Source organism: Phytohabitans kaempferiae, from assembly GCF_042433955.1.
GTDB classification, from domain to species: domain Bacteria; phylum Actinomycetota; class Actinomycetes; order Mycobacteriales; family Micromonosporaceae; genus Phytohabitans; species Phytohabitans kaempferiae.
In genome coordinates, this window is the sequence record NZ_JBHLUH010000041.1 from 113,009 (window position 1) to 169,117 (window position 56,109).

The 56,109-nt window shown below is 71.9% G+C and carries 52 protein-coding genes and 1 pseudogene (2 of these 53 only partly in view); 37 read left to right on the forward strand and 16 right to left on the reverse strand.

Translation table 11 applies throughout. The annotated features are described in order from the left end of the window. Positions 1 to 1,411, forward strand: partial view of an MMPL family transporter gene (locus ACFFIA_RS21135; RefSeq protein ID WP_377253276.1) — the 3' portion only. It extends 785 nt beyond the left edge of the window; the window shows 1,411 of its 2,196 coding nt (coding positions 786-2,196); its start codon lies off the left edge, out of view; its stop codon occupies positions 1,409 to 1,411. A gap of 14 nt (positions 1,412 to 1,425) precedes the next feature. Here ACFFIA_RS21135 and ACFFIA_RS21140 read toward each other — a convergent pair whose 3' ends face one another. The 4 genes from ACFFIA_RS21140 to ACFFIA_RS21155 form a co-directional block, all read right to left on the reverse strand. Continuing rightward, positions 1,426 to 1,848, reverse strand: a complete 423-nt coding sequence (locus ACFFIA_RS21140; RefSeq protein WP_377253277.1) for a putative glycoside hydrolase — start codon at positions 1,846 to 1,848, stop codon at positions 1,426 to 1,428. Beyond that, entirely contained in the window at positions 1,848 to 3,002 is a 1,155-nt protein-coding gene (locus ACFFIA_RS21145; protein ID WP_377253279.1) for a hypothetical protein, read from the reverse strand. Before ACFFIA_RS21145 ends, ACFFIA_RS21140 begins: the two co-directional genes overlap by 1 nt. Continuing rightward, entirely contained in the window at positions 2,999 to 4,375 is a 1,377-nt protein-coding gene (gene pelF / locus ACFFIA_RS21150; protein WP_377253280.1) for a GT4 family glycosyltransferase PelF, read from the reverse strand. Before pelF ends, ACFFIA_RS21145 begins: the two co-directional genes overlap by 4 nt. Positions 4,376 to 4,497: 122 nt before the next feature. Further along, the gene (locus ACFFIA_RS21155) at positions 4,498 to 5,286 is read right to left on the reverse strand and encodes a CAP domain-containing protein (protein ID WP_377253282.1); all 789 of its coding nucleotides are present in this window, start codon (positions 5,284 to 5,286) and stop codon (positions 4,498 to 4,500) included. A gap of 289 nt (positions 5,287 to 5,575) precedes the next feature. Between ACFFIA_RS21155 and ACFFIA_RS21160 the strand changes: the two genes are divergently transcribed. From ACFFIA_RS21160 to ACFFIA_RS21175, 4 genes are all read left to right on the forward strand, one after another. Then, the gene (locus tag ACFFIA_RS21160; protein ID WP_377253284.1) at positions 5,576 to 5,770 is read left to right on the forward strand and encodes a hypothetical protein; all 195 of its coding nucleotides are present in this window, start codon (positions 5,576 to 5,578) and stop codon (positions 5,768 to 5,770) included. A 205-nt stretch (positions 5,771 to 5,975) separates the two neighbouring features. Continuing rightward, positions 5,976 to 9,557, forward strand: a complete 3,582-nt coding sequence (smc, locus tag ACFFIA_RS21165) for a chromosome segregation protein SMC (protein WP_377253285.1) — start codon at positions 5,976 to 5,978, stop codon at positions 9,555 to 9,557. A 1-nt stretch (position 9,558) separates the two neighbouring features. Continuing rightward, on the forward strand, positions 9,559 to 10,158 hold the full coding sequence (locus ACFFIA_RS21170; RefSeq protein ID WP_377253287.1) for an HAD family hydrolase: 600 nt from the start codon (positions 9,559 to 9,561) through the stop codon (positions 10,156 to 10,158). Between the two features lie 151 nt (positions 10,159 to 10,309). After that, on the forward strand, positions 10,310 to 10,855 hold the full coding sequence (locus tag ACFFIA_RS21175; RefSeq protein WP_377253289.1) for a GNAT family N-acetyltransferase: 546 nt from the start codon (positions 10,310 to 10,312) through the stop codon (positions 10,853 to 10,855). Here the strand turns inward: ACFFIA_RS21175 and ACFFIA_RS21180 are convergent. The 3 genes from ACFFIA_RS21180 to ACFFIA_RS21190 form a co-directional block, all read right to left on the reverse strand. Next, complete coding sequence (locus tag ACFFIA_RS21180) at positions 10,831 to 13,131, reverse strand: putative bifunctional diguanylate cyclase/phosphodiesterase (protein ID WP_377253291.1); 2,301 nt, start codon at positions 13,129 to 13,131, stop codon at positions 10,831 to 10,833. The genes ACFFIA_RS21175 and ACFFIA_RS21180 overlap by 25 nt on opposite strands. A 215-nt stretch (positions 13,132 to 13,346) precedes the next feature. Next, positions 13,347 to 13,868, reverse strand: coding sequence for a DinB family protein (locus ACFFIA_RS21185; RefSeq protein WP_377253292.1), 522 nt, complete (start codon positions 13,866 to 13,868; stop codon positions 13,347 to 13,349). A 28-nt stretch (positions 13,869 to 13,896) separates the two neighbouring features. Continuing rightward, entirely contained in the window at positions 13,897 to 15,276 is a 1,380-nt protein-coding gene (locus ACFFIA_RS21190; protein ID WP_377253294.1) for a hypothetical protein, read from the reverse strand. A 196-nt stretch (positions 15,277 to 15,472) separates the two neighbouring features. Here ACFFIA_RS21190 and ACFFIA_RS21195 point away from each other — a divergent pair, with 196 nt between their 5' ends. Then, positions 15,473 to 15,862: a cellulose binding domain-containing protein gene (locus tag ACFFIA_RS21195; protein WP_377253296.1), complete on the forward strand. Its 390-nt coding sequence runs from the start codon at positions 15,473 to 15,475 to the stop codon at positions 15,860 to 15,862. Here the strand turns inward: ACFFIA_RS21195 and ACFFIA_RS21200 are convergent. Further along, positions 15,840 to 17,588 carry an alkaline phosphatase D family protein gene (locus tag ACFFIA_RS21200; RefSeq protein WP_377253298.1) on the reverse strand — a complete coding sequence of 583 codons (1,749 nt, stop codon included), beginning with the start codon at positions 17,586 to 17,588 and terminating at the stop codon, positions 15,840 to 15,842. The genes ACFFIA_RS21195 and ACFFIA_RS21200 overlap by 23 nt on opposite strands. A 131-nt stretch (positions 17,589 to 17,719) precedes the next feature. Between ACFFIA_RS21200 and ftsY the strand changes: the two genes are divergently transcribed. The 18 genes from ftsY (at position 17,720) to rimM (ending at position 35,874) form a co-directional block, all read left to right on the forward strand. After that, the gene (ftsY, locus tag ACFFIA_RS21205; protein ID WP_377253300.1) at positions 17,720 to 18,856 is read left to right on the forward strand and encodes a signal recognition particle-docking protein FtsY; all 1,137 of its coding nucleotides are present in this window, start codon (positions 17,720 to 17,722) and stop codon (positions 18,854 to 18,856) included. A gap of 6 nt (positions 18,857 to 18,862) precedes the next feature. After that, positions 18,863 to 19,693: an aminoglycoside phosphotransferase family protein gene (locus tag ACFFIA_RS21210; protein WP_173041810.1), complete on the forward strand. Its 831-nt coding sequence runs from the start codon at positions 18,863 to 18,865 to the stop codon at positions 19,691 to 19,693. A 218-nt stretch (positions 19,694 to 19,911) separates the two neighbouring features. After that, positions 19,912 to 21,276 (forward strand): ammonium transporter, encoded by a 1,365-nt coding sequence (locus ACFFIA_RS21215; RefSeq protein ID WP_377253302.1) that lies wholly within the window; start codon positions 19,912 to 19,914, stop codon positions 21,274 to 21,276. 25 nt (positions 21,277 to 21,301) lie between these two features. After that, positions 21,302 to 21,640, forward strand: a complete 339-nt coding sequence (locus ACFFIA_RS21220) for a P-II family nitrogen regulator (RefSeq protein ID WP_173041812.1) — start codon at positions 21,302 to 21,304, stop codon at positions 21,638 to 21,640. Continuing rightward, positions 21,637 to 23,856 carry a [protein-PII] uridylyltransferase gene (locus tag ACFFIA_RS21225; protein WP_377253396.1) on the forward strand — a complete coding sequence of 740 codons (2,220 nt, stop codon included), beginning with the start codon at positions 21,637 to 21,639 and terminating at the stop codon, positions 23,854 to 23,856. Before ACFFIA_RS21220 ends, ACFFIA_RS21225 begins: the two co-directional genes overlap by 4 nt. Before the next feature lie 75 nt (positions 23,857 to 23,931). After that, the gene (locus ACFFIA_RS21230; protein WP_377253304.1) at positions 23,932 to 24,810 is read left to right on the forward strand and encodes an ABC transporter ATP-binding protein; all 879 of its coding nucleotides are present in this window, start codon (positions 23,932 to 23,934) and stop codon (positions 24,808 to 24,810) included. After that, on the forward strand, positions 24,800 to 25,624 hold the full coding sequence (locus ACFFIA_RS21235) for a DUF2705 family protein (RefSeq protein ID WP_377253306.1): 825 nt from the start codon (positions 24,800 to 24,802) through the stop codon (positions 25,622 to 25,624). The genes ACFFIA_RS21230 and ACFFIA_RS21235 overlap by 11 nt, the downstream gene beginning before the upstream one ends. Before the next feature lie 84 nt (positions 25,625 to 25,708). Next, positions 25,709 to 26,803: a sensor histidine kinase gene (locus ACFFIA_RS21240; RefSeq protein WP_377253308.1), complete on the forward strand. Its 1,095-nt coding sequence runs from the start codon at positions 25,709 to 25,711 to the stop codon at positions 26,801 to 26,803. Continuing rightward, the gene (locus tag ACFFIA_RS21245; protein ID WP_377253310.1) at positions 26,800 to 27,456 is read left to right on the forward strand and encodes a response regulator transcription factor; all 657 of its coding nucleotides are present in this window, start codon (positions 26,800 to 26,802) and stop codon (positions 27,454 to 27,456) included. Before ACFFIA_RS21240 ends, ACFFIA_RS21245 begins: the two co-directional genes overlap by 4 nt. Positions 27,457 to 28,157: 701 nt before the next feature. Next, positions 28,158 to 28,721 (forward strand): acyltransferase family protein, encoded by a 564-nt coding sequence (locus ACFFIA_RS21250; RefSeq protein ID WP_377253312.1) that lies wholly within the window; start codon positions 28,158 to 28,160, stop codon positions 28,719 to 28,721. A 127-nt stretch (positions 28,722 to 28,848) separates the two neighbouring features. Next, positions 28,849 to 30,402, forward strand: a complete 1,554-nt coding sequence (gene ffh, locus ACFFIA_RS21255; protein ID WP_377253314.1) for a signal recognition particle protein — start codon at positions 28,849 to 28,851, stop codon at positions 30,400 to 30,402. 130 nt (positions 30,403 to 30,532) lie between these two features. Beyond that, positions 30,533 to 31,120, forward strand: coding sequence for a Uma2 family endonuclease (locus ACFFIA_RS21260; protein ID WP_377253316.1), 588 nt, complete (start codon positions 30,533 to 30,535; stop codon positions 31,118 to 31,120). 21 nt (positions 31,121 to 31,141) lie between these two features. Then, complete coding sequence (locus ACFFIA_RS21265; RefSeq protein ID WP_377253318.1) at positions 31,142 to 32,224, forward strand: amidohydrolase family protein; 1,083 nt, start codon at positions 31,142 to 31,144, stop codon at positions 32,222 to 32,224. Between the two features lie 143 nt (positions 32,225 to 32,367). After that, a complete protein-coding gene (gene proS / locus ACFFIA_RS21270) occupies positions 32,368 to 33,789 on the forward strand; it encodes a proline--tRNA ligase (RefSeq protein WP_377253320.1) in 1,422 nt (473 codons plus the stop codon). Positions 33,790 to 33,799: 10 nt separating this feature from the next. Beyond that, a complete protein-coding gene (locus ACFFIA_RS21275; RefSeq protein WP_377253322.1) occupies positions 33,800 to 34,453 on the forward strand; it encodes a ribonuclease FAU-1 family protein in 654 nt (217 codons plus the stop codon). Between the two features lie 178 nt (positions 34,454 to 34,631). Beyond that, on the forward strand, positions 34,632 to 35,093 hold the full coding sequence (rpsP, locus tag ACFFIA_RS21280) for a 30S ribosomal protein S16 (protein WP_377253324.1): 462 nt from the start codon (positions 34,632 to 34,634) through the stop codon (positions 35,091 to 35,093). Further along, complete coding sequence (locus tag ACFFIA_RS21285; protein ID WP_377253326.1) at positions 35,068 to 35,328, forward strand: RNA-binding protein; 261 nt, start codon at positions 35,068 to 35,070, stop codon at positions 35,326 to 35,328. The genes rpsP and ACFFIA_RS21285 overlap by 26 nt, the downstream gene beginning before the upstream one ends. 3 nt (positions 35,329 to 35,331) lie before the next feature. Beyond that, complete coding sequence (gene rimM, locus ACFFIA_RS21290) at positions 35,332 to 35,874, forward strand: ribosome maturation factor RimM (protein WP_377253328.1); 543 nt, start codon at positions 35,332 to 35,334, stop codon at positions 35,872 to 35,874. Between the two features lie 449 nt (positions 35,875 to 36,323). Here rimM and ACFFIA_RS21295 read toward each other — a convergent pair whose 3' ends face one another. Then, the gene (locus ACFFIA_RS21295) at positions 36,324 to 36,635 is read right to left on the reverse strand and encodes a hypothetical protein (RefSeq protein WP_377253330.1); all 312 of its coding nucleotides are present in this window, start codon (positions 36,633 to 36,635) and stop codon (positions 36,324 to 36,326) included. Between the two features lie 5 nt (positions 36,636 to 36,640). Beyond that, complete coding sequence (locus ACFFIA_RS21300; RefSeq protein WP_377253332.1) at positions 36,641 to 36,886, reverse strand: hypothetical protein; 246 nt, start codon at positions 36,884 to 36,886, stop codon at positions 36,641 to 36,643. Between the two features lie 63 nt (positions 36,887 to 36,949). On the opposite strand from ACFFIA_RS21300, the gene trmD reads away from it, so the two are divergent. The 9 genes and pseudogenes from trmD to ACFFIA_RS21345 all read left to right on the forward strand — a co-directional run bounded on the left by trmD (position 36,950) and on the right by ACFFIA_RS21345 (position 44,042). After that, a complete protein-coding gene (trmD, locus tag ACFFIA_RS21305; protein WP_377253334.1) occupies positions 36,950 to 37,717 on the forward strand; it encodes a tRNA (guanosine(37)-N1)-methyltransferase TrmD in 768 nt (255 codons plus the stop codon). 103 nt (positions 37,718 to 37,820) lie between these two features. Then, a complete protein-coding gene (rplS, locus tag ACFFIA_RS21310; RefSeq protein ID WP_377253336.1) occupies positions 37,821 to 38,177 on the forward strand; it encodes a 50S ribosomal protein L19 in 357 nt (118 codons plus the stop codon). Between the two features lie 286 nt (positions 38,178 to 38,463). Beyond that, the gene (gene lepB / locus ACFFIA_RS21315; protein WP_377253397.1) at positions 38,464 to 39,354 is read left to right on the forward strand and encodes a signal peptidase I; all 891 of its coding nucleotides are present in this window, start codon (positions 38,464 to 38,466) and stop codon (positions 39,352 to 39,354) included. Further along, on the forward strand, positions 39,351 to 39,983 hold the full coding sequence (gene lepB, locus ACFFIA_RS21320) for a signal peptidase I (protein WP_377253338.1): 633 nt from the start codon (positions 39,351 to 39,353) through the stop codon (positions 39,981 to 39,983). The genes lepB (ACFFIA_RS21315) and lepB (ACFFIA_RS21320) overlap by 4 nt, the downstream gene beginning before the upstream one ends. A 134-nt stretch (positions 39,984 to 40,117) precedes the next feature. Then, positions 40,118 to 40,873 (forward strand): NUDIX hydrolase, encoded by a 756-nt coding sequence (locus ACFFIA_RS21325; protein ID WP_377253340.1) that lies wholly within the window; start codon positions 40,118 to 40,120, stop codon positions 40,871 to 40,873. After that, positions 40,867 to 41,679, forward strand: a complete 813-nt coding sequence (locus tag ACFFIA_RS21330) for a ribonuclease HII (protein WP_377253342.1) — start codon at positions 40,867 to 40,869, stop codon at positions 41,677 to 41,679. Before ACFFIA_RS21325 ends, ACFFIA_RS21330 begins: the two co-directional genes overlap by 7 nt. After that, positions 41,676 to 41,999, forward strand: coding sequence for a DUF2469 domain-containing protein (locus ACFFIA_RS21335; RefSeq protein WP_173055909.1), 324 nt, complete (start codon positions 41,676 to 41,678; stop codon positions 41,997 to 41,999). The genes ACFFIA_RS21330 and ACFFIA_RS21335 overlap by 4 nt, the downstream gene beginning before the upstream one ends. Before the next feature lie 604 nt (positions 42,000 to 42,603). Continuing rightward, positions 42,604 to 43,095 (forward strand): annotated as a pseudogene (locus ACFFIA_RS21340) (M23 family metallopeptidase); the annotation flags it as partial. Positions 43,096 to 43,772: 677 nt separating this feature from the next. After that, positions 43,773 to 44,042 (forward strand): hypothetical protein, encoded by a 270-nt coding sequence (locus ACFFIA_RS21345; protein WP_377253344.1) that lies wholly within the window; start codon positions 43,773 to 43,775, stop codon positions 44,040 to 44,042. A 46-nt stretch (positions 44,043 to 44,088) separates the two neighbouring features. On the opposite strand, the gene ACFFIA_RS21350 is transcribed toward ACFFIA_RS21345, so the two are convergent. The 6 genes from ACFFIA_RS21350 to ACFFIA_RS21375 form a co-directional block, all read right to left on the reverse strand. Beyond that, a complete protein-coding gene (locus ACFFIA_RS21350; RefSeq protein WP_377253346.1) occupies positions 44,089 to 45,279 on the reverse strand; it encodes an aminotransferase class V-fold PLP-dependent enzyme in 1,191 nt (396 codons plus the stop codon). Positions 45,280 to 45,559: 280 nt separating this feature from the next. Further along, the gene (locus ACFFIA_RS21355; protein WP_377253398.1) at positions 45,560 to 46,447 is read right to left on the reverse strand and encodes a tyrosine recombinase XerC; all 888 of its coding nucleotides are present in this window, start codon (positions 46,445 to 46,447) and stop codon (positions 45,560 to 45,562) included. 87 nt (positions 46,448 to 46,534) lie between these two features. Next, positions 46,535 to 47,833, reverse strand: coding sequence for a DNA-processing protein DprA (gene dprA / locus ACFFIA_RS21360; RefSeq protein ID WP_377253348.1), 1,299 nt, complete (start codon positions 47,831 to 47,833; stop codon positions 46,535 to 46,537). Then, the gene (locus ACFFIA_RS21365) at positions 47,830 to 49,350 is read right to left on the reverse strand and encodes a YifB family Mg chelatase-like AAA ATPase (protein WP_377253350.1); all 1,521 of its coding nucleotides are present in this window, start codon (positions 49,348 to 49,350) and stop codon (positions 47,830 to 47,832) included. Before ACFFIA_RS21365 ends, dprA begins: the two co-directional genes overlap by 4 nt. After that, positions 49,350 to 49,709 (reverse strand): YraN family protein, encoded by a 360-nt coding sequence (locus tag ACFFIA_RS21370; RefSeq protein WP_377253352.1) that lies wholly within the window; start codon positions 49,707 to 49,709, stop codon positions 49,350 to 49,352. Before ACFFIA_RS21370 ends, ACFFIA_RS21365 begins: the two co-directional genes overlap by 1 nt. A gap of 107 nt (positions 49,710 to 49,816) precedes the next feature. Then, positions 49,817 to 50,947: a DUF2332 domain-containing protein gene (locus tag ACFFIA_RS21375; protein ID WP_377253354.1), complete on the reverse strand. Its 1,131-nt coding sequence runs from the start codon at positions 50,945 to 50,947 to the stop codon at positions 49,817 to 49,819. A gap of 107 nt (positions 50,948 to 51,054) precedes the next feature. On the opposite strand from ACFFIA_RS21375, the gene ACFFIA_RS21380 reads away from it, so the two are divergent. From ACFFIA_RS21380 to pyrH, 4 genes are all read left to right on the forward strand, one after another. After that, positions 51,055 to 51,936 (forward strand): hypothetical protein, encoded by an 882-nt coding sequence (locus ACFFIA_RS21380; RefSeq protein WP_377253356.1) that lies wholly within the window; start codon positions 51,055 to 51,057, stop codon positions 51,934 to 51,936. 1,324 nt (positions 51,937 to 53,260) lie between these two features. Continuing rightward, a complete protein-coding gene (rpsB, locus tag ACFFIA_RS21385) occupies positions 53,261 to 54,118 on the forward strand; it encodes a 30S ribosomal protein S2 (RefSeq protein WP_377253358.1) in 858 nt (285 codons plus the stop codon). 41 nt (positions 54,119 to 54,159) lie between these two features. Next, entirely contained in the window at positions 54,160 to 54,990 is an 831-nt protein-coding gene (gene tsf, locus ACFFIA_RS21390; RefSeq protein ID WP_377253360.1) for a translation elongation factor Ts, read from the forward strand. Between the two features lie 367 nt (positions 54,991 to 55,357). Then, positions 55,358 to 56,109: the 5' portion of a UMP kinase gene (gene pyrH, locus ACFFIA_RS21395; protein WP_377253362.1), read on the forward strand. It continues 19 nt past the right edge of the window; the window shows 752 of its 771 coding nt (coding positions 1-752); its start codon is at positions 55,358 to 55,360; its stop codon lies beyond the right edge, outside the window.

Below are 56,109 nucleotides of genomic sequence, written 5' to 3' on the forward strand. Positions count from 1 at the left end.
GCGCAGCCACATCGACGCGGTGGAGATCGCGGCGGAGACCTCCGGGCACGCGGTGGTGGTCTCCGGCCTGGCCGTCATGATCGCGATGGCTGGCCTCTTCCTCGCCACCGACGTGGTGTTCTCCTCGCTGGCCGTCGGCTCGATCCTGGTGGTGGCGGTCTCGGTGATCGGCTCGCTGACCGTGCTGCCGGCGGTGCTCGGCAAGCTCGGCCGCTGGGTCGACCGCCCGCGCGTGCCGCTGCTGTGGCGCCTCCAAACCCGCCGCTCCGGCGCGTCCCGCTTCTGGCCGGCGATCCTGCGGCCGGCGCTGCGCCGCCCGCTGCTCGCCCTGGTGCTGTCGGTCGGCGCGCTCCTCGCCCTGGCGGTGCCCGCCGCCGGGATGAAGCTGAAGTTTCCCGGCATGGAGGACCTGCCCCGCACCACGCCGGCGATGCAGGCGTACGACCGGCTGACCGCGGCCTTCCCGAGCACCGGCACGGCGCACAACCTCGCCGTGGAGGCGCCGGCGGCGGAGGCGGCCCAGGTGCGGGAGACGCTGGCCGCCCTGGCCCGGAAGGTCGGCGGCGACCCGCTCTTCGCCCCCGTGGAGGCGGACGGGCCGGACATCGAGCAGTCCGCCGACGGCACGGTGACGATGCTGCGGATCGCGACGCCGTACCACTCGCGCACCGACGAGGCGCGGCAGTCGCTGGACAAGCTCCGCGACGTGTACGTGCCGGAGGCGATGGCCGGCCTGTCCAACGTGGAGTACGCGGTCGGCGGGGACGTGGCCGGCAGCGTCGACTACGCCTCGCACGTACGCGAGAAGCTGCCGCTGGTGATGGCGTTCGTGCTGATCCTCACGTTCGTGGTGATGGTGCTGACGTTCCGCTCGGTGGTGGTGGCGCTCACCTCGATCGTGCTCAACCTGCTCTCGGTCGGCGCCGCGTACGGCCTGCTGGTGCTGGTCTTCCAGGGCACCTGGGCGGAAGGGCTGCTCGGCTTCACGTCGATGGAGTCGATCGTGACCTGGCTGCCGCTCTTCCTCTTCGTCGTCCTCTTCGGACTCTCCATGGACTACCACGTCTTCGTGGTCAGCCGGATCCGTGAGGCGGTGCGGCGCGGAGTGTCCAACCGGGACGCCGTGGCGTACGGCATCACGAACTCGGCCGGCACGGTGAGCAGCGCGGCGATCGTGATGGTGGCGGTCTTCTCCATCTTCGCCACGCTCAGCACGATCGACATGAAGCAGCTCGGCGTCGGCCTGGCCGCGGCCATCCTGCTCGACGCGACCATCATCCGCGCGGTCGTGCTGCCCTCGGCGATGACGCTGCTGGGCGACGCCAACTGGTGGACACCGCGCCTGCGGCGCAAGCGCCCGTCGGCCAGGCACGCCAGGACCCCGGAGCGGGAGCTGGTCTCGGTCCACTGAGCACAGTCAGGCGGCTACCAGGTGCGGGCCTCGGCGACCACGCCGAAGCCCGCACCGCGCCACTCCATCATCCGGCGGGCCACCTCGGTCTGGGCGGCCGGCACGCCGTAGACCAGGTGGCCGTCGCCGGGCACCGCGCCCTCGCCCGACCACCGCTGGTACTCCGCCCAGTCACCGTCGAAGACGCAGATCGCCGCGTCCAGGCTCCGGTACGCCGGGTCGACCGGCCCGCGCGCGTTGAGCACCACCAGGTCGAAGCCGACCCGGCGGGCCACTCGCACCGCCAGCGCGACCACGCCCAGCCCGGCCGGGTCGCCGGGGATCCGGTCCAGGAAGATCCCCTCGTGCGGCTGTGCCGCCTGCCGCTCCACCGCGTCGAGCACGTCGGCGAGGGGACGCTCCCCGTGCCTGAGGTCGACCTTGGCAAACTGTCCCATCAGTAGCGCTCCGGATCGAAGACGGCGTGCGCGGCGAGCACGAGACCGGCGAGGTAGGTGGCCGCGAGCGCGGCGACGGTGGTGGGCAGCAGCGTGCCGCCGGCCACCAGCGCGCCGAGGGGCGCGGCCGCGAGCGCCGCCGCGGCCAGCCGGCGCCCCCGCGCGGCGAGGAGTGTGGTCAGCGCCAGGACGCCACCGAGCAGCAGCACCGCCGCGCAGCCGAGCACCAGCCCGCGCGCGCCCGGATGGCTGGAGAGCAGGTACGGCAGCCGGTAGGCCGCCGCGCCCAGCCCCACCCCGGCCACCAGCGGCGGCACCAGCGCCCCCACGGTCACCGTGCCGAGGTCACGCACCTCCGCGTGGAAGGCGCGCAGGTCGTCGTGCGCGTCCGTCGCGGTGGCGGCGCGGGCTTCGTGCCAGCACACCACGAAGACCAGCAGGGGTACGCCGAGCGCGAGTACCGCCGCGTCCGGAGCGGCCCGCCACACGAGTACGGCGGTGGCGCCCTGGCAGAGCGCCACGAGCACGCCGGTGACCGGGGCGTGCGCGCGGATCCGCAGCGCGGCGGCGAGCAGGAGGGCGGCCGCCACCGGCAGCACCTCGACCCGGTCCCAGAGGCCGGCCAGCAGCGCCCCGGCGGCCAGCCACGCCGGCACCGCCCAGCGCAGCCCGGTCCGGGCGCCCGCCACCAGCGCGTACCCGGTCAGCCCCACCGCCACCGCCAGGCCCCGGTCGGGACCGGCGAGCGTGGCGGGGGCGAGCCCGCAGGCGGCGGCGGTCAGGAGCGCGCCGGCGGCGGCGTACGCGCGGCCACGCGCCCCGGCCCACCCCAGCACGGCGGCCACCGCCGGTACCGCCCAACCGACCCGGGCCAGCTCGTCGGCGGCGGCGAGCGCGCAGACCACCGGCGTGAGCAGGAGCGCGGAGCGGCGCAGGGCGGCCCGCACGTACGGCACCGGCCGGGGCGCGCGCACCGGCGGGCGCTCCAGGTGGGCGAGCACCGCCTCGCCGAGCGCGAACACCGTGGGCACGCCGTACCGCCGCTCGGCCAGCCGGTCGCTGATGCCGGCGGCTTCGAGCGCGGCGACCAGCTCGTCGACGTCGACCACGCCCCGCTCGAACCGCCGGGCCAGCTCCGCCACGGATTCGCTCACGCGGCCACGTCCCGGTACAGGTGGTCGTAGGCGCGGCGCATACCGTCCACTGTGAAGAGTCGCAGCGCCCGCGCCCGACCCGCGGCGCCCAGCCACTGCCGCCGCTCGGGGTCGCGGAGCAGCTCGACGCAGGCCCTGCCGAGCGCGACCGGGTCGCCCGGCGGCACGACCACACCGGCGTCGCCCACCGCCTCGGCCACCGCGCCCACGTCGGTGCTGACCGTGGCCCGGCCGCAGAGCATCGCCTCGACCAGCGCGTCCGGCGTGTGCTCGGTGACGCTGGAGGAGACGACCAGGTGGCCGGCGGCGTACGCCTCGCGGCTGGACGGCACCGGCCCGGTGAACACCACGCTGTCGCCGAGCCGCAGCCGGTCGGCGAGGCGGCGGCAGGTGTCCGCGTACCCGGTGTCGGTCTCCGGCCCGGAGAGGCGCAGCCCGGCGTGTGGTACCGCGTCCCGTACCTGCCGGAATGCCCGGATCAGTGTTTGCAGGTCCTTGTGTGGTGCGATCTGCCCGACCCAGACCAGGGTCGGCGCGGGCGGCTCGGTCTCCAGGGGCGCGTACCGCACCGGCTCGACCCCGCCCGGCACGACCACGACCTTGGCCGGGTCGGCGCCGTCGCGCAGCTCCCACCGCTGGTTGAAGCGGCTGGCCGAGACCACGAGCGCGGCCTCGGCGTACCCGATCCGGCGCAGCGCCCGGTGGTAGCGCAGCAGTACCGCCTTGACCGCGTCCGGGCCCTCGACCGCGGCGGGCGGGCGGTCCTCGGTGAGCAGGAACGGGGTACCCGCCTGCCACCGCGCGGCGAGCGCCACCAGCAGCGCCGGCCCGGCGGCGACGGCGTGGCAGAGCTCGGCGGCCGGCGGGCGTACCGAGAGCGGCAGCAGCGCCTGGTGGAGGTGCTCTGCCGCGAGCCGGGCGTCCCGTACCGAGAGGCGGGGGAGCGCCGGCTCGCACCGGGCCGTCTGCCAGGCGTCGAGCAGCACGTCGGAGACGGGTACGCCGCGCAGCGGGGGACCACCGGCCAGCGCCAGGTCGGCGAGCAGGCGCAGGCTCTCGGCGAACATCGCGGTGCCCTGCTCGCCGTCGGAGAGCAGCCCACGGCAGAGGAGTACCGCCGCCGCGGTGGCCGCCCGCCGGTGGCGGTGCCGGGCCAGCCGCCCGGCTGGGGCGGGCCGGGGCTCGGCGGCGGGATGGAGGAGGGCGTGGACCGGGAGGGCGTACGCCGGCTCCCGCCGCGCCTCCTCGTCGCCACCGAGCGCGACCAGGTGGAACGTGTGCCGGTCGAGCCCGTGCACCAGCCGGTGGCACCAGTCGCCGGCGCCACCCCTGACGTACGGGTAGGAATCGTCCGTGATAAGCGCAACCCGCATGCAGGGGGCAACGATCGAGGTCGAACCCTAAGGGCGTGTTGTCGGCTACGCGACAGCGCGGCCCCGCTGTACTGGGCGCGACCCGCTACACCGGGCGCGACCCGCTACACCAGGCGGACCCGCTACACCGCAGAACCGAACATCTGTGTCCAGTACGGCGTGCCGTTGCTCGCGTACGCCAGCCCCACGCCGATCGCCTTCGCGTCGCAGTTGAGGATGTTGGCGCGGTGGCCGTCGCTGTTCATCCAGCCGTCCATGACCGCGGCCGAGGTGCGGTAGCCGGCGGCCACGTTCTCGCCGATCGCGTTGTCGTAGCCGGCCCGCTCCGAGCGCTGCCAGGGCGAGCTGCCGTCACTGCCCGTGTGCGACATGTTGTTGTGGTCGGCCTGGTCCTGGCTGTGCAGGCGGGCCGCGTTCGCGAGCCTGGTGTTGACCCTGACCGGGCCGCAGCCGGCCTCCGCCCGCTCCTGGTTTGTGATCTCCACGACCCGGTTCTCGTCGGCGGACTGGGCGGTGCTGGTGCCGGTGCCCCCGCCGGCGGGCGGGCGGGTCGTGGCGCGGGTCGTCGAGCGCTTGGGCGTGGGGTTCGTGGTGGCCCGGGGGGTGGCCTTGGCGGTGGGCGTCGGCGTGGGCGTGGCCGCCGGAGTCGCGTCCGGGCTGGTGGTGGGGGTCGCGGTGGCGGCGAGCGCGATGCCGAACCCGCCGATGCCGCCCGCTTCGTCCGTACGGTCAGAAGCCGTCCGGTTAGTCCCGGAATCTCCGCCGCCGGTCAGGCTTGGCCGGAGGATCGCCGCGCCCGCTCCGAAGGCCAGCAGCAGGACGCCGACCAGCACCGCGAGGCCGAGAGGGCCAGGCAGGCGGCTCGTGGGCCGGTGCCGGCCGGTGTGCCGCGTCGGCGCGTCGGCGTCCATAGGGTCCTTCCAGGGCGGATGTGTGGGCCGAGCCGGACGGTACGGGGGCGCTCCCACCTGGGCAATCGCCCTAAGGAAGATCTAAGGCGCCGCCAAGGATCATGTTGATCATGGCTGAGTCGGGTGATCTGGGCCCGGTTAACTTGACGAAGGGGGGCCGCGCGGCGGAGTATAGGGACGTCGCCAGTCGCGCCCGATCATGCCCGCGCGTGCCCGTGGGCTGATAGTCGCGAAAATTGCTGGGCGCGCGTTGGCCGGCCACTCCGGCAGCGCATTACAAGGAGACGATATGGCGAAGGCCCTCTACGGCCACGTTGGTGCGGCGCCTGATCGGCGCCTCCTCGACGAGGTCACCCGACTGCGTGCCAGGGTTCAGGCACTGGAGTTCGAGGTCACTAGGCTGCGTGCTGAAAACGACCGGCTCGCGGCGGCTGCGGCCGAGGCGGGAGATCTGCTGAGGATCCCCGAACCGGCACTGACCTGATCTCCGGGCGCCGGGCTGCCGGCGCCCACCGCCTGACAACTCAATCGCATCGCTCAAATCGCGCGCCGACACAACAAGTGGCGGCGCGCAGCTTTTTGCCTTCATCCGATCGTTGGCACACGGGACGAGCGCGGCGTGTCAGGTGCCCGGCCTGGGGCCGGGTTACTCTCCCAGTGAGATGTCATCTGCGAGTGGATAGAAAGACGTGCATTTAAAGAGCCTGACGGTGAAGGGCTTCAAGTCCTTCGCCTCCGCCACGACGTTGCGACTGGAGCCGGGCATCACCTGTGTGGTGGGCCCCAACGGCTCCGGTAAGTCCAACGTCGTCGATGCGATCGCCTGGGTCCTGGGCGAGCAGGGTGCGAAGGCGCTGCGCGGCGGAAAGATGGAAGACGTGATCTTCGCCGGCACTGCCGGTCGCGCGCCGCTGGGTCGCGCCGAGGTCACGCTCACCATCGACAACACCGACGGCGCGCTGCCGATCGACTACACCGAGGTGTCGATCACGCGGCGGATGTTCCGGTCGGGCGAGAGTGAGTACGAGATCAACGGCAGCTCCTGCCGCCTGCTCGACATCCAGGAGCTGCTCTCCGACTCCGGCATCGGCCGGGAGATGCACGTCATCGTGGGGCAGGGGCAGCTCGACGCCGTCCTGCACGCCAAGCCGGAAGACCGCCGCGCGTTCATCGAGGAGGCGGCCGGCGTCCTCAAGCACCGCAAGCGCAAGGAAAAGGCGCTGCGCAAGCTCGACGCGATGCAGGCCAACCTCAACCGGCTGACCGACCTCACCGCCGAGCTGCGCCGCCAGCTCAAGCCGCTGGGCAAGCAGGCCGAGGTGGCCCGGCGCGCGGCCGGCATCCAGGCCGACCTGCGCGATGCCCGGCTGCGCCTGCTTGCCGATGATCTGTCCACATTGCGCTCCACTCTGGACAAGGAGATCGCCGACGAGACCGCGCTGCGGGAGCGGCGCGAGCTGGTCGAGGAGCAGTACGGCGAGGTGCAGCGGCGGCTCGCCCAGCTGGAGGCGGCGCTCGCCGAGGACGCCCCGCTGCTCGCCGCGGCGCAGGACACCTGGTACAAGCTCTCCGCCCTCCAGGAGCGCTTCCGCTCCACGGAGCAGTTGGCCAGCGAGCGGCTGCGTCACCTCTCCGCCACGCCCGACGACGAGCGCCCGGGCCGCGACCCGGAGCAGCTGGCCGCCGAGGCGGAGAAGGTGCGCGCCCAGGAGGAGGAGCTGCGCGCCGCGCTCAAGGCCGACCAGGCGCACCTCGCCGAGGCCGTGGAGCGCCGCCAGGAGCTGGAGCGCCAGCTCGCCGACGCCGAGCGGGCACTGCGCGCCGCCGCGAAGGCGATCGCCGACCGCCGCGAAGGGCTGGCCAAGCTGACCGGGCAGGTCAACGCCGCCCGGGCCCGCACCACCAGCGCCGCCGAGGAGATCTCCCGGCTCGCCGCCGCGCACGCCGACGCGCAGGCCCGCGCCGAGAAGGCACAGGCCGAGGTGGACGCGGTCGCGGCGCTCTCCAGCGAGGCCGACCGGGACAACGCCGACCTCGACGCCCAGCACGACGAGGCGGTGGCCGCGCACGAAGAGGCAGCCGCCCGCGTACGCGCGCTGACCGACGCCGAGCGCGCGGCCGAGAAGGAAGCGGCTACCTGGAAGGCGCGCGAAGACGCCCTCGCGATGAGCCTGCGCCGCAAGGACGGGGCCGGCGCGCTGCTGGCCAAGGCCGACCAGGTGCCCGGCCTGCTGGGCAGCCTCGCCGGCATGCTGACCGTCGCGCCGGGCCACGAGGCGGCGCTCGCGGCGGCGCTCGGCGGGCTGGCCGACGCGGTCGCGGTGGCCGGCGTCGACGAGGCCACCGAGGCCATGCGGCTGCTCAAGATCCAGGACGCCGGGCGGGCCAGCCTCCTGGTCGGCAGCCCTGGCGGCCCCGGCATGATCGGGTCGCTCGACGCGCTCCGCCCGGTCCTGCCCGACGGCGCGAAGTGGGCGCCCGACGTGGTCGGCTGCCCCGACCAGATCCGCCCCGCGGTGCACCGGGCGCTGCGCGATGTCGTGCTCGTGCCGGATCTCGCCGCGGCGGGCCGGCTCGTGGCCGCCAACCCCGAGCTGCGCGCGGTCACGCCCGACGGCGATGTCGTCGGTGCGTACGCGGCGGCCGGTGGCTCGTCGAAGGCGCCCAGCTACATCGAGGTGCAGGCGGCGGTCGACGAGGCGAAGGCGAGGCGGGCCGAGGCCGAAGACGTGATGTCCGACGCCGCCGAGGAGCTCACCGAGGCGCGTGCCGAGGTGGCCGTCCGCAAGGAGGCGGTCAACGCCGCCTCCGCCGCCAAGAAGGAGGCCGAGGGGCAGCGCAACGCCGCCGCCCGCCGCCTCGCCGAGCTGGGCGCCGCCGCGCGTTCGGCCAAGGCGGAGACCGAGCGGCTGGCCGCCTCCCGGGCCAAGGCCGAGGAGGCCCGCGAGCGCGATCTGGCCGCCCTCGACGACCTCGAAGAGCGGCTGCGGCTCGCCGAAGACACCGCGGTCGACGAGGAGCCGGACACCGACGAGCGCGACCAGCTCGCCGCCGCCGTGCCACAGGCCCGGCAAAACGAGATGGAGGTACGCCTCGCGGTCCGCACCGCCGAGGAGCGGGTCGCCTCGATCTCCGGCCGGGCCGACTCGCTGGCCCGCCAGGCCGCCGCTGAGCGGGCCGCCCGCGAGCGCGCCGCCGCCCGCCGCGCCGCCCGCGCCCGGGGCGCCAACATCGCCCGTGCCGTCGAGGTCGGCGCCCGCGAGGCGCTCGCCCGGGTCGCGGTGTCGCTGGCCGACGCCGAGCGCACCCGCGACGAGATCGCCCAGTCGCGGTCCGCGCGTGAGGCCGAGCTTTCCGAGGTACGGGGTTCCGCCAAGCGCCTCGGCGCCGACCTGGAGCGGCTCACCAGCGAGGTGCACCGCGACGAGGTGGCCCGTGCCGAGCAGCGGATGCGGATCGAGCAGCTGGAGATCAAGGCGGCTGAAGACTTCGGGCTCGACGTGGAGACGCTGGTCGCCGAGTACGGGCCGCAGCAGCTCGTACCGCCGACCCAGGCCGAGGTCAACGCGGCCGAGGCCGACGGCAAGCCCGCCCCCGAGCCGGTCACGTACCACCGTCCCACGCAGGAGAAGCGAGCCGCCAAGGCGGAGCGCGAGCTGACCCTGCTCGGCAAGGTCAACCCGCTGGCGCTGGAGGAGTTCGCGGCGCTGGAGGAGCGGTTCAAGTTCCTCTCCGACCAGCTCGAAGACCTCAAGGCCACGCGGCGTGACCTGCTCACCGTGGTCAAAGACGTCGACGACCGCATCCTCGAGGTGTTCACCAGCGCGTACGAGGACACGGCCCGCGAGTTCCAGAACGTCTTCACGGTGCTCTTCCCCGGTGGCGAAGGGCGCCTCGTGCTCACCGACCCGGAAGACATGCTCACCACCGGCGTCGAGGTCGAGGCTCGCCCGCCCGGCAAGAAGATCAAGCGGCTCTCGCTGCTCTCCGGTGGCGAGCGCTCGCTGACCGCCGTCGCGATGCTGGTCGCCATCTTCCGCGCCCGGCCAAGCCCGTTCTACATCATGGACGAGGTCGAGGCCGCGCTCGACGACGTCAACCTCGGCCGCCTGATCACGCTCTTCGCCCAGCTCCGGGAGAAGAGCCAGCTGATCATCATCACTCACCAGAAGCGCACGATGGAGGTCGCCGACGCGCTGTACGGCGTGACCATGCGCAGCGGTGTCACCGAGGTGATCAGCCAGCGCCTCGCCAACAACGAGGACGCCTGACGTGCTGCGTACCCGCCCGACCGCCCTGCTGGTCGACCTCGACGGTGTCCTGCGCCGCTGGGATCCGGAGGTGCCCGCCCGGATCGAGGCGGCACACGGTCTCGCCGCCGGCTCGCTGGCGAAGACCGCGATGGAGTGGCCTCGCCTGCGTCCCGCGATCACCGGGGAGGTCACGCACGCCGACTGGATGGCGGGCGTGGCGGAGGCGCTGGACGCCCCGGTGGCGGTCACCGAGTGGCAGGAGTACCGCGGCGAGGTCGACCCGGACGTGCTGGCGTTCGTACGCGAGGCGCGCGCCGCGGGCGTACCGACCGGGCTGGCCACTAACGCCACCGACCTGCTCGACACCGACCTTGCCACGCTGGGGCTGACCGGCGAGTTCGACGCGGTGGTCAACTCCTCGGTGGTCGGCGCGCACAAGCCGACGCGGGAGTTCCTCGTGGCGGCGTGCCTGGCCCTGAGCACGCCTCCCAAGAGCGTGCTGCTCGTCGACGACTCCGACCGCTTCGTGCGCGGTGCCCGCGTGGTGGGGCTCTCGGCGTACCGCTGGAACGGCCCCGCCGACATCCCGTACCTCCGCGCCGCTCTCGGCCTCGCCTGACGCCCCTTCCGCCGTTCCGATCGGCGTAGCGTAAGGGCCTTCGCCTGCTTTGTCCTTAGTGGCGCCACGAAGAGAAGGTGACGAGCGCTCCGTTATTTTTGATGTTGGGTGGGCTCCGTCGGGCTCACCCCGCGTCGTAGAAGGGGCGGCCATGCGCATCGAGACCCACGAGGTCTTGCCTGAGGTCATGCTGGATGAGGCGTGGCGCCTGTACTCTGCCGCGTTCGACGACCTACGCATCATGGCGGTGCAGCGCCACCTCATGTCGCGGGAAGACTTCGACGCGCAGATGAGCGACCCGCGGGTCCGCAAGTACCTCGTGTACGAGCAGGGCCACGGCACACCGCTCACCGCCGTCGGCACGCTCACCAACGACCTCGCCGCGGCGCCGCTCATCTCGCCGGACTTCTTCCGGCACCGCTGGCCGGCCTTCTACGCCCGCCGCCAGGTCTGGTACGTCGGCTTCTACGCGGTGCACCCAGAGCACCGCGGCTCGGGGGTCTTCGCGCGGCTGATCGAGGAGATGGTGAAGATCATCGCGCCGGGCGTCGCCGTCGTCGACTTCTGCGCCTACAACGAAGACGTGGCCCAGCTCCCGCGGTTCGTGCTCGGCGTGCTCGAAGACATCGGCGAGGTGCGCCCGCAGCGGCTCGACGCGCAGGCCTACTGGTCCTACGAGTTTCCGGCGGCGTCCTGACCGCTCTCGCCCGCCGCGCCGCCGGCCGGAGGGGCGGCGGCACCGGCGAGTGGCTCCTCGTCGCTCGCCGGCTCCAGCGCCAGCCACCGCTCGGTGAACTCCTCGGCGCTCACCGGCGCGCCCCACATGTGCCCTTGGCCGACCGTCACGCCGAGTGTGGCGAGTACGTCCTGCTGCGCCTGGGTTTCCACGCCCTCGGCGACGACGGTGAGCTTGAGCGCGGTGCTCATCGCCACGACCGCCCGGACGATCTCCTCGTCTTCGGCGTCGGTGCCCAGACCGTCCACGAAGGACCGGTCGATCTTCACGCCGGTGACCGGATGGCGGCGCAGGTAGCCGAGCGCGGAGAAGCCGGTGCCGAAGTCGTCGACGACGATCTTCACGCCGAGCCGGCGCAGGTCGAAGAGGACCTGGTCGGTCACGATCGAGGCGTCGATCATCACGGACTCGGTGATCTCCAGTACGACCGCCGCCTGCGGCACCTTCCACTTTTCGAGCGCCTCGGCGACCTTGCTGGGCAGCGTGGAGTCGCGCAGTTGGCGGGGGGAGACGTTGACCGATACCCAGAAGTCGTCGGCGAGCAGGTCGCCGTCGCGCCAGGTGGCGACCTGGCGAAGCGTTTCGTCGAGGACCCAACGGCCGATCGCCGCGATGAGCCCGCTGTCCTCCGCGATGGGGATGAACACCGCTGGCGAGATCGTGCCGCGCGAGGGGTCGGTCCAGCGCAGCAGCGCCTCGGCGCCGACCAGGCGGCCCGTGGCCAGCTCCACGATCGGCTGGTACGCCAGCCGGAGCTGGCCGCTGGCGAGCGCCTGCCGCAGCGCCAGCTCGATCTCGACCCGCTCGCGGACCCGCTCGTGCATCGACGCGTCGAACTCGGTCCACCGGCCGCGACCGTCGGCCTTGGCCCGGTACATCGCGGTGTCGGCGTCGCGCATCAACGCCTCGGCGGTGACCGCCGCGACCGCCGGTACGGGGGCCATCCCGCCGGCCGAGCCGACGACCCCGATCGACGGCGTGATCACGACCTCGGCGCTGCTCACCTGTACGGGCGCGCTGAGCCGCTCCATGATCCGCTCGACCAGGCCCACGGTCTCCTGGCGGTTGCCCACACGCGCCACCACGAACTCGTCACCACCGACCCGGGCCACCATGTCGGGCGCGGGCACGGTGTCGCGCAACCGCCTGGCCACCTCGACCAGCAGGTGGTCGCCGGCCTCGTGCCCCCACGAGTCGTTGACCAGCTTGAAGCCGTCGAGGTCGAGGAAGAGTACCCAGACCGAGGGCTCACCGGTCGCGAGCGGGACGCCGGTGGAGGTGGCGGCCGGCGGTGCGGTCGCCAGCAGCCGGCTGATCTCGCGGGCCAGCATGAGGCGGTTGGGCAGGCCGGTCAGCGGATCGTGGGTCGCCTGGTGCTCGGACTTGAGCTGTGCCTTCGCGTAGTCCTGCACCGCGGAGACCGCGCGGGCGACCAGCAGCCCCACCATCGTGACCCCGGCGGCGCCGATCAGCAGCCGGGTGACCAGCGGTCCGTCGGTGATCGTGGCGGCGAGCGCGAACGGCACCAGGAGCGCCGGGATGATCAGCAGCAGCCGGCGCCAGGACCACGCCTGCACTGGCACGGTCGCGGCGCGGGCGAGGCCGGCGATCGAGGGGTGCAGTGCGGCCGACCCGATCAGCGTGAAGGTCACCAGGAACGGGATGTCCAACAGGGGCGACCGGTAGAGCTCGCCGTTGGTGCCGATGATCGCGTACGCCAGGTCGCCGGCGAGCAGCATCAGCAGTCCACATAGGAGCAGAACGTAGCCGGGGCGCAGCTCCGCCGTCGTGAAGGCGAGGTTGACCAGCAGAAGGAGGAAGGCGACGTCGAAGAGCGGATACAGTCCAGCTAGGACGGACACGATCTGCGGGCGCCCGTCGATCGCCGCCGCCGGCGCGGCGAGCAGCAGCGCCGAGGCGAGCCCCGCGCCCACGCAGACGATCAGCCCGTCGATCACCGCGTGCCGCTGGAGACCCCCGCGGGCCCGCAGCAGGCCGCCGAGCGACAGGAACATCAGCAGGTATCCGGGGACCGTGAACGCGTCGCCGAGCAGCTCGGCCCAACCGGTGCGCTCGGCCGACCAGGGCCGGATCAGCGCGCCGGCGAGGAAGAGGACGCCCGCCGCGCCGAGAAACTGCCAGGGGTGGCGAGGCTGGGCGCGGTGCCAGCGGGGACCGGCGAAGAGGGCGGCCACGGTGCCCAGCGCGATGGCGGCGAAGGCCACCGTGGAGATCACATCGGAGTTCGTGACGACGTACAGTAGGCTCGCTGCTACGCCTGCGGCGAGGAAGAGGGCGGACGCGACCCCAGAGGCGGTGCCATCCCTCGGCGGGGCAGGCTCCTCTATCGGTATCGCCCCCTGCCAGCGTGGTGCCCCCGGCTGATCAACAACAGCGCACACAGTATCAAGGGAGGGGCGCCGCCCGCCTGAAAACTTTTCCGGATGATCTGTCAGTCTCCCGTCACGCCGTCGATCCGTTCACGGATGAGGTCCGCGTGACCATTGTGGCGGGCATACTCCTCGATCATGTGCAAATAGACCCACCGAAGGCTGATTTCGAGGTCGCGCTGCCGGTGGTGGAACGTCTCGTCGAGCGACCGTCCCGCGGCCGCCTCGTCGGCCAGCCGCACCTCTTTCCGGTAAATCGCGAAATCAGCCGCCGGGTCGGCCGCGTCGATGTCGTCGAAGTCGCCGTCCGGGTTGTCGTCGCTCCAGTAGAGGCGGGGCAGGTCGGCACCGAGAAACCGCTGCCGGAACCAGGAGCGCTCCACGTCCGCCATGTGCCGTACCAGGCCCAGCAGGCTCAGTGACGAGGGCTCGACACTGCGGAGCTTGAGCTGGGCGGCGGTGAGCCCCTGGCACTTGAAGAGCAAGGTGTCGCGGTGGTAGTCGAGCCAGCCCTGCAGCATGGCGCGTTCCCCGCCGGCGGTCGGCTCGTCGCGACGCTCGATGTCAGGTGCGATCCAGGTCATGCGGAGCATTCTGGCCGGTGCGGCGCGGTCAGCGGTCGATGGCGCGCTCCAGATGGCGTACGCACCGAAGCTCGCCGATCGTCTCGCCCACCGGGCGGTCCAGGTAGGCGTCTTCGAGGTCGGCGAGGCGGGTCCGCGGCCCGAGATGGCGGATCAGCTCCAGCGCCTCGGCGTACGGCTCCAGCAGCACGCGCCCGCTCGCGACGCTCAGCCCGGGGTCGCGCATCCGGTCGAGGTCGGCCCCGTCCAGGAAGGGCGCCTCCGCGTGCGCCGCCACGAACATCCGCTGGTACAACGCGAGGTAGTCCTGCTGGCTGGTCCCGCCGACCGCCACCACGCCGGGGAGCAGGCAGCGCACGAGGTAGCGCAGCACGCGGTCCACGTAGAGCACGCCCGCGCGCAGGGCGGCGGCGACCGCGGCGGGCTCCATCGGCACCGGCAGCGGCGTGCCGCTGGTCTCCACGGTCCACTGCGCCTCGGCGCCCGACCCGACGAGTACGACCTGGTGCAGCCGGCTGCCCTTGCGCAACCACAGAAAGTCCGGCGAGGCGTTGTTGACCGCCAGGTTGCCCGGCTCCGCCACGAGCCGCCGCTTCGTCCGCAGGAACGTGTCCCGTACCACCGGGTCGAAGAGCAGCGCGGAGACTGGGCTCGTCGGGTCTTCGACGTGCAGGGCGGCGCACTCGGAGACGACCGACTCGTCGATCGCGACGCGCCGGACGCTGTGGTCGAGGTCGAGGTCGCGCCAGATGAGGTCGTTCGCCCGCCGGTACGCCGTGGGCGCGTCCGGTGCCCGCAGGCCGGCGAGGCGCCCGAGCACCGGGTCGGCGGCGACGTCGTGGCGGGTCCCCTCCAGCGGGTCGAAGGTCATCTCCACCGGGCCGGGCAGCCCGCAGAAGGAGGAGTCCTTGAGCGTCTTCTTGGAGAGCCGGAAGACGCCGAACAGCCCGCCGCGCGTACGCAGGAAGGTCGGCCCGAGCACGGGCGCGCGCCGGACCAGGCAGCTCACCGTCGAGCACTGGTTGACCACCGCCACGCGCGTGCCGGCCTCCCGGTTGGCCAGGTGGAAGAGGTAGTTGTGCAGGAAGGTCTCCGCGTCCAGCAGCAGGTTGGAGTGGTCGGCCTGCTTGATGACGGGTACGCGGAGCAGGTGGTCACAGGTGGCGTCCACGTCCGGGTCGCCATGCCCGCGCAGGTAGGTCTCGACCGCGCGGACCAGCCGCAGCAGGTGTGCGTTCGCGTGGGTCCGGGGTGGCGGCACCAGCGCGCGCAGGTAGTCGCGCAGGGGCACGTCGAGGGCGCGTGCGAGTTGCGCGCCCAACTGCGATCCGCCCGCCACCAAGCGGTGCACCCGGTCCGCGGCGGGGTACGCCGGCCGGTCGAGCAGGATCCCCGAGTGGGTGGACAATCCAGGCCTCCAACAGGTGCGAATTCCTCACCTTTCTGACGGAGAAAGGGTGGGCCTGGGTTGGATGAACGGGCATCAAAGTCCGGTTCAGTTTCTGCACGGTTTCTGTGAAGAGAATATGAAACCGCTCAGACATTGACCCATGTCTGTTGGTAGTCAATTGTTGACTTATTTACGTCTATGTATGGGGGATCGAATGGCTCACCGCACAAGGCTATTCGCGCTCGTGGCGGGGCTGATCGCCGCGTTCGCGCTCGCCGCGCCAGCCGCAGAGGCCAGTGTCGTCCCGCCGGCGCAGTACTGTGACGTCCACATCACAGTGCCGGCGCAGTGGAGCAACGGATACGTCGTCGCCGTCACGATCCGGAACATCTCCGGCGTACCGGTCACCTGGTCGGCCACGGTCGAGACGCAGCCGCCCGGTTACATCGTCCAGGCGTGGGGCGCCAACGTCTCCGTGGCCGGCTCGACCGTGTGGATCCTGCCGTGGAGCCCGGTGCTGCGACCGGGGCAGTCGGTCAGCTTCGGATACACCGGGAGCGGGCCGGTCGTCCTGCCCCGGGTCACCTGCCAGCCGGTCGTCTAGCGGCCCCTGGGGTCAGGTCGACCGCGGCGACGGGGCGGAGGTCGCCGGCGGTGGTGGTGCCTTCGATCACCACGTGGGCGGACCGGCCGTCGTGCTCCAGCGTGCTCACGGCGTTGCCGAAGTACGGGCCGGCCAGCCGCCGCCAGCGCACCGCGGGCGCGGCCACGCGGGCGGCGCGGGCCAGCGCCCGTGCCGCCACGGCCGGACCCCGCCACCAGCCCAGCCGCAGCACCGGGCGCATGTAGGACTGGATCTGGTTGTGCACCGGTGAGCAGGTGAGCTGGTGCACCGGCGTGGCGACCGGGCGGCCGCGAAACAGGGCGCGGGCGACGTACGAGTGGTGCACGTCGCCGGAGAGCACGCTGATCGAGGCCGCGCCCGACGAGCCGACCTCGGCGAAGAGCTTCGCCAGCGCGTCGAAGGAGCGCTGGAAGGCCGCCCAGTGCTCCAGGTCGAACGCCCGCCGCTGCCGCTCGGCGAACGCGGCCACGCGTGGCCTGGGGGAGCCGGCCAGCCGCTCGTTCCACGCCTCCAGGTGGTGGATGCCGGGCGGCAGCAGCCACGGCAGCGACGAGCCCACCACCAGGTGGTCGAAGTCGCCGCGGGCCAGGCCGGCGAACCAGGCCCACTCGCCCGGCGGCAGCATCGCGCGGTGCTCGGGGTCGAGCACGCGGCTGCACCGGTTGTCGAGCACGACCAGGCGGGTGCGGCCCAGGTCGAGCGCGTAGCTCCACTGGTAGCCGGGCGCGCCGTCAGCCTCTTGTCCTTCGGGACCCCGCTCGCCGCTTCGCGGGGACGCGAAGCGGCGAGCAGGGTCAGGTGGATCGCCGACTGTCGTGCCGAACTCGCGGAGCACCTCGGTCGCGTCGTCGGCGGCGGCCATCACCTTCTGGTACACCGGGTCGGCGGCGATCTGGTCGGGGTCGAGGTTGCCCAGGTGCTGGTAGACCCAGTACGAGGCGAGGCCGCTGGAGATCCGCTCGGGCCACCACGGCTCCGCGCGCACCTCAGCCCGCCAGGAGACCGAGGAGTTCCAGTCGTCGATGATCTCGTGGTCGTCGAAGATCATGACGCTCGGCACGGTGGCGAGGAGCCAGCGGATCTCCGGGTCGCGCCACGACTCGAGGTAGAGCTGCGTGTACTCCTCGTACGAGACGACCTGGTTGGCGGGCTTGTGCTTCTCGTGCGACCGCCGGCGGCGCAGGAAGCGCTTGACCGCGGGCGAGGGGATGTCGGCGTACACCTGGTCGCCGAGGAGCACGAGCAGGTCGGGCGCCGGCTCCGTACCGGTCATCAGCCGCCGGGCGAACGCGTCCAGCGCGTCCGGCGGCAGCTTGCGCGGCGTGGCGTGCTGTGTGGTCTCCCGGCAGGAGCCGAAGACCAGCCGCACCGGCTGGCCGGTGTCGTCACTCTCCCGGGTGCGGATCACACTGCGCGGGTACGGGCTCTCCGGCTCGGGCCACACGCGGGCGCCGTCGACGAACACCTCGTACGGCGTCGCGGTGTCCGGGGCAAGCCCTTCGACCACCACCATCGCGTAGTGGTGGCCGTACGCGCTGAACGTCGACGCCTCCCCACCGGCCGGCCCGGCGAACACTCGCACGGTGGCGGGCGCGCTGGTCTCCACCCAGATGGTGGCGCGCGTGCCGACGACGCGGCGCAGCACCGGGCCGATGACAAGCTCAGCGGACAAGGGTCTGACCTCCGGTCGGGGAACTGGGGACATCCTCTCTACCCAAACCGGCTGTGCGCTACCTGTGGATAACCGTCACTGGCACTCCCCGCGAGGCTCACCTCGCCGACGCGTCACGCGAGCCTCACGGTGTGCCGCGCCCAGCCATCTGTCAGGATTTCCGCATGGAGTACGTCGTCATCGCGCTCGTCCTGCTGGGCGTGTTGGTGCTCGGCGGGCTGGGGCTCGTGATCCCCCGCCTGCGCCGCCGCACCGAGATGCCCCCGCTACCGGCCCCGCCGTCCGAGGTGGAGACGGGGCCGGCCCCTGTGGAGACGGCGCCGGCCCCTGTCGAGGCCGAGCCGCAAGTGGTGCCGACCATCCCTGAGCTGGAGATTCCCGAGCCGACCGCGGGGCGGCTGGTCCGGCTGCGGGCGCGGCTGTCCCGCTCGCAGAACGTCCTCGGCAAGGGCCTGCTCGGCCTGCTCTCCCGTGACCGGCTCGACGACGACGTCTGGGACGAGGTCGAGGAGAGCCTGATCACGGCCGACGTGGGCGTGGAGGCGACCCGGGAGATCGTCGACCGGCTGCGCGAGCGCACCCGTGTGCTGGGCACGCGCACGCCCGGTGAGCTGCGCGCGCTGCTCACCGAGGAGCTGGTGTCGGCGCTCGACCCCGGCCTGGACCGCTCCCTCAAGAGCGACGGCAAGCCGACGATCGCGATGGTCGTGGGCGTCAACGGCTCCGGCAAGACCACCACCTGCGGCAAGATCGCCCGTGTGCTGGTGGCCGACGGGCGCACCGTGCTGCTGGGCGCGGCCGACACGTTCCGCGCCGCCGCCGCCGACCAGCTCGCCACCTGGGCCGGCCGCGTGGGCGCCGAGGTCGTGCGGGGTCCCGAGGGGGCCGACCCGGCGAGCGTCGCCTTCGACGCCGTGCGCCGGGGCATCGAGACCGGGGTCGACACCGTGCTGGTCGACACCGCCGGCCGCCTGCAAAACAAGGTCGGTCTCATGGACGAGCTGGGCAAGGTCAAGCGGGTCGTGGAAAAGCACCAGCCCGTCGACGAGACGCTGCTCGTACTCGACGCCACCACGGGGCAAAACGGGCTGGAGCAGGCGCGGGTCTTCACCGAGGTGGTCGACGTCACCGGCGTGGTGCTGACCAAGCTCGACGGCACCGCCAAGGGCGGCATCGTCATCGCCGTGCAGCGCAAGCTGGGCATCCCGGTGAAGCTGGTCGGTCTCGGCGAGGGCCCGGACGACCTGGCGCCGTTCGAGCCGCGCCAGTTCGTGGAAGCGCTCCTTGGCACGGACGCGTAACCTCGGGTGACCTACCGCGATCAGGCGCCGCGCCTCGGGAGACCGTACGTGACTTCGCATGAGATCCCGCTCCGCGGCGGGAATGTCAGCACCGTGGTGCGGGTGGGGGACACCGTCCGGCGCAACGCCGGCCCGTGGACCCCGTCGGTGCACGCGCTGCTGCGCCATCTGGAGTACGTCGGCTTCACCGGCTCGCCCCGCGCCCTCGGCATGGACGAGCGCAACCGCGAGGTCCTCTCCTACCTGGAGGGTGAGTGTGGGGAGTACCCTCTCGCCCCGCACTGGGTGACCGACGAGGCGCTGGTGACCGTCGCGACGATGCTGCGGATGTTCCACGACGCGCAGTACGGCTTCACCCCGCCGCCGACCGCGGTGTGGCGCTCGTTCGGCCCGCCGCCGCCGGACACCGAGGTCATCTGCCACCACGACGCCGCCCCGCACAACGTCATCTGGCGGCCCGACGGCACGCTCGCGCTGATCGACTTCGACCTCGCCTCGCCCGGGGCGCGGATCTACGACGTGGCGTACGCGGCCTGGACCTGGGTCCCGCTCTTCTCCGACCGCGACTCGTACACGCTGGGGTGGAAGCGGCCCAACCGTCCCCGCCGGCTGCGCCTGTTCGCCGACGCGTACGGGCTGATCCCGCGCGACCGGCACCGCCTCGTCCGCACCATCCGCAAGCGGATCGTCGACCACGTGGAGGGCATCCGGCGGATGGCGGCGGCGGGCGACCCGGCGTTCGTGCGCATCGTGCACAAGGGGCACCTGCGCCGCCCGATGCGTGATCTTCGCCTTCTCGACTACGAGCGTCACACGCTGGAGTACGCGCTTCGCTGAGCGGATTGATACAACCGACCGCCCGTTCGGTTGAATCGACCCCAGCCGTACAGCGACTTTGAGGCTTTCTTCACACGTACGAAACAAAGCGTGACCTGGCGGAAATGGCGCAGGCACCGCGCGCGAAACCTCGGCGCTGGAAGCTTCCGCGCAACCGGCGTACGGGCGACGCTGCCCCGCATCTGCCGGAGGGAGGCAACCTACCGAGAGGAGGCAGCGTGGAGATTGACACCGGGAATACCGCATGGTTGCTCGTGTCGTCTGCGCTCGTGCTGCTCATGACGCCGGGTCTGGCCCTGTTCTACGGCGGGCTCAACCGGTCCAAGGGCGTTCTCAACATGATGATGATGAGCTTCAGCGCCATCGGGCTCATCTCCGTTCTCTGGGTCATCTACGGCTTCACGCTGGCGTTCGGCGCCAACGACAACACCACCGTCAACCACTTCATCGGCAGCTTCACCCAGTACCTCGGCACGGAGACCAGCTTCGTCGGGGACATCTGGGGCGAGACCGGCATCCCGGTCTATGTGTTCCTCGCGTTCCAGATGATGTTCGCGATCATCACGGTCGCGCTCATCAGTGGCGCGGCGTCCGACCGGCTCAAGTTCGCCGGCTGGCTGCTCTTCGCGTTCGGCTGGTTCACGCTGTGCTACGTCCCGGTCGCGCACTGGGTCTGGGGCGGCGGCTGGATCGGCGCCAACCTCAAGGCGCTCGACTTCGCCGGTGGTACGGCGGTGCACATCAACGCCGGTGCCGCGGCGCTCGGCCTCGCGGTCGTGCTCGGCAAGCGGGTCGGCTGGCCCAAGGAGAGCTTCAAGCCGCACAACGTGCCGTTCGTGATGCTCGGCGCGGGCCTGCTGTGGTTTGGCTGGTTCGGCTTCAACGCCGGCTCCGAGCTGACGGTCGACAGCACCACCGGCGCGGCGTTCGTCAACACGCAGGTGGCCACGGCCGCCGGTGTGCTCGGCTGGATCATCGTCGAGTGGCTCAGGGACGGCAAGCCGACCCTGGTCGGTGCCTCCTCCGGCGCCGTCGCGGGCCTCGTCGCGATCACCCCGGCGTGTGGCTTCATCGCCCCGCTGCCGGCGGTCCTGCTCGGTCTCGTCGCCGGTGCGGTCTCCGCCCTGGCGGTCAGCCTCAAGTACAAGCTGGGCTACGACGACTCGCTCGACGTGGTCGGCGTGCACTTCGTCGCCGGCTGGATCGGTTCGCTGTGGATCGGTCTCTTCGCCACGCTCCAGGTCAACGGTGCGATCACCGACGTACTCGGCGCGAACGAGGGCCTCTTCTACGGCGGTGGGGTGACCCAGCTCGGTCGCCAGTTCGTGGGTAGCGCCGCCGTCTCGGTGTACTCGTTCGTCATCGCCGTGGTGATCGCGATGGTCGTCAAGGCGATCGTGGGCCTGCGCACCTCGACCGAGTCCGAGGTGGACGGCATCGACGTAGCGGAGCACGCGGAGAGCGGCTACGACCTGTCGCCGGCCGCGGGTGGCGGCGGTGCGTTCGCCCAGGCGGGCATCGCCCCGTCGGCCAACAGCGCGGCGCCGGACAAAGCGCCGGTGAGCGAGAAGGTCTCCGGTTAACCTCGGACCGATGGAGGGATTGAGCATGAAGCTGGTGACAGCGGTCATCAAGCCGTACCAGCTGGACGCGGTGAAGGAGGCGCTGCACGCCCTCGGCGTTGCCGGCCTCACCGTCAGCGAGGTCCAGGGTTACGGGCGCCAGAAGGGCCACACCGAGGTGTACCGGGGTGCCGAGTACACGGTGGAGTTCCTTCCGAAGATCCGGGTCGAGGTGCTGACCGACGAGATCGACGTCGAGAAGGTCGTCGACGCCGTCGTCACGGCGGCTCGCACCGGAAAGATCGGTGACGGCAAGGTGTGGGTCACGGCGGTGGAAGACGTCGTCCGGGTCCGCACCGGCGAGCGTGGGTTGGACGCGCTCTGATAGAGGTCAGTCAGAAGGTCGGTGCCGCCGCACGCGTGGAGCGTGCGGCGGCGCTTGACATGTGGCTCACGTCGCTGGTGCCGGCCTGGCCCTCCGGGGTGGCGCTGGTCGCCTTCGGCGGGCTGGGGCGGCTCCAGTGCGCGCCGCACAGCGACCTCGACCTGATCCTGCTGCACACCGGCGTGCCCGGCATCGACGAGCTGGCCGCCTCGCTGTGGTATCCGATCTGGGACTCCCGGATCGGGCTCGACCACTCGGTGCGCACGATCCCCGAGGCGCTGTCGGTGGCGCACGACGACGTCAAGGTCGCCCTCAGTCTGCTCGACGCCCGGCACGTGACCGGCGACCGCGACCTGACCGGCCAGCTGGTCGAGGCGGCCGCCGAGCAGTGGCGGCGTACGGCCGTGCGCCAGCTCGTGCGGCTGCGCGAGATCACGCTGACCCGGTGGAAGGCACACGGCGAGCTGGCGTTTCTGCTCGAAGGCGACATCAAGGAGGCGGCGGGGGGCCTGCGCGACGTGGGCATCCTGCGCGCCATCGCGCAGGGCGGGCTGGCCGACACGATGCGCCCGGCGGTACGCGCCGCGCACCTGCGCCTGCTCGACACGCGGGACGCCCTGCACGCCACCGTGGGGCGGCGGGTCGACCGGCTGGTCGCCCAGGAGCGGGCGTCCGTGGCCCGGATGCTCGGCCTCGACGATGGCGACACGCTGCTGCGCCGCGTGGCCAGCGACGCCCGCACGATCACGCACGCGCTCGACGACGGCTGGCGCATGGCCGACCGGCTCCGCTCCGGGCGGCGCCGGGGGGCCGACGGCAAGCCGCAGCGCCGGCCGGTCGCCCGCGATGTCGTGGAGCAGGATGGCGAGCTGGTCCTCGCCCGGGCCGCGATCGGTGCCCGCCCCGACCCCAGCCTGTCGCTGCGGGTCGCGGCCGCCGCGGCGGTGACCCAGCTGCCGATCGCGCGGGCCACCTGCGAGTGGCTCGCCGCGTACTGCCCGCCGCTGCCCGCGCCCTGGCCGCCGGCCGCCCGCGACGCGCTGGTCACGCTGCTCGGCGCCGGCCTGGGGCTGGTGCCGACGTGGGAGACCTGCGACCGGTACGGGCTGGTCGACGGCTGGCTGCCCGAGTGGACCCGCATGCGCAGCCTGCCGCAGCACAACCCGGTGCACCGGTTTACGCTCGACCGCCACCTCGTGCAGGCGGCGTACGAGGCGACCGCGTTCACCCGCGAGGTGGGGCGCCCCGACCTGCTGCTGCTCGGGGCCTTCCTGCACGACGTGGGGAAGGGGCTGCCCGGCGACCACAGCACCGTGGGCGCGCCGATCGCCGTGGGGGTCGCCCAGCGCATCGGCCTGCCGCCGGAAGACGTGGCGGTGATCGAGAAGCTCGTGCTGCTGCACCTGCTCCTGCCCGACGTGGCCACGCGCCGCGACCTCTCCGACCCGATGACGATCCGCGCCGTGGCCGACGCGGTCGGCGACACCACGACGCTCGACCTGCTGCACGGTCTGGCTCGCGCCGACGCGCAGGCCACCGGGCCGGCCGCCTGGTCCGACTGGAAGGGCCGGCTGATCGCCGACCTGGTCCGCCGCGTGCACATCGCACTCGACACCGGCGTGCTGCCCGCGCCCCCGAAGCCCGACCCCCTGCTGGTGGCGGGTCCCCTCCCGGTCGTACACCTGGATGGTGACCGGGTCGCGGTGGCCGCCGCCGACCGGCGCGGCCTGCTCGCCGCGGTGGCCGGTTGCCTTGCCCTGCACCGCCTTGACGTGCTGAGCGCCGACGCGTCCACAGTGGATGGACGGGCGCTGGTGGAGTTTCGCGTGCAGCCGCGCTACGGCACGCCGCCCGACGCGGTCGCGCTCGCCAACGACCTGCGCCGCGCGGTCACCGGCGACGTGTCGGTCACGCAGCGCCTGCGCGGGCGTGCCCTCGCCGCCCGACCCGGTGCCACGCACGCCGCGCCGCGCGTGGTGTGGCACCGCGAGGCCGCCACCGACGCGGTGATCCTCGAACTGCGCGCGGCCGACGCGCCCGGCCTGCTGTACCGCGTGACCTCCGCGCTCGACGAGGCGGGCGCACAGGTGCGGGCCGCCCGGATCTCCACGCTCGGCACCGACGTGGTCGACGCCTTCTACCTGGTGGGGGCCTGGGCCGACGACGCCGAGCGGGACAAGGCCGAGGCGGCGGTCCTCGGCGCGGCCGGCACGTAGATACGTCAGCGGGCGTACGCCGACTCACGCTCGGCGGCGGACGCCCGGGCCCCGCCCGGCGGCGAGGCTTACGGCATGTTCCCAGTGGAGACCCACGAACTCACCAAGCGGTACGGCCAACTGGTCGCCGTCGACAAGGTGAGCCTGACCGTACGGCCTGGAGAGGTCTACGGGTTCCTCGGCCCGAACGGCGCGGGGAAGACGACAACACTGCGGATGCTGCTCGGGCTGGTACGGCCGACCTCGGGCACGATCCGCCTGCTCGGCCGGGAGCCGGGCCATCTGGACGGGATCGGCGCGCTGATCGAGGGGCCGGCGTTCTACCCGTACCTGTCCGGGCGGGAGAACCTGCGCGTGCTCGCCCGCCACTCCGGCTGCCCGCCCCGGCGTATCGACATCGCGCTGGACCTGGTCGACCTGACCGAGCGGGCCGGCGACCGGTACGGCACGTACTCGCTGGGCATGAAGCAGCGCCTCGGCGTCGCCGCCGCGCTGCTCAAGGATCCCAAGCTGCTGATACTCGACGAGCCGACCAACGGCCTCGACCCCGCCGGCATGGCCGACATGCGGCGGCTGATCCGCCGGCTCGGCGCGGCCGGCAAGACGGTGCTGCTCTCCAGCCACATGCTCGGCGAGGTACAGCAGATCTGCGACCGGGTCGGCGTGGTATCCGGCGGGCGGTTGATCGCCGAGAGCACGGTGGCCGAGCTGCGCGGCGGCGCGCGGCTGCGGGTCGTCGCCGACCCGGTCGACGAGGCCGCCGCGCTGGCCCGGTCGCTGTTCGGCGAGGACCGGGTGCACGTCGAGGAGGGCGCGCTGGTGCTCGACGTCGAGGCGGGCAAGGCGGCCTGGCTCAACGCCGAGCTGGTGAACGCCGGCATCGACGTGAGCGAGCTGGGCGTGCGTGAGCGGGAGCTGGAAGACGTCTTTCTGGAGTTGACACATGTGGGGTAGTACGCGAGCCGAGATCACCAAGCTGGTGCGGCGCCCGGCGAGCTGGCTGCTGCTGGCCGTCGCGGTGTTGCTCAGCCTGACCTTCACCTACCTGGTCCCGTACGCGGGGGCGAACGGCACCGCGGAGGGGGCGCCCAACGCCGGCCGGGGCATCGCCGAGACGCTGCCCGACCAGCTCGTCGGCAACTCGATCGGCGGGCTACCGGTGTTCGCCGGGGCGATCCTGCTGATCCTCGGCGTGCTGGCGGTCGGCGGCGAGTACGGCTGGGGCACCTGGAAGACGCTGCTGACCCAGGGGCCGTCGCGGCTGACCGTGTACGCGGCGAAGATCGCGGCGGTCGCGCTCGCCAGCCTCGCGATCGTGCTGGCGCTCTTCGCGTCGGGCGCGGCCACCAGCGCGGTGATCGCCGCCGTGGAGGGCGCGCCGGCGCGGTGGCCGTCGGTCGTGGACCTCGTCGCGGGCGTCGGCGCGGGCTGGTTGATGGCGATGACCTGGGCCGGGCTGGGCGTGGTGCTCGCCGTCGCGCTGCGCGGCGTGGCGCTGCCGATAGGGCTGGGCCTGGTGTGGCTGATGGCCGTGCAGAACCTGCTCGCCGCCATCGCCGCCCCGCTGCTCGACTGGGTCGCCGCGCTCCAGGAGTGGCTGCCCGGGCCCAATGCCGGCTCGCTCGCCGCCTCGCTCGGCACCTCGGCCGACACGCCCGGCGTGGCCGCGCTGGTGGGGGACGGGCACGCGGTGGCGGTGCTGGCCGCGTACCTGATCGCCTTCGTCGGGATCGGCGGGCTGCTGCTGCGCCGTCGCGACATCCTCTAGGAGGATTGTGACCGTGACCGAGCGAACCATCGGGCTCAGCGGGCTTGGAGCCTCGTGGCCGCCCGGGGCGAAGCGAGGACGGCCATGAGCGAGGCGCGCCGGCGGTGGGCCGTGGATTGCCTGCTGGCCGGCGTGCTCCTGCTGATCGGCGTCGGGGGCACCGGGCCGGCCGGCGAGGGGCAGGGGCGCACGGTCACCACGTTCACGTACGTGCTCGTCGTCCTCGTCGCCCTCTCGCTCGTGGTGCGGCGGTGGTGGCCGCTGGTCACGCTCGCGGTCGCGGCCACCGGCACCTCGACCTACCTGGTGCTGGGGTATCCATACGGGCCGATCCTGCTGGCCTTCCTGGTCGCGGTCTACACGACGGCCCGCCACCTGCCGCTCCGGCCGGCCGCGATCGCGTCCGCCGCCGCGCTGGTCGTCCTGCTGGCGCACACCGTGGTCGACGGGAACCCACTGGGCGTGGTGCCGGGCGCGGCGTGGGTGGTGGTGCCGTTCGCGCTGGGCGTGACCGTCCGGCTCAGCCGCGAGGCGGCCGCGCGGGCGCGGGACGACCTGGCCCGCCAGTACGCCGACGAGGAGCGGCTCCGCGTGGCCCAGGAGGTGCACGACGTGGTGGGGCACGGCCTCTCCGCGATCAACATGCAGGCCGAGATCGCGCTCCACCTGCTCACAAAGCGTCCCGAGCAGGCCGAGGCGGCGCTCACCGCGATCAGCCGTACCAGCCGCGAGGCGCTGGACGAGCTGCGCGTGACGCTCGCGCTCGTACGCCGTACCAAGGAGGACGAGACCAGGTCGGCCACCGCGGGCCTGGCCCGTCTCGACGACCTGGTGGCGCGGATGTCCGAGACCGGCGTGCCGGTCAAGGTCGAGATCACCGGCGAGCGGCGGGACCTGCCCGCGGCGGTGGATCTGGCAGCATACCGGGTGGTGCAGGAGTCACTGACCAACGTGCTGCGCCATGCCGGCGCGGCGACCGCCACGGTCCGGCTGGGCTACCTGCCCCGGGAGGTGAGCGTGGAGGTGGTCGACACCGGCCGAGGCGCGGTGACCGAGCCGGGCGGGGGGCACGGGCTGGTGGGCATGCGCGAGCGGGTCGCGGCGCTGGGCGGCGCCTTCACCGCCGGGCCCGCCGAGGGTGGCGGCTTCCGCGTGCACGCGAGGCTGCCGCTGCCATGATCCGCGTACTCATCGCCGACGACCAGGATCTCGTCCGCCTCGGCCTGCGCACGCTCGTGGAGAGCGAAGACGGCATGGCGGTGGCCGGCGAGGCGCCCGACGGGCTGGCCGCGGTCGAGGTGGCCAGGCGCGAGCGCCCCGACGTCGTGCTCATGGACATCCGCATGCCCGGCATCGACGGCATCGAGGCGACCCGCCGCATCGTCGCCGACCCCTCGCTTTCGGAAACTCGCGTCGTCGTGCTGACCACCTTCGAGCTGGACGAGTACGTCTTCGACGCGCTCCGCCACGGCGCCAGCGGCTTCCTGATCAAAGACACCAAGCCGGCCGAGCTGCTGCAGGCGATCCGGCTGGTGGCGGGTGGGGAGGCGCTGCTGTCACCGTCGGTGACCCGGCGGGTCGTGCGCGAGTTCGCGACCCGGCCGAGCCGCGTGCCCAAGCCGCATCCGCGACTCGACACGCTCACCGAGCGGGAGAGGGAGATCGTCGGGCTGGTCGGCGAAGGGCTGAGCAACGACGAGATCGCCGAGCGGCTGGTGGTCAGCCCCGCGACCGCCCGCACTCACGTCAGCCGCGCCATGATCAAGCTCTCCGCGCGCGACCGCGCCCAGCTGGTCGTCTTCGCATACCAGTCCGGTCTGGTCGACCTTTAGATGATCTCCTCCAAGGGACAGACCTGGGCTGCCGCGATGACCGCCGCGCTTCAGACCGCCGCTCCCGCAGCCTCACCCTCCGCGGTCCACAACCAAAACCGCCCCCGTACCTCCTTGGCATAGCTCATTCAGCTCGCGCGCATCGCCGGCGTGCGCCTGACACACGTCGGCCGCCGGTACGCGCACGGCTCGGTCTGGTTGGTCGAACGCGTATTCGCGTGTTCGGGGCGGGGACGCTCGCGGTCATGGAGATCCAGGTCGTGCGTGGCGAAAGTCCACCCTCTGGGGCAATTAGTCGCCACGGACGGATCGCACCGGTCCCATCCGCGCTCAGCGCACTCGCGTGTGTCCACGCTGGCTCGTGTTGCCGCGCCGCCCCGGGGCCCGGTCGCTTCGCATTGGGCTGTGTCGGGGACGTTGCCCCTCGCGGCCGGTTTGAAAGGGCTATGTCCCCGACAACGCCCACGCACCTATGTTCGGTGTCCTGCTGACCGCCACGGTTTTGACCCTCGTGCCCGTGCTGGACCGGCAGCCCAAGGCGGAGCACGTGCTGGTCAACCCGACCATGTTGCAGCAGTTCCTGCACGTGCCGGCGGTGGAAAACGTTTACTGGACGCTCTTCGTGGAGCTGAAGTTCTACCTGCTCTTCTCGATCGTCGTGGCCTTCGGCGTGACGTACCGGCGGGTGGTCCTTTTTCTGCATGGTCTGGACGGTCGTCGCGCTCTTCTCGATCTACACCGACTCGGGTTTCCTGAACGCGCTTTTCGAACCGTTCTACGCGCCGTTTTTCGTCGCCGGCATCACGCTCTACCTCATGTACCGGTTCGGCCCTAATCTGCTGCTGTGGTGCATGCTCGGCATCTCGGTCGTAATCGGGCCGGCCAACCTCGCGCAGCACGACACGGTCAAGCGGGGCATCACCTCGTACCCGGTGATCCTGGTTCTGATGTTCGTCTTCTTCCTGATCATGCTGGGGGTGGCGCTCGGCTGGTTCCGCTGGGTCAGGTGGCGCGGCCTGGTGACCATCGGCGCGCTCACCTACCCGCTGTACCTCCTGCACAACCAGATCGGTCTGACCGCGATCCGCAAACTGCACGAGTCGGTGCCGCCGTGGCTCCTGCTCACCTCGGTCGTGGCGGCTGTGCTGCTGCTCAGCTACGCCACGTACCGGCTGGTGGAGGGCCCGCTGGCGAAGGTGCTGCGGCGAGGGCTGCTGGAGAGCTTCGCCAAGATTCAGGTGGCCGACTCGAAGCGGATCCGCTGAGCCAGGGCTGCCGCGCCGCTGGTGGCGGGTCGCCGGGCAGGTGTCCGGTTACGCTAGGGGACGCGGCCGGCGCATCAGCCGGCCCGTGATGTGTCTTGCTAAATGACGACAAACGGGATGTTGTGGCGTGTTTGACACCTTGAGCGACCGGCTCTCCGGGATCTTCACCAAGCTCCGCGGCAAGGGGCGCCTCACCGACGCCGACATCGACGCCACCGCCCGCGAGATCCGCCTCGCGCTGCTCGAGGCCGATGTCGCGTTGCCGGTCGTCAAGGCGTTCATCGCGAACGTCAAGGAGCGGGCCCGCGGCGCCGATGTGTCCCAGGCACTCAATCCGGCCCAGCAGGTCATCAAGATCGTGCACGAGGAGCTGGTCGGGATCCTCGGTGGCGAGGCGCGGCGGCTCCAGTTCGCCAAGCAGCCGCCCACCGTGATCATGCTCGCCGGCCTCCAGGGCTCCGGTAAGACCACGCTCGCCGGCAAGCTCGCCCGCTGGCTCAAGGCCCAGGGGCACCAGCCGCTGCTGGTCGCCGCCGACCTCCAGCGCCCCAACGCCGTCGGGCAGCTCCAGGTGCTCGGTGGTCGGGCCGGTGTCGAGGTGTACGCGCCGGAGCCGGGCAACGGCGTCGGTGACCCGGTGCAGGTGGCCCGCGACTCGATCGAGTACGCCCGCCGCGTCGCCCGCGACATCGTCATCGTCGACACCGCCGGCCGCCTCGGCATCGACGCGGAGATGATGGCGCAGGCCGCCTCGATCCGCGACGCCGTGCAGCCGGACGAGACCGTGTTCGTCATCGACGCGATGGTCGGCCAGGACGCGGTGAGCACGGCCGAGGCGTTCCGCGACGGCGTGGGCATCACCGGCGTGGTGCTGTCCAAGCTGGACGGTGACGCGCGAGGCGGTGCGGCGCTGTCCGTGCGGCACGTGACCGGCCAGCCGATCCTCTTCGCCTCCACCGGCGAGAAGCTCGAAGACTTCGACGTCTTCCACCCCGACCGGATGGCCAGCCGCATCCTGGGCATGGGCGACGTGCTGACCCTCATCGAGCAGGCCGAGCAGGCCTTCGACGAGGACCAGAAGGAGAAGATGGCCGCCAAGCTCATGGGCGGCCAGAGCTTCACGCTGGAAGACTTCCTCGACCAGCTCACCGCCGTGCGGCGGATGGGCCCGATCGCCAACGTGCTGTCGATGATGCCGGGCATGGGCCAGATGAAGGACCAGCTGGCCGAGCTCGACGACAAGCACTTCGACCGGGTCACCGCGATCATCCGTTCGATGACCCCGGGCGAGCGCACCAATCCGAAGATCATCAACGGCTCCCGCCGCGCCCGCATCGCCAGCGGCTCCGGCGTCACGGTGATGGATGTCAACCAGCTGCTCAACCGCTTCGCCGAGGCGCAGAAGATGATGAAGCAGATGGGCGGCATGATGGGCCTGCCCGGCGCCCGGCGCAAGGCGACCAAGTCGCCGAAGAACAAGCGCAAGGGCACCAAGGGCGGCGGTCGTCCCCGCTCGTCCGGCGCCATGCCGGGCGGCATGCCCGCCGGCATGCCCCAGCTCCCGCCGGGCCTGGACCCGAGCGCACTGGGCGGCGGGCCGGGCGGGCTGCCGCCGGGCTTCAAGCTCCCCAAGCTCGACTTCGGCAAGCTGAGCAAGCGCGACAAGGAGACCGACAAGTAGAGGCGGTCAGCGACCAATCGCGAGGGCGTCCGCGGGTAATCGATTGGGGGACTCGGACCAACGCCGTTGGGGCAGCACCATCGGATGTGAGGTGGTTAGCGTGACGCAGCCTTACGGAAGGAGAGCCCCCATGACCGCGGCCCTGGCCCTGCCACAGCGCGAGGTGTGGACCGTCGACGACTTGGCCGAACTGCCGCCCGACCTTCCGTACGAACTTGTCAACGGAAGGTTGATCTTCTTGTCCCCCACCTTCATCCACCAGTTCTTATGTGTCGAGATCGCTTTCGCGCTTCGGGTCAACTGCCCACGCGACCACGCGCCGGTCTTCGATCTTTCGCTTGACGTGAACCGCTACAGCGAGCCGCGCCCTGACGTGGTGGTCATGGACACCGCACACGTCGCTCAGCATCCGCCACCGGTGGAGGACGCCATCCTCGCCGTGGAGATCATCTCGAAAGACTCGCGGTTTCGCGATGTCAGCGAAAAGGCCGGTATGTACGCGGCCTGCGGCGTCGAGAAGTACTGGATCGTCGACCCGCTGGGCGACAAGATCGCCCTCACCGAGATGGTGCTGGAGAGGCAGCGCCGGCGTTACGCCCTCGACGGCGTGACCACCGGGGTCTTCACCACCGAACAGCCGTACCCGATCACGATCGACCTGCCCGCCCTGACGGCGCGGCGCGACGCTTTCCTGGCCCGGCCCAAGCCCGCCGGCTGACGATCAGGTAGGACTGTGCGCATGGCATTGCACGTGCGTGGGGTCCTGCTGCCGGACGACGAAGAGCGCGACATCTGGCTGGTCGGCGACCGGGTCACGTTTTTGCCCGTGGCGGGTGCGGAGACGATCGCCGACCGGGGGTACGTGATCCCAGGGCTGGTCGACGCGCACTGCCACATCGGCATCGCGCCTGGTGGGGCGCCGATCGAGGGGATCGCCCAAGCGAAGCAGCTCGCCGCAAAGGACGTGGAGACCGGAGTGCTCGCGATCCGGGACTGCGGCTCGCCGTACCCGTACCCCCAGCTCGACGACGACCCCGATGTGCCGCGACTGGCCCGCGCGGGGCGCCATGTCGCCCCGCCGAAGCGGTATCTGCGCGACATCGGCGTGGAGGTCGGCGCGCCGGACGTGCCGGGCGAGGTGACCCGGCAGGCGGGGGCGGGCAACGGCTGGGTGAAGCTGGTGGGCGACTGGATCGACCGCTCGGTGGGCGACCTCGCGCCGGGCTGGGACGTCGCGACGCTGGAGGCGGCCGTACGCGCGGCGCAGGCGGCCGGGGCTCGGATCACCGCGCACACCTTCTCCGAGGAGGCGGTGGCGGTGCTGGTGCGGGCCGGCATCGACTGTGTGGAGCACGGCACCGGGCTGTCGCTGGACCTGATCGACGAGATGGCCCGGCGAGGGACCGCGCTGGTGCCCACCATGATCAATATCGCCACGTTCGGTGACATCGCGGGGCGGGCGGAGGGCAAGTTCCCCGGGTACGCGCGGCACATGCGGGCTCTCGGCGACGGCTTCCCGGCGATCGTGCGGGCCGCGTACGAGGCGGGCGTGCCCCTCTACACCGGCACCGACGCCGGCGGCGGCATCACGCACGGGCGGATCGCCGAAGAGATGCTGCGCATGCACGAGGAGGCCGGCCTCTCCGCGACCGACGTGCTGCGCGCGGCGTCGTGGGGCGCGCGGGAGTGGCTGGGCTTCCCGGGGCTGGTCGAGGGCGGCCTGGCCGACTTGGTCGTGTACGACGAGGACCCCCGCCGGGACCTCCGCGTGGTGCGGGGGCCCCGACGGATCGTGCTGCGTGGCCGCGTCCTGACCGGCTGATCAGGAGCCGGCGATGTCCCAGACCCGCAGCGTCGAACCGTTCCGCGTCCGCCATGCCCACTCCCATCGATCCAATTCCTATTAGGGACACGGGGTGACGCCGGGTCAGGTTGCGGCGGGGAGCCGCACTAGGATGTCGGCTCATGGCACGCGTGCTCACTCCCCGTGCGGAGGACTTCCCCCGCTGGTACCAGGACGTCATCGCTAAGGCGCAGCTCGCCGACAACGGGCCGGTGCGCGGCACGATGGTGATCCGACCGACGGGATACGCCATCTGGGAGCGCATGCAGGCCGAGATGGATGCGCGGATCAAGGCGGCCGGCTCGGAAAACGCCTACTTCCCGCTCTTCATCCCGGAGAGCTACCTGCGCCGCGAGGCCGAGCACGTGGAGGGCTTCTCGCCGGAGCTGGCGGTGGTCACGCACGGTGGCGGCAAGCAGCTCGCCGAGCCGGTGGTGGTGCGGCCCACGAGCGAGACGGTGATCGGCGAGTTCATGGCCAAGTGGGTCGACTCCTACCGCGACCTGCCGCTGCTGCTCAACCAGTGGGCCAATGTCGTGCGCTGGGAGCTGCGCCCGCGGGTCTTCCTGCGCACCAGTGAGTTTCTGTGGCAGGAGGGGCACACCGCCCACGCCACCGAGGCCGACGCGCGGGCCTACGCTCGCAAGATCCTCCACGAGGTGTACGAAGACTTCATGGTCGGCGTGCTCGGCATCCCGGTGCTGGTCGGGCGCAAGACGGCCGGTGAGCGCTTCGCCGGCGCCACCAATACGTACACGCTCGAGGGCATGATGGGCGACGGCAAGGCCCTCCAGATGGGCACGTCGCACGAGCTGGGGCAAAACTTCGCCCGCGCCTTCGACATCACGTACTCCTCGGCCACCGGCGGCGTCGAGCACGCCTGGACCACGAGCTGGGGCACCTCGACCCGCATGCTCGGCGGCCTGATCATGTGCCACGGCGACGACAACGGGCTGCGCGTGCCGCCTCGCCTGGCGCCGGTGCAGGCCCACGTGATGATCGTGAAGGATGGCGACGGCGGTGCCCTCGGGAGTGTGGCGGGGGCCGCGTCGAAACTTCGAGACGCGCTGCGCGACGCCGGGGTCCGGGTCGGTTTCGACGACCGCGTGGACACGCCGTTCGGCCGCCGGGCCGTCGATGCCGAGCTCAAGGGCTATCCGGTACGGGTCGAGGTGGGCCCCCGCGACCTCGCGGCCGGCAACGCGGTGCTGGTACGCCGCACCGACGGCTCGAAGACGCCGGTGGCGGTGCCCGACGTGGTGGCTTCGGTGCTGGCCGCGCTCGAGGCCGACCAGCAGGCGCTCTACGACGAGGCGCTGAAGTTGCGTCTCGATCGCACCGTCACGGTGGGGACGCTGGCGGACGCGATCGAGGCTAGCGCCACGGGCTGGGCCAGCGTGCCGTGGTCGGAGGTCGGCCCGGCCGGCGAAAAGGAGGCAAACGGGCAGGGCGTGACGGTCCGCTGCCTGATCCGGGCCGACGGCTCGGTGCCTGACTCAGAAGACGAGCCGGAGTTGCAGGCCATCTTGGCTCGGGCTTACTGAGCGCGCCCTGATGGGGTTCGCGCCCGGTCAGCTGATCATCCACCGCAACGTCCACCGAGGCCGCATCGCCTGGGTACGCCCGGCGCGCGTGGTCGCCGACGACGAGCGCGGCCTCCTGCTGTGGGTCGCCCGCGGCACGCCGGTCGCCGGTGAGGTAGCCGCCGACGGGCGAGGGCTGCGGTCGATGCCATTCTCGGAGTGGATCGAGCAGGGGCCGTACCGCCTGGTGGAAGGCACCTGGGCCGGCCCGCCGGTGCTCAAGTTCCTGCCGGCGGGAGCGAGCCATTCGGTGTGGTGGTTCCGGGACGATGCGGACCGCTTCGCCAACTGGTACGTCAACCTCGAAGAGTCCGCCGTGCGCTGGGACGACGGCGAGGTGGCCGGTGTGGACATGGTCGACCAGGATCTGGACATCGTGGTCTGGCCGGACCGCTCCTGGGAGTGGAAGGACGAGGGGGAGTTCACCGAGCGGCTCGGTTATCCCGATCACTACTGGGTCTCCGACGAAGCGGCGGTGCGTGCCGAGGGCTGGCGCGTGGTGAAGCGGATCGAGGCGGGCGAGTTCCCGTTCGATGGCACGTGGACCGACTTCACGCCCGACCCGGCCTGGGCTCCTCCGCTCGTACTCCCGGTGGGGTGGGATCGCCCGCCCGCCCGTTTCTGATCATTCACCCCCGGTCGGACCTTTCGTCGCGGGTCTGGCAGAATGGTTCGCTGGTATCCGGCGAAGCGATCGCGCCCTCTAACCCGGTCGCGTAGTCAGTCCACCCGAGCTCCGACGCCACAACCCCACGTGGTGCCCCGGTCAGCTCACCCGCATCGCGCACAGGAGCGAAACAAACGTGGCCGTAAAGATCCGGCTCCTGCGGATGGGTAAGATCCGCAACCCGCAGTACCGCATCGTCGTCGCCGACTCGCGCACCAAGCGCGACGGTCGTGCGATCGAGTACGTCGGGATCTACCAGCCGAAGGAAGACCCTTCGGTGATCGAAGTCAAGTCGGACCGGGTGCAGTACTGGCTCTCCGTCGGCGCCCAGCCCAGCGAGGCTGTGCAGCGCCTGCTGGAGAAGACCGGCGACTGGCAGAAGTTCAAGGGCGAGCCGGCCCCGCCGCCGCTGCTGGTGGCGGCTGAGCGCGCTGACCGCAAGGCGGCGTACGAGGCCGAGGCGAAGGCGGCTGCTGGTCTCGCGGAGGCGGCTCCGGCCAAGACCGCGAAGAAGGCGACCAAGAAGGCGGCCGCTGGCGAGGCGACCGCGGACAAGACCGAGGAGCAGGCCGGTGCGGACTCCGGCGAGCAGGGCTGAGGTGGCACTCCGGCCCGCGCTGGAGCACCTGGTCAAGGGCATTGTCGACCACCCTGACGACGTGCGCGTCCGCATGATCGACTCGCGTCGTGGCAAGCGGCTCGAGGTGCGTGTGCACCCCGAAGACCTGGGCACGGTGATCGGCCGCGGCGGGCGCACCGCCAAGGCCCTCCGCCAGGTCATCGGATCGATCGGCGGCCGAGGCGTCCGGGTCGACATCGTCGACTCCTACTGATCCATGCAGCTTTACGTCGGCCGCATCGCCCGGCCGCACGGCATCCGCGGTGAAGTCATCGTGGAGGTGCGGACCGACGAGCCAGCTGAGCGGTTCGCCCCCGGAAAGGTCCTCGCGACCGACCCGGGGGCGGCGCCGTCTTCGGACCCGGCCGCCTACCAGGTGCCGCCACAGCTCACCATCGAGGCGGTCCGCGCCCACCAGGGGCGGCTGATCGTCGCGTTCGACGGGATCTACGACCGCAACGTCGCCGACGCGCTGCGCGGCGTGCTGCTCTGTGTCGACAGCTCCGACCTGGGCACGCTGGACGACCCGGACGAGTTCCACGACCACCAGTTGGTGGGCCTGACGGCGGTCACGCCGGCGGGGGAGACGCTGGGCGAGGTCGCCCGCATCGATCACGCGCCCGCTTCCGACCTGCTGGTGCTGCGCCGGCCCGAGGGGCGCACGGCGCTGGTCCCGTTTGTGAAGGCGATCGTGCCCGAGGTCGACCTGGCCGGTGGCCGCGTGATCGTGGATCCGCCCGAAGGGCTCTTCGACCTCTGACGCCGCGGCCAGACGGTCGTGGACCGCGGCGGGTGAGGCTGCGGGAGCGACGGCCCGCACCGCGACGGACAGCGCGGTAGCCCAGATCTTCTCTCAGGGCGCGGACCTGGCATCTTGACCCTCCTTCCGTGGCCAGGGGTGCAGGCCCTGGCCACGGGGCTCGGGGTCATATCCACAGAAGGAATCCGAAGGCAGGGGATTCCTTCTTCGGAGAACCCGGAGGCGGGGGTTCCCCTTTTTGACACCCCCGGACGTTGCGCTGTCGCCGGTCGGGGGTTTCTTGGTAGACCCCCGGGTGGCGGGGAGGCGTGGTAGGTCCGCCACCTCTGTGTGGCGGGCGCTGTGCTGTCGCCGGTCGGGGGGTTTCTTGGTAGACCCCCGGGTGGCGGGGAGGCGTGGTACGTCCGCCACCCGGGGGCTGTCACCGGTCGGGGGGATGACCGGTTGTTTCAGGCCGCCTTAGCCGGAGGCAGGGCGGGGGCGGCCAAATGGCAGATGGTCGTTCGGGTCGACCATCCGGTCACGCGAGCCGTGTACGCGGCCGCGACCGCCGCCCGAGCCCAGCGCATCCGGGCGACGGCGATGTCGGGGTGATCGCCGAACTCCTGCGCGACCATGGCCACGCAGGTCTTCGCGCCATGTGCGCGAACAGTCCGGACGACCGCGGCGCGTACCTGCTCCGCGCTGGGACGCTGCGAGTGTTGGAGATCCGACACGAACAGCGCCTCACACCTTGTCGCGGTGATGTTCAGGCGGGGCATGGCATTCACCATGGCCCCGCGTTGCGAGGGAAACATCCGCCACGACGCGGAGATTCGGATGTTGGGGCGGGAGTGCTGACGATCGCGAGCACCTGCTCGATCGTCGTGTGTGCGCGGTCGGCGATCTGCTCGACCGACACCTTGTTGGCGAGGGCTTGCCTGATCGCCGAGCGCCAGGTGACGTCGGCCCGGGCGCGCACCTCGGCCGCCTGGTCCAGCACGTAGAGTGCCTGCTCGGATGATCCGTACATGAGTTAAAGACTCGGCCAGAGCGCAGTCGGATACATCCGCCACCATGCGGAGGTCGAAAAGGGATGCGGATCGACGTTGTCACGATCTTCCCGGAGTACTTCGGCCCGCTCGACCTGTCGCTGATCGGAAAAGCGCAGGCCAGCGGGCTGCTGGAAGTTGGCGTACACGATCTGCGGACGTGGACGCACGACGTACACCGGACGGTCGACGACAGCCCGTACGGCGGCGGCCCGGGGATGGTCATGCGCCCCGAGCCGTGGGGCGAGGCGCTGGACGCGCTGGCGCCGGAGGGGGAGGCGCGGCTGGTCGTACCGACGCCGGCCGGCGAGCGCTTCAGCCAGGCGATGGCGCACGAGCTGGCCGGCGAGCCACGGCTGATCTTCGCGTGCGGCCGGTACGAGGGCATCGACCAGCGCGTACTCGACCACGCCGCGACCCGCATGCCGGTCACCGAGGTCTCGCTCGGCGACTACGTGCTCTTCGGCGGTGAGGTGGCGGTGCTGGTCATGTGCGAGGCGATCGTGCGGCTGCTCCCCGGTGTACTGGGCAACGCCGAGTCGCTCGCCGAGGAGTCGCACGCGCACGGCGTACTCGAGGCGCCGGTGTACACCAAGCCACCGCAGTGGCGGGGGCACCTCGTACCCGACATCCTCCGCTCCGGAGATCATGGGCGGATCGCCCGGTGGCGGCGCGACCAGGCGCTGTTGCGCACGGCACAGCGGCGACCCGATCTGCTTGCCGCGCTGGACCCGGATATCCTGGACAAGCGCGATGTCGCACTCCTCGACGGGGCCGGATTTCAGGTCCGGGGTGCCGATATGGCAAAGTAGTGAGGTTGCCGCGACCAGCCACCGCCCTCCGGTGAGCCCGCGTGCTCATCTCTCGGCCGCCGCCGGGTGATGATCGCCCCAACGAGCATGAGGAAGCCACGCGATGAACACGCTCGACGCACTGGACGCCCAGTCGCAGCGGACCGACATCCCCGACTTCCGCGCCGGTGACACCGTGAAGGTGCACGCGCGGGTGGTCGAGGGCAACCGTTCCCGGGTCCAGGTCTTCCAGGGCGTGGTCATCCGGCGCCAGGGCGGCGGCCTGCGTGAGACCTTCACGGTCCGCAAGGTCAGCTTCGGCGTCGGTGTGGAGCGCACCTACCCGGTCAACAGCCCCGCGATCGACCGCATCGAGGTCGTGACCCGCGGTGCCGTCCGCCGGGCGAAGCTCTACTACCTGCGGGAGCTGCGCGGCAAGGCCGCCAAGATCAAGGAGAAGCGGGAGAAGCAGGCGAGCTGAGGCTCGCCCTCCCCGCTGACCCGACTGGCGTGAGCCTCGGCCATGTGCGGCCGAGGCCGCATCGGTTTGTGTTCTTGGCATTGGCCGCTTCGGGTGCCGGGCAGATACGCTGTTCGCGGTGACGTACGACGAACGCTTCGTCCGCGGTCAACGCCGGGGCGGCGCGACACCCCCGCACTACCGCTCGCCCAGCCCCCGAGGAGGAGGCGCCGCGGGCGGTAGTGCTGTATCTCGGACTCGGGGGACGCGTGACGTGCAGCGAGACGGCGACGTCGATCCATGGCGCATGCCCCGCCGCGGTGGCGGGCGGCGGCGCCAGATGCCGCTCTGGCAGGAGCTGCCACTCCTGCTGGTCGTGGCGTTCTGCTTGGCGGTGCTGATCCGCACGTTTCTGCTCCAGGCGTTCTTCATCCCCTCCGGGTCGATGGAGGACACGCTGCTGGTGGGCGACCGCGTGCTGGTCAACAAGATCGTCTACGACGTGCGTGACCCCGAGCGGGGCGAGGTCGTGGTCTTCCGCGGGCCGCCCAACTGGACGCCCGAGTTTCAGGATGAGCCGGATATCGGCTTCATGGCCAAGCTCGGCCGCACCGTGGGCGACCTGGTCGGGGTCAGCCGCCCCGGGGAGAAAGACTTCATCAAGCGGGTCATCGGCACTCCCGGCGACAAGGTCAAGTGCTGCGACGACGAGGGCCGCGTGCAGGTCAACGGCAAGTCCATGGACGAGCCGTACGTGTTGGAGAACTCCGATCCCGACCTGCCGCCCAACCCGCGCGAGTGCCGGTCGAGGCAGTTCGACGAGATCACCGTCGCGCCCGGCAACCTCTTCGTGATGGGCGACCACCGCCTGGTCTCGCAGGACTCGCGGTGCCAGGGGCAGGTGCCGATCGACAACGTGATCGGTCGGGCCTTCGTGATCGTCTGGCCGTATGACCGGTGGGCAGGGCTCTCCGTACCGTCCAATTTCGACGACGTACCGCAGGCCGCTGCGCTCGGCCCGCCGGCGCAAGCACCGGCTCGCCTGCCTGACCAGGGAGGTTTCGCTGTCGTCCTGCCACTGCTGCTGCCCCTCGCCCTGTTCAACCGGGGCTTCCTGGGCCGCACACCGGGGTCTTTGGGCCTGTCCGCGCGTTCCCGACGTTCATTTCCAGGTCTGCGTCGTAGGCTCCGTCCGTGATTGACGAGCAGACCGAAAAGCGCCGCGGTTCGTTCTGGCGCGAGCTGCCCATCCTGCTGGGCGTGGCGATCCTCGTGGCCGTGCTGGTCCGCGCCTTCGTCCTGCAGACCTTCTACATCCCGTCGCCGTCGATGGAGCACACGCTCGACATCTACGACCGGGTGCTCGTCAACAAGCTCGTCTACCATTTCCGCTCCCCGGAGCGTGGCGAGATCGTGGTCTTCGAGGCGCCGGTAGAGTGGCGCAGCAACCCCGACGGCGAAGACTTCATCAAGCGGGTCATCGGCGTGGGCGGCGACCACATCGTCTGCTGCGACGCCGACCAGCGCCTGATCATCAACGGCCAGTCGCTCGACGAGCCCTACCTCTTTTCGGAGGGCGGCATCACCGACCTGGCGGCCGACGAGTCGTTCGACATCACGGTGCCCGAGGGGCGGCTGTGGATGATGGGTGACCACCGCTCGGCATCCGGCGACTCGCTGGAGCACTGGGAGCGCACCCGCGACCTCAACCTGTCCACGATTCCAGAGGACGCGGTGATCGGGCGGGCGTTCGTGGTGTTCTGGCCGGTGGGGCGCGCGAAGTGGCTGTCGGTGCCTGAGCCGTACGACAAGATCCCCAGCCCCTGAGCGTTTCCCTTGGATGCCCGTCCGGTCCCGGGCGGTTGTCGGGCGGTTGTCTGTTCGGCTATTGGCCGTTGGCCGGTGTGAGTTCGACCCTGGGGCGGTCCCGAGGCCCGGCATCGACGCAATAGGCTGGGCGAGTGGACGCAATCCCCCGCCGCGCGGCCCGGGTGCTGCTCGTCGACGGTGACGACCGCGTCCTGCTGTTTCGCGGCCTCGATCCAGCCAGACCGCACCACCGATACTGGTTCACGCCGGGGGGCGGCCTCGACCCCGGCGAGGCATACGCGGTGGGCGCCGCACGCGAGCTAGCCGAGGAGACCGGGCTGCGGCTGGCCCCGGAAGAGCTGGGCGACCCGCTCTGGTTCGAGGAGACCGAGTATCCGTTCGACGGCCGGCACTACCGGCAGCAGCAGGAGTTCTTCCTGGTGCGCGTGCCGAGCTGGGAGGTCGACACGGGCGGCTTCGAAGAGGTCGAGCGCGATTCGATTGACGATCACCGGTGGTGGGAGGTGGCCGAGCTGGAGTCGACCAAGGAGAAGGTCTACCCCCACGACCTGGCCCCCCGCATGCGGTGGCTGCTGGCCGGCCGCCCGTCCGGCGGCGGCCTCGTCTCTGGTGGTGGGCTGGTTTCCGGTGGTGGACTTGCCACCGCTGGAGGTCTTGCGTCCGGTGGTGGTGCTGGGTTGGGTGGTTTTGTGGCTGGTGGTGGGGCTGTGGGCGGTCTTCGGCTGGGCGGCCTTCCGTCAGGTCGCCTTGGGGCCGGCGGCTTCGCCTCGGGCGGCTCTGGGGCTGATCGCGGGTCCGGGGCTGCCGGAGGTGGTTCGGCCCGTGACCGCTCGGCCGGTGGCGGCTTGGCTGCCGGCGGAGCCGCTGGTTCGGAGGGGCTGTGCTGACGCCGCCGCGGACCGTCGTGCGCCGCGAGGGCGGCATCTACGCCCTTGAGCGGGCGCTGCAGCGCCGCGGCTTCCGCGTCGTGGCGGGGGCCGACGAAGCCGGCCGGGGCGCCTGTGCGGGCCCGCTGGTGGCCGCCGCCGCGGTGCTCCCCGAGGGCAAGCGCGGCGAGGTCGACGAGCTGACCGACTCCAAGCTGCTCACCGCCGCCGCCCGCGAGCGCGTGTACGTCGAGGTCGTCAAGCGCGCCCTCGCCTACGCCGTCGTGGTCATCCCGGCCGCCGAGGTCGACGCCCGCGGCCTGCATGTGTGCAATCTCGCCGCCATGCGCCGCGCGCTCGCCGCCCTGACCACCCGTCCGGAGTACGTGCTCACCGACGGCTTCGGCGTCGACGGGCTCGGTGTGCCTGGGCTCGCCGTGTGGAAGGGTGACCAGGTGGCCGCCTGTGTCGCCGCCGCCAGCGTGCTCGCCAAGGTCACGCGTGACCGGATCATGGTTGACCTGCACGAACGCTTCCCCCAGTACGGCTTCGACGAGCACAAGGGGTACGTCACGCCCGAGCACAACGCCGCGCTCGCCGCTCACGGTCCGTGCCTGGAGCATCGCTTCTCGTACGTCAACGTGGCCACCGTCTCCGGCCGCGACTCCCGCCCCCCGCGTTCGCGCCGGCCGGCCACCGTCGGTGCCCTTGAGCCGATGGGGCAGGCTGCCCCCGCAGGGGGTACCGTCGGCGTGGCGTTGGCCGAGGGGGCGCGGCTGTCGCTGCCAGTGGGGGAAGATGTGGCCATGGAAGGCGGAGTGCGATGAGCGCGGAAGATCTCGAGAAGTACGAAACCGAGATGGAGCTGCAGCTCTACCGGGAGTACCGCGACATCGTCCGCCAGTTCTCCTACGTGGTCGAGACCGAGCGCCGCTTCTATCTCGCCAACCAGGTCGACCTGCATGTGCGCAACTCGGACGGCGAGGTCTACTTCGAGGTCGAGATGCACGACGCGTGGGTGTGGGACATGTACCGACCCGCCCGATTCGTGAAGAATGTTCGGGTAATGACGTTCAAGGACGTCAATGTCGAAGAGCTCGAAAAGCCCGATATCTCACTCCCAACGGAGAACGGCTTCGGCGGCTGAAGCCACGGCCCGCGCTTCCTCGTCTCCTTCGCGCCCCCAGGGTGACGCGAGCGCGTTGATCCCATAGCAGATCAACTGTCTCCTCGGGCGGTATCCACAGCAGCCCTCGCTGTCCACAGCACGGCCCGACTCCGGTTGTGGTCTCTCCCCGGTACGGCCGACGCTGCCCGCCATGCACGTGTTGGTGTGGCTAGTTGCGATCATGCTGGCCGGAGGTGTGGCGCCGGCTCCGGCTGCTCGCGGTCCGGTCCGGGCTGCTGGTGGCGCGGTAGGCGCTCCCGGGCCGGCTCGGCCTGCCGGCGGCCCGGCGCCGGCGGTCTCTGATCCGGTTCGGTGGTCTGGCAAGGGGGCGTCGGCCGCTGGTGGTCCGGCCCGTTCGGCCGGCGGGTCCATGGCTGTGGCGACGGCTTCCTCGGTGTCGGTCGGCGCTGTGCCTTTCGCCGGCTTGCCGGTCGGTGCCCTGCGGCTCGATAGTGGGCGCGAGGGCGCAGGCGGGCGGGAGGCACCGGCGGCGGCCTTGGCGCTCATCCGCCCGGCCCCGTTTGTGGCGCCCCCGGCATCGTCGGATCCGGTTGACCTCCTGCGAGTCGGTCCTGTGTGGCTCATGGCCCCCCGCGAGCCTGGCCCACGCGGAAGTGCCGGTCCGGTGGGCGAGGCGGCGGGGATGCTCTCGGCTCCCGCTCCCGCAGCCGCGTTTCGGTGGCCGCTGGACGGCCCGCCGCAGGTGGTCCGTCGCTTCGACCCACCGCCGAGCCCGTGGCTGGCCGGCCACCGAGGTGTCGACCTGGCGGGCGAGCCGGACGATCCGGCGCGCGCGGCCGGCGCCGGCACGGTGCACTTCGCCGGCCGCGTGGCCGGACGAGGCGTCGTCAGCATCACCCACCCGAACGGCCTGCGTACCACCTACGAGCCCATCGAGCCGGCCGTCAGCGCCGGCGACCCGGTATTCGCCGGCGACCAGATCGGGACGCTGGCCGCCGGACACGCCGGCTGCCCGGTGGCCGCCTGCCTGCACTGGGGCTTGCGGCAGGGCGAGGAGTACCTGGATCCGCTCTCCCTGCTGGGGCTCGGCCGAGTACGCCTCCTGCCGCTGGAGCCGTCGCGCGTTTCGTCAGGGGCTGCGGGCGTTCTTCCGTTGGGGTTTGCGGGGCGTCTCGTGTTGGGGCCTGGGGATCCTCTTCCGCTGGGGTCTGCGCGGCCCCTTCCGTTGGTCGCGCGCCTTTTGTCGCATCGGCATGCGTACGCGAGTGGCAGTGACGCTACGTATCGCCGGGGCGCCGTCGCCCGTCGTGGAGCGCGGGCGTCGGCGGATAGTGCGGCAGGCGGCAGCGGACCTGGGCGGCGGCCGAGGGTCGTGCCCCAGCCTGCCGAAACAGCCCCGCGCCCGGCGGAAGCCAAGGATGAGCATCCGGTCGACCGCTGGAGCCTTCCCGTCCTGGCGGGCGGCTGCCGGTTGGCGCAGCCCGGCGAACGCGGCAGAACCCGCTGCGGCCGAGCTGTCACTCTCCGGGGACCGGAGCGGCGCCGGTGCGCTTTCGCCCCGGAGGCGCTGGTCCTGGAGGCGGGCGCAGCGCGGTGCTCGGTGGCTCTCGTCGGGAAAGGCGCGTGCGGTGTGGTGCGCGTCCGCCTTCGCCCTGGAGGCGAGTGCGGCGCGGTGCACGGTGGCTTTGGGGGTGTGGTGTTCGGCTGCTTGCGTCCTGGAGGCGAGGGCAGTGTGATACTCCGGCGCTCTCGCCCCGGAGGCGGATGCCGCGCGTCGGTGGAGGCGGCGCGATGACCGGGGAGCCGACCCCCGCAGCGCCCGACGGTCCTCAGCCGGCGGATGAAGCCGGCCGCCTGTCACCGGGCGGGCCGTGGCCGGAGGCGCCGAGCGACCCTGAGTGGCGGATCAGGCTCCGGCAGGCGGTGGAAGGATCGGCGCGGCAACGCACAGCCCGGGCCGAGCACCGGCGGATGCTGACCACGCGGCGCACCGCCGGCCTCCAGGCTCGCCAGGCCGCCCGCCTCGCCCGCGTACACGCGCCGGGAAGCGAGGCACCGTGACCGCTCGCGAGTCGCGACCAGCCACGCCGTGGTGCGGGCGGGATGGTCAGCGCGACTGGCGGAGGAGGCCCGGCAGCCCTTCCGCGAGCCGGTCGTACTCCTCGCGGCGGTTGTAGACCTGCCCGCACAGGCGGAGCCAGCCCTGACCGCTCCACGACATCACCGCTACGACTGTGGCGAGCTTGTCCTCGATACGTGTGGCGAGGTCGGCCGCCGCGTCGAAGGTGGTCGCCTCGCCCGCGGGCAGCGGGAGGATGCGCATCGCGAGTGTCGGGGAGCCCGGGTCGGGCAGCTCCTCCGGGGTGAGCCCGAGTGCGGCGCCGACGACCCGCTGGCCGTACGCGGCGAGGTCCGCGTTGTGGGCGCGTACCCGCTCGGGGCCCAGCGTTCGCAGCACGAAGAGGCCGGTCGGCGCGGCCAGCCACGCCGAGTAGTCCAGCGTGCCCTGCCACTCCACCCGTGCCGGGAAGCCGCTCTCCTGCTCCCAGGAGATGGCCAGCGGGTCGATGCGTTCGCGCCAGCGCGGGGCGACGGTGAGGAGGGCGGTGCCGCGCGGGGCGTACGCCCACTTGTGCAGGTTGCCGACCCAGAAGTCGGCGCCGATCGCATCCACCGCGACGGGGAGCATGCCGGGCACGTGGGCGGCGTCGACCAGCACCGGCACCTCACGCTCACGCGCCGCCGCGACGATCTTCTCGACCGGGAAGAGGCGGGCGGTGGGCGGGGAGATCTGGTCCACGATGAGCAGCCGCGTGCGGCCCGGGCGGAGTGCCTGGGCGACTGTGGCCGTGACCTCGTCCTCGCCGGCGTCGAGGGGCACGCCGACCGTACGCACGGTCGCACCGGTGCGGCGGCACTCCCGTTCGGCGGTGAAGGCGATCGCGCCGTACCGGTGGTCGGTCGTCAACACCTCGTTGCCCGCGCCCAGGCCGAGCGACTGCAGCACGATCGCGGCGCCGATGGTCGTGTTGCCGACCAGGGCAGAGCCCTCGGGATCGGCACCGAGGAAGGCGGCGATGTGGCGGCGGGTGTGCGCGATACGTTCGGGGAGGTGGCGAAAGTAGCGGATGGGGTTGGTCTCGCCTTCGTCACGCACGCGTTGCTGCGCCCGCTGGGCGGCGACCGGCACGGCGCCTCGGGCACCGTGGTTGAGGAAGGCGATCGCGGGATCGAGCGAGAAGCTTTCCCCGATGCGGTCCCAGCCGACGTAGCTGCCCTCGACCTCCGTGCCTCCCACGGCGTCAACCCTACGGCAGAGCGCTCATCGGGCCCACTCGTCGGTGAGCGGCTCGGGCCGGCTCGAAAAGGCATGCTCGGCTCCGCGGCGGGTCCAGACGACGACCGGTGGGATGCGTCCGACGGCCGGCGTGGTGTCATCGCTGAGCCCGATGGCTCGCTCACCGGCGTCTCGGCTTGAGCGCCCCTGACGACAACAGGCCCGGCGAGGCCGGACAGAGGCGCCGCCAGGCAGCCGTGGCGAGACCGCGTGGCCCCTTCGAGCGGGGCGACGTGGCGCGCTATGCGCGGGGGTGAGCCTGGCGGTATGCGGCGCGGAGGCGCTCGACCGAGACGTGCGTGTAGATCTGCGTGCTGGACAGCGATGCGTGGCCGAGCAACTCCTGCACCGCGCGCAGGTCGGCGCCGCCCTCCAGCAGGTGCGTGGCGGCGGAGTGGCGCAGGCCGTGCGGGCTGGTGTGGGGAAGCCCGGCGGCGCGGGCGTAGCCGCTCACGACGCGCCGCGCGATCGTGGGCTGGAGGCGACCACCGCGGGCGCCGAGCAGCAGGGCGTTGCCGCTGGACGGGCCGGCGAGCGCGCCACGGCCCAGGCGGAGCCAGTCGTCGATGGCCTCCTCGGCCGGCAGTCCATAGGGGACGGACCGCTCCTTGTTGCCCTTGCCCAGCACCCGCACCACGCGCCGGCCGCGGTCGACGTCGGGGACGTCGAGGCCGCAGAGCTCGCTGACGCGGATGCCCGTGGCATACAGCAGCTCCAGCAGTGCGCGGTCGCGTAGCAGCACCGGGGACGCCTCGTCGCCCGGCGCGAGCACCAGAGCCTCGGCCTGGTCGGCGCGGAGCACGGCCGGCAGGTCGCGGTGGGACTTGGGGCTGGCGAGCTGGGCGCCGACGTCGGTGGCGAGCAGCCCGCGCCGGTGGGCCCAGGCGCTGAACGTGCGCGCCGAGGCGGCCCGCCGTGCCAGTGAGGTGCGGGCGGCGCCGAGTGTGCGGAGCTTTGCCAGCCAACTGCGAAGCACGGCGATGTCGATGTCGCCGGCCGACGCGCAACCCATCAAGGTGGCGTGGTCGAGGAGCGTCATGACGTCGCCCACGTACGCCCGGACGGTGTGCGCCGACCGGCTTTCCACTCGGGCGAGGTGGTCTGCGAAGTGGTCGACCGCATCGCGCATCGGCTCGGGCAGGCCCTCGTGGATTGCCCGGATGCTGACGCTCTTTCGCTTCACACCGCCGACCGTGGAAGGCGGGACCCTGAGGTGTCAAGACGCCGCGCCGGCAGCGGGGTCGTCGTGGGCGCGTGACGGGGTCGCCACGCGCCCACTCCGGCCACCCGTGCCGGCCTTGACCGCAGCCGCCTTGGATGCGCCAGCCTTGCCGCTCCTGGGCTTGGGCGCCAGCGCGTAACCGCTGCCGCGTCGGGTCAGAAAGCCCAGGCTCTCCAGCAGCGTCAGCTTGCGCATCGCCGTGCGGAGGTCGAGGCCGGCACGGGCTGCCAACTCGTCGGCGCCGGCGGAGCCGCGCCGGGGCACCGACTCCAGCACCATCGCCGACTCGGCGTCCAGCCCGTCGTGCGGCCGCTCCGGGCCGCGCGGGCGAGGCGCCAGGTCACTGCCGATGTGACCGATCTCTTCCAGGACGTGTGCGACGCCGGTAACCAGCCGCACCTCCGGATGCTCGCGCACCATCTCGTGGCAGCCGACCGACATCGCGGAGGTGACCGGACCAGGCACGACCATGGGGCGCCGGCCGAGCGCCATCGCGCGGCGCAACGTCTGGCTGGCGCCGCTGCGAGCGGATGCCTCGACGACGACGGTGCCGCGGGTGGCGGCGGCGATGACCCGGTTGCGGATCAGGAAGCGGTGGCGCACCGGCACCGAGCCGGGCGGCCACTCGCTGACCAGCAGGCCGGTCTCGGCGATGCGGTCGAACAGCGCGGTGTTGCCGGAGGGGTAGGGTCGGTCGACACCACAGGCGAGCACCGCGATGGTGAGCCCGCCGGCGTTGAGCGCGCCACGGTGTGCGGCGGCGTCGATGCCGTGTGCGCCACCGGAGACCACAGTCCACTCCCGCTCGGCGAGCTCATAGGCCATAGTGGTGGCGACGTGCTCGCCGTAGTGGGTGGAGGCACGCGCGCCCACCACCGCCACCGACTGGGCGAACGCCTCGTCGAGCCGGGAGACGCCGCGCACCCACAGGCACAGAGGCGGCGCGACGTCGCGGTCGATGCGGCTCTCAGCGGGGCGTCCGAGCAGATTGGTGAGGTCGCGCACCGCCTGTGGCCACTCGTCGTCTTCAGGGATGACGATGCGCGCGCCCAGCCGCTCGGCGCGGACCAGTGCGGTCTCGGCCATCTGGTGCGGGTCTCCAGCGCTCATCCGGGCGGCGGCCGCACCGCGGAGCTGGGGGTCGGGCACATCGCCCTCGACAAGCCGCTCCAGCGCGCGGAGCGGGCCGTTGGCGTTGACCATGCGATGCACGGCCTCGTTTCCCGGCTCGATCAGCCAGTGCAGGGCTATCCGGGCCAGCCGCAGTCGCTCGTTCACGGAAACCTCCCTCATGGGGCCACACCGGTGCGGAGCTGCGTCGCCTCGAGCACGTCCTCCCGATCTGGTCGGTGGCGACCGTCGAGGTCGGCGATCGTCCAGGCCAGGCGGAGGATGCGGTCGAAGCCGCGAGCGGAGAGCAAGCCGTGGTCGATGCGGGTGCGCAGCGCCTTGGTGTCGGCGGGGGGCAGGCGCCACGGCGGCTTGCGCAGCGCGGGACCGGGCACCTCGGCGTTGGTGCGCCAGCCGCTCTCGGACCACCGGGCGGCCGCGGCTGCCCGTGCCTTCAGCACCCGGTCGGCCACGACCGCTGAGGGCTCGCTCGCCAGGTCTGCCGCCATCAGCTCGGCGGCGCCGAGGGGGTCGAGCGTGACCTGTACGTCGATCCGGTCGAGCAGCGGGCCGGAGATCCGGCCGAGATAGCGGCGACGAGCCAGCGGGCTGCACTCGCAGAAGATGTCGCCTGCGGGCTTGGCGCACGGACAGGGGTTGGCCGCCAGCACGAGTTGGAACCGTGCTGGGTATTCGGTAGCGCCGTCGGCCCGCCGCAGCAGGATGCGGCCAGTCTCCAGCGGCTGGCGCAACGCGTCGAGCGCCCTGCCGTTGAACTCGGCTGCTTCGTCAAGAAAGAGCACCCCGAGGTGGGAGAGCGACACCGCCCCGGGCCGGGCAAGCCCGGACCCGCCGCCGACCAGTGCCTGGACCGTGGACGTGTGATGAGGAGCCTGGAAGGGCGGCCGGCGCAGGAACCGCCCACCAGGCGGCAGCGCGCCGGCGACCGAGTGAAGCGCGGTCACCTCCAGCGCGCCATCGTCATCGAGCTCGGGCAGGATCGACGGCAGGCGCTCGGCAAGCATCGTCTTGCCGGCGCCAGGCGGCCCGAGCAGTGCCACGTGATGCCCGCCCGCGGCGGCCACCTCGATCGCGCGCCGGCCCAGCGCCTGGCCGACCACGTCGGCGAGGTCGGGACCCTCCGGCTCGGCATCCGGCCCTCCGTCTGGCGGGTCGAGCAGCGGCGCGCCGTCGCGTACGAACGCGACGAGGCGGTGCAGCGTGTCGACGGCCTTCACTTGCACGCCAGGCACCACGGATGCCTCCCGGGCGTTGCCGAGCGGCACGATCACGCGGTCGATCCCGCCCTTGGCGGCCGCGGCCACCATCGGCAGGGCGCCGCGCACCGGGCGGACCGTGCCGTCGAGCCCGAGCTCGCCGAAGATGGCCACGCCGTCGAACGCGGCCAGCGGCAGCTCGCCCGCCCCGCCCAGCAGCACGACCGCGATGGCCAGGTCGAAAGCCGAACCGGTCTTGCGCATGCCTGCCGGCAGCAGATTGACCGTGATGCGGCGGCTGGGCCAGCGCTGGCCGGAGTTGACGATCGCGGCGCGGACCCGGTCGCGCGCCTCGTTGAGCGCGGTGTCGGGCAGTCCGGAAAGGACCACCGCCGGCAGCCCCGGTGAGAGGTCTGCCTCCACCTCCACCAGGTGACCGGTGACGCCGACCAGCCCCACCGACAGCACCTTGGCGTAGCTCATCAGAGGACCCCGCGCAGGTGCTCGACGCGCGCGGCGCCTCGCCGCTGGGGCAGCACGGACACCACGTCGAAGCGGACATCGCGGCCGTGGACGTCATGCTCGGTCAGCCAGCGCAACGCGAGCCGCCGCAGTCGCCGCGCCTTTGAAGACACCACCGCGCCGGCCGGCGGCCCGAACTCCAGGCTGCGCCGCGTCTTCACTTCGCAGAAGACGATGTCTTCGCCGTCGCGGCCGATGATGTCGATCTCACCGTCGGCGCACCGCCAGTTGCGCGCGACGATCCGTATGCCCGCCTCGACCAGGTGGGCGACCGCGCGCCGCTCGCCGTACGCACCGACCGCCAATGTCGCCGTCGTCATGGGCAATGAGCCTGTGGGGGAGGGGCGCGGTGGGGAAACGGCTCCTCGATCGAGCTGTGGACAGCCGGGTGGGCTGTGGAGAGCCGGACAATCATGCGGTGGATGTGTTATGACGCGGGCGAGTACCCGTACTCCCGTGGGATCCACTCCAACCACTGACCGTGCGGGCCGGTGCGGGCCAGGACCTCGACGGTGGCCCGGCCGCCTCGCCACACGACCAGCGTGAGCAGCCCCACCGCGAGCACCCCGCGCGGTCCGGCCTCGGCAGGACGCGTGGTGAACAGCTCCGCCCCGGACTGCGAGGCCTCGTTGAGCACCACGGTGAGGTCGTGGCGTGCCCCGAAGTCGGCCAGCACACCGGCGAGGCGGCGTTGGTCGGCGGCGGAGAGGTACGTGAGCGCGTTGGAGCTGAAGACGCAGGGCACCGCGTTCTCATCCACTTTGGACAGTACGTCGGGCAGCGCGGCCACCATGTCGCCGGCCACCAGGCGCGGGCGAGTGGCCGCCACCTCGGCCAGCGCCGCGTCGAGGCGGGTCAGCCGCTCCGTTTGCTCGGGCCACACGCACGCCCGCAGCCACTCGGTGGCGAGCGGGTCGGCAGCGTCCACAGGGGACAGATCGATGCCCACCCGGTCGGCCACCGTCAGCTCGGCCGCGGCCGGCGACGGCCACCGCCCGCCCCGTACCTCGCAGGTCAGCGTCAGCCCGCCCGCTGGCCCGTACGACTCCACGCGGGCGCCGTCGCGGTACTCGCAGGCGTACCGGTCGCTGATCAACAGCAGTCCCGCGCTGGTGCCGAGTTCGACGAGCGCCAGTGGGCGGCCGGCGATCTCGCTTGCCCGGCCGAAGGCCGGCCGCAACAGTGCCGCACGCCGCGCCTCGTTCGTCTGGGTCGTCCTGGTCGCGCAGAGCGCGGTCAGCGCGTCGCGGTGCGCGGCCACGAGGTCGGCCAGCGCCGCCGGCAGCCCGCTGTCCACACCGCGCGAGCCACCGAGCGTCGGCAGGTACGTGGCCAGCGGGTGATCGCGCGCCACCGTGCGGAGCAGGTACTGCACCGCGGCGAAGAAGAGGATCGCGCGGCGCTGGTCCGGCGGGGCGGCCAGGAGTGGTGCGCCGAGTTCGGGGCGGTTGGCGACGGCGGTGGAGAGGTGCTCGTACCGCTCCGAGTGGCCGGCGAACTCATTGCGCGCGAAATGCAGGAACATCCGGGAAAGTGAGCGCGCCTCGGCCGGTGTCATGCCGGGATCCTGCCCGCCCGCGAGGCGTGACACAGCGACGCCGATCACAGGCATTTGCCTGCTTTGCGAAGGTGGCCTTATCGCGGCGGGTCGCATACGGTGCGGCCGTGGACGCACAACGGAACGCCCCCGACCAGGCAGATCGCAACTGGTACGACCGTCGACACGGTGAGCCGGAGTGGGAGGGGTACCGGCTGCCCGGGCCGCGTGGGGCAGCGGACGAGCTGGAGGCCGACCCGCTGACGGGCGGCTCGTACGCCGCGCCTCCCCCCGTGTACGACCAGCAGAGTGGCTACGACCCGCTGGGTGGGCGGGCGATCGAGGTGCCGGCGTACAACGTGTCGCCCTCCGCGTCCACCTACGGCGGGCCGTCGTCGGTGTCGCCCGCGCCCGCGGTGCCGTCCGTGCCGCCGGCGCCCGCCTACGAGGTGGCGCCCCCGCCGTACGAGGCGACGCAGGCGAACGTGTCGCCGCCTGTGTACGAGGCGCCGCCGGTGCCCGACCAGAGCCGGGCGGGGGCGCCGCCGGAGCAGAGCCGGGCGTTCGAGCAGCCGACCGGACCGATGCCCGCCGTGGCGCCGCGCCCCGCCGAGGGCCCGCCGATCGAGACCCAGCGCTTCCACACCGAGGCCATCGACCGGGCCGCGCTGCGCCGTCCTCCAGGGCCTCCAGCAGATGGGGTATACCGGACGAAGCGGCCCGCTGCGGGCATCATCTTCGGGGTACTCGCGCTGGTCTTCGAGATCCCGGCGCTGCGCCTGCTCGCGGACGCCGCGATCGGCGGGCCGGTGGTGGCCTCCGGCGTGGTGGCCGGGACCTTCATGGTGGCGGGGCTGCCGCTGGTGGCAGTGGGGCTGTACGCGCTTGTCACAGGCGCAAACCGGCTGCCGAGCGACGGTGGTGGCGGCGCACAGGCGTGGCTGCGGACGCCGACCGCCTACCTGCCGGTGGGGCTCGTACTGCTGGTCGCGGCCGCGCTCGCCACCTGACGCCCAGTCAGCCGGTCGCGGCCTCGGCTCTCCGCCCATTGGCTCGGCGGCTTGGCTATCAGGAGCAGCGCGGAGGGTTCATCCATCGGTCGGCAGGGCTTGGGTCGTGGCCGCGTTGGAGGCGGCGAAGGTGGGTGCCCGGCGCAAAGGGGCGGCCGCTGCCTCAAACATGGGCACACGGGAGAGTCGCGGCGGCGTCGGGCGGAGACGCGCGGCGTTGTCGCCGTTCCGGCTGGGCTGGTGGGGCGCGATGCCGGAGTTGCCGTGCGTGGGACAGGTGGGTCAGAAGGGCCGTTGATGTGACCGCTTAGCGCACGGTAGGACAGCAGGCGTGGGGCGTGGTCGGGCCGTGCGCGCCGCAGGGGGCAGGTGGTGCCGAGCGGGCGGTAGGGGATCCTGGACCGGCTCGTGGTCGGGTCCCCCGTGCGGCCGCTGGCTTCGAAGTGTTCAGCGAGGATCAGCGCCTCGCCGCACGCAGCTCACCGACCCAGACACGGACACGGCGGGATGCTCCGCTGCCCGCTGCCCGCTGCCCGCTGCCCGCTGCCCGCTGCCCGCTGCCCGCCGTCCGCCGCAGGGCCGCCTGCCGCCCGTCCGCCGCAGGGCCGCGTGCGGCCCGCGGGCCCGTCGCCCACGGGGCCGGCTGCCACAGCAGCCTGCGGGCCGCCACGGCAAGGCCGCCAGCGGCCCACCTCGGCAGGCCTGCCTGCCGAACGGCCCGCTGCCCGCTGCCCGCTGCCCGTGCACGGCAAGGCCGTCCTGCCGCCCGGACCTGGCGAGCCCGCCTGCCGAGCAGGGCACCGCCACCTGCTGCTCGCCAAGCCCGCCAGCACAGCCTGCCCATCCGCCGGTTCCGTCGCCTGCCAGGCCCGCCGAAGCCGGCCCGTTGGCGCCGAGCCTTTCGCTGACGCGCGTCGGCCCAAGCCCGCCAGCCCCGACCAGCGAAGCCGTCCAAGCAGCACCGGCCCGCCAGACCCGCAACGGTCGTCGAGCGCCGAGCCCGCCAACGGCGAAGCCCGCACTACGGTCGTCGAGCGCCGAGTCCGCAGGGGCCTGCGTCGGAGCACCAGCTCACCGGCCGGCCCACCGCCGAAGGGGAGGGCCAGCCCGCCCGGCGACCGAGCGGAGTGGGGCGTACACTGGTCGACTGGCGACCGCCTCAAGGCGGCCGACCTCGCGCGCCCTCCCCACGGCTTCGTCCATGGGGCGACGGTCCCCTGGTCCCGATGCATTTCGGGCCCACCCTGGCCGGCGACCAGGCGCCAGGACGCCTGACCGACCGGTTTGGCGTGACAACCAGGGAAGATACGAGGAGCACCCCACCATGGCCGTAGTGACCATGCGCCAGCTGCTGGAGAGCGGTGTCCACTTCGGGCACCAGACTCGCCGCTGGAATCCGAAGATGAAGCGGTTCATCTTCACCGAGCGCAACGGCATCTACATCATCGACCTGCGCCAGACGCTCGACTACATCGAGAAGGCCTACGACTTCGTCCGCAACACGGTGGCCGAGGGCGGCAGCATCCTCTTCGTCGGCACCAAGAAGCAGGCCCAGGAGGCGATCGCCGAGCAGGCGACGCGGGTCGGCCAGCCCTACGTCAACCACCGGTGGCTGGGCGGCATGCTGACCAACTTCCAGACGGTGTACAAGCGGCTGCAGCGGATGAAGGAGCTCGAGTCGCTCGACCTGACCGGCACCGCCGCGGGGTACACGAAGAAGGAGACCCTGCAGCTGTCCCGCGAGAAGGACAAGCTGAGCCGCACGCTCGGTGGTCTGCGCGACATGCAGAAGGTGCCGGCGGCGATCTGGGTGGTCGACACCAAGAAGGAGCACATCGCCGTTGACGAGGCCCGCAAGCTGGGTATCCCGGTGATCGCGGTGCTCGACACCAACTGCGACCCGGACGAGGTCGACTTCCCGATCCCGGGCAACGACGACGCGATCCGTTCGGCCGAGCTGCTGACCAAGGTCGTGGCCACGGCGGTCGCCGACGGCCTGATCGCCCGTTCCGGCCGTGCGACCCGTAGCGGTGCCGAGGAGAAGCCGCAGCCCGGTGTGGTCGGCGCCGACGAGCCGCTGCCCGAGTGGGAGCGCGAGCTGCTCGAGGACACCGAGAAGAAGGCGGACGAGCCGGTGCCGGCCGCGGCCGCCGCCGAGCCGGCGCCCGCCGCTGCCGAGTAGGACCGCAAGCCAGTCGACCACCACGACCTAAAGAGAGAGTCATGGCCAACTTCACCGCCGCGGACGTCAAGAAGCTCCGCGACCTCACTGGCGCCGGCATGATGGACGCCAAGAAGGCGCTCGACGAGGCGGAGGGCGACTTCGACAAGGCCGTCGAGGTCCTGCGCATCAAGGGCGCCAAGGACGTGGGCAAGCGGGCCGGGCGCACTGCCGCCAACGGCCTCGTGGCCCACTCCGGCAAGGCGCTGCTGGAGCTCAACTGTGAGACCGACTTCGTCGCCAAGAACGCCGACTTCATCGCGCTCGCGCAGCGCCTGGTCGAGCACGGCGACCGGGAGCAGCTGACCAGCACCGAGGCGCTGCTCTCCGCCACGCTGGAGGACGGCCAGACGGTCGCCGACGCGGTGCAGGACCTGTCCGCCAAGATCGGCGAAAAGCTGGTGCTCAACCGCTACGGCGTGCTCGACGGTGCCGTCGCGGTCTACCTGCACCGCAAGAGCCAGGACCTGCCGCCGGCCGTCGGCGTGCTGGTCTCGTACACCGGCAAGAGCGACGAGGCGGGCGACGCCGACGCGCGTGGCGTCGCGATGCAGATCGCGGCGATGCGCCCGAAGTACCTCGCCCGCGAGGAGGTGCCGGCCGACGTCGTGGAGTCCGAGCGCCGTATCGCCGAGCAGACCGCGCGCGAGGAGGGCAAGCCGGAGGCGGCGCTGCCCAAGATCGTCGATGGTCGGGTGAACGCGTTCTTCAAGGACTTCGTCCTGCTGGAGCAGGCGTCGGTCGCCGACAACAAGAAGTCGGTCAAGCAGGTGCTGGCCGAGGCCGGCATCGAGGTGACCCGCTTCCTGCGCTTCGAGGTCGGCCAGGCCTGAGCGGCTGAGCAGCCTCTGCCCGGACCCGGGCAGAGGAGGCTCGGGACACGACCCGGGCGAGGACGCCCGGCGCGTGACCCGGGCGGGGCCGGATACAAAACGATCGAACAAGTCGAGGAGGCCGCTGGTGGACGTGATTGTCGCCACGGCCTCCCTGACTGTGGCCGGTGCCCCACCTGGGCCGCGGTGCGCGCAGGCGGGCCGCCTCGCGGGCACGAGATCCACCGGCCAGACTCTTGTCACGTAGTGTGAGCGGCAGCGCCGGCGATGCCGGGGCGATGCGAAAGAGCACCATGTGCACGATGTGCACCACAGGCACCAGCAGCACCACGCGCGACACAGCCAACGACGGCGGAGGGCGGATCGGATGACGCAGACGGTGGCGGGCGAGACCGCGGCGATCGACGATCCGACAGCGCCGCCCCCCGGGCGTTCACGCCGGGTGGTGCTCAAACTTTCCGGTGAGGTCTTCGGCGGCGGCGCCGTCGGCGTCGACCCTGACGTGGTGCAGGCGGTGGCCCGGCAGATCGCCACGGTCGTACGCCGGGGCGTGCAGGTCTCGGTGGTGGTCGGTGGCGGAAACTTCTTCCGCGGCGCCGAGCTGCAGAAGCGTGGCATGGATCGCGCGCGCGCCGACTACATGGGCATGCTCGGCACGGTGATGAACTGCCTCGCCCTCCAGGACTTCCTGGAGAAGGAGGGCATCGAGACGCGGGTGCAGACGGCGATCACCATGGCCCAGGTCGCCGAGCCGTACATCCCGCTGCGCGCCATCCGCCACCTGGAGAAGGGGCGGGTCGTGATCTTCGGCGCCGGCGCCGGCATGCCGTACTTCTCCACCGACACCGTCGCCGCCCAGCGGGCCCTCGAGATCCGCGCCGACGTGGTGCTGATGAGCAAGAACGGCGTGGATGGCGTCTACACCGCCGACCCCCGCACCGACCCCACCGCTGTGAAGCTCGACGCGATCACCTTCGACGAGACGCTGCGCCGGGGCCTGCGGGTCGCCGACGCCGCCGCGTTCAGCCTGTGCCGCGACAACGGGCTGCCGATGCTGGTCTTCGGCGCGGAGGGTGACGACACGATCGTCAAGGCCGTCGGCGGCGAGCGCATCGGCAC

Excerpts from the sequence above, each read along its gene's own strand:
- ACFFIA_RS21140 (WP_377253277.1), bottom strand. The coding sequence starts at position 1,848 with ATGGGACAGTTTGCCAAGGTCGACCTCAGGCACGGGGAGCGTCCCCTC.
- pelF (WP_377253280.1), bottom strand. The coding sequence starts at position 4,375 with ATGCGGGTTGCGCTTATCACGGACGATTCCTACCCGTACGTCAGGGGT.
- ACFFIA_RS21155 (WP_377253282.1), bottom strand. The coding sequence starts at position 5,286 with ATGGACGCCGACGCGCCGACGCGGCACACCGGCCGGCACCGGCCCACG.
- ACFFIA_RS21160 (WP_377253284.1), top strand. The coding sequence starts at position 5,576 with ATGGCGAAGGCCCTCTACGGCCACGTTGGTGCGGCGCCTGATCGGCGC.
- ACFFIA_RS21175 (WP_377253289.1), top strand. The coding sequence starts at position 10,310 with ATGCGCATCGAGACCCACGAGGTCTTGCCTGAGGTCATGCTGGATGAG.
- ACFFIA_RS21185 (WP_377253292.1), bottom strand. The coding sequence starts at position 13,868 with ATGACCTGGATCGCACCTGACATCGAGCGTCGCGACGAGCCGACCGCC.
- ACFFIA_RS21195 (WP_377253296.1), top strand. The coding sequence starts at position 15,473 with ATGGCTCACCGCACAAGGCTATTCGCGCTCGTGGCGGGGCTGATCGCC.
- ACFFIA_RS21200 (WP_377253298.1), bottom strand. The coding sequence starts at position 17,588 with ATGTCCCCAGTTCCCCGACCGGAGGTCAGACCCTTGTCCGCTGAGCTT.
- ftsY (WP_377253300.1), top strand. The coding sequence starts at position 17,720 with ATGGAGTACGTCGTCATCGCGCTCGTCCTGCTGGGCGTGTTGGTGCTC.
- ACFFIA_RS21220 (WP_173041812.1), top strand. The coding sequence starts at position 21,302 with ATGAAGCTGGTGACAGCGGTCATCAAGCCGTACCAGCTGGACGCGGTG.
- ACFFIA_RS21230 (WP_377253304.1), top strand. The coding sequence starts at position 23,932 with ATGTTCCCAGTGGAGACCCACGAACTCACCAAGCGGTACGGCCAACTG.
- ACFFIA_RS21235 (WP_377253306.1), top strand. The coding sequence starts at position 24,800 with ATGTGGGGTAGTACGCGAGCCGAGATCACCAAGCTGGTGCGGCGCCCG.
- ACFFIA_RS21240 (WP_377253308.1), top strand. The coding sequence starts at position 25,709 with ATGAGCGAGGCGCGCCGGCGGTGGGCCGTGGATTGCCTGCTGGCCGGC.
- ACFFIA_RS21245 (WP_377253310.1), top strand. The coding sequence starts at position 26,800 with ATGATCCGCGTACTCATCGCCGACGACCAGGATCTCGTCCGCCTCGGC.
- ACFFIA_RS21250 (WP_377253312.1), top strand. The coding sequence starts at position 28,158 with ATGGTCTGGACGGTCGTCGCGCTCTTCTCGATCTACACCGACTCGGGT.
- ACFFIA_RS21260 (WP_377253316.1), top strand. The coding sequence starts at position 30,533 with ATGACCGCGGCCCTGGCCCTGCCACAGCGCGAGGTGTGGACCGTCGAC.
- ACFFIA_RS21265 (WP_377253318.1), top strand. The coding sequence starts at position 31,142 with ATGGCATTGCACGTGCGTGGGGTCCTGCTGCCGGACGACGAAGAGCGC.
- proS (WP_377253320.1), top strand. The coding sequence starts at position 32,368 with ATGGCACGCGTGCTCACTCCCCGTGCGGAGGACTTCCCCCGCTGGTAC.
- ACFFIA_RS21275 (WP_377253322.1), top strand. The coding sequence starts at position 33,800 with ATGGGGTTCGCGCCCGGTCAGCTGATCATCCACCGCAACGTCCACCGA.
- rimM (WP_377253328.1), top strand. The coding sequence starts at position 35,332 with ATGCAGCTTTACGTCGGCCGCATCGCCCGGCCGCACGGCATCCGCGGT.
- ACFFIA_RS21295 (WP_377253330.1), bottom strand. The coding sequence starts at position 36,635 with ATGCCCCGCCTGAACATCACCGCGACAAGGTGTGAGGCGCTGTTCGTG.
- ACFFIA_RS21300 (WP_377253332.1), bottom strand. The coding sequence starts at position 36,886 with ATGTACGGATCATCCGAGCAGGCACTCTACGTGCTGGACCAGGCGGCC.
- trmD (WP_377253334.1), top strand. The coding sequence starts at position 36,950 with ATGCGGATCGACGTTGTCACGATCTTCCCGGAGTACTTCGGCCCGCTC.
- rplS (WP_377253336.1), top strand. The coding sequence starts at position 37,821 with ATGAACACGCTCGACGCACTGGACGCCCAGTCGCAGCGGACCGACATC.
- lepB (WP_377253397.1), top strand. The coding sequence starts at position 38,464 with ATGCCCCGCCGCGGTGGCGGGCGGCGGCGCCAGATGCCGCTCTGGCAG.
- ACFFIA_RS21335 (WP_173055909.1), top strand. The coding sequence starts at position 41,676 with ATGAGCGCGGAAGATCTCGAGAAGTACGAAACCGAGATGGAGCTGCAG.
- ACFFIA_RS21345 (WP_377253344.1), top strand. The coding sequence starts at position 43,773 with ATGACCGGGGAGCCGACCCCCGCAGCGCCCGACGGTCCTCAGCCGGCG.
- ACFFIA_RS21355 (WP_377253398.1), bottom strand. The coding sequence starts at position 46,447 with ATGCGCGATGCGGTCGACCACTTCGCAGACCACCTCGCCCGAGTGGAA.
- dprA (WP_377253348.1), bottom strand. The coding sequence starts at position 47,833 with ATGAGGGAGGTTTCCGTGAACGAGCGACTGCGGCTGGCCCGGATAGCC.
- ACFFIA_RS21365 (WP_377253350.1), bottom strand. The coding sequence starts at position 49,350 with ATGAGCTACGCCAAGGTGCTGTCGGTGGGGCTGGTCGGCGTCACCGGT.
- ACFFIA_RS21370 (WP_377253352.1), bottom strand. The coding sequence starts at position 49,709 with ATGACGACGGCGACATTGGCGGTCGGTGCGTACGGCGAGCGGCGCGCG.
- ACFFIA_RS21375 (WP_377253354.1), bottom strand. The coding sequence starts at position 50,947 with ATGACACCGGCCGAGGCGCGCTCACTTTCCCGGATGTTCCTGCATTTC.
- rpsB (WP_377253358.1), top strand. The coding sequence starts at position 53,261 with ATGGCCGTAGTGACCATGCGCCAGCTGCTGGAGAGCGGTGTCCACTTC.
- tsf (WP_377253360.1), top strand. The coding sequence starts at position 54,160 with ATGGCCAACTTCACCGCCGCGGACGTCAAGAAGCTCCGCGACCTCACT.